Here is a 57,671-nt window from a genome sequence, read left to right as displayed (position 1 = left end):
AGTCCGGTTCCGAACTCCTTGGCGATCAACCGGAAAGCCGGATTGCAAACACCCGCCATCGGAGCGAGGACGACCTGATTTTTCATTTCAATATCGCCAATTTTCAACATGGGATCTCTTTGTCGCTCCTTTGACTTCATGTAATCATTTATATACCCGTAACTCTAAGGATTGGTAAGCTCCTCGAGCGATATGCCCAGTACCTCCGCAATTTTCGCAAGCGTGCGCTCGTCGGCATGGCGGTTGCCCCGCTCGATGGCGCCAAGCACCGTCAGCGAAATGCCGCATCCCGACGCCAGCTCCTGCTGCGTGTATCCTTTTAACTTCCGAAAGGCGCGGATGCGCTGTGCCAGCTGCATGTTTTCCAAAGCTGTAAACCGTCCTTTCCATCCAGTCTTTCCAACGCTGCGAACAGGATAGGCCGCAATCCGGAGGATTCGCCCTCCGGCACGACGTCTTTCAAAGGGACGAGCACAAACAAACGCTCTTCCATGCGAGGGTGGGGCAAAATCAGCTCCTCGGTGTTTTCCCGCCGCCCCTCCATCCAGATCAGGTCCAAATCGACGGTTCTCGGGCCCCAGCGTATATGCCGAACGCGTCCAAGGTCTTTTTCGATTTGCTGCATGACGTGCAGCAGTCCGTAAGCATCGAGCGTGGTGCGAACCCGTACGGCCATATTCAGAAAAAGGGGCTGGTCGACGTAACCGACCGGCTCGGTCTCATATAAATCGGAACATTCGAGCACCGCGACGTCCGGATGCCGATCGAGACGTTGCACCGCATCCATCAGCGTTTCCTCGCGGTCGCCCAAATTGGCCCCTAAAGCAATATAAGCCTCTGATGACTCAGAGGTGGATTGTGCATTCATGGCAGATTCTCGCTTTCTTGTTCTCGGGACTAGCAAAAAGGCTTCGTCAGCCGCTCATTCTTTGCTAACTCCTCGTTCTGTGAAGCTCCACGGTGACCCCCTGAAAATGGATGTCAAAGGGAGGGTGCGGTTTGGTCACTTTGACCGTCAATGCATCGATACTAGTATAAGTGTCCAGTAACAAGGATGCAACACGTTCGCCGAGCGCCTCGATGAGGCGGAAAGACTCGGTTTCAACGACTTTTTTCACGAGCTCGTGCACTTCGGCATAATTTACCGTTTTGCTCAAATCGTCATTTCGGCCGGCTTCCCGCAAATCGAGCTCCAGCTCCAAATCGATATAGAAACGTTGGCCCAGCTTGCGTTCCTCTTCAAACACGCCGTGGTACCCGTAATATTCCATCCGATGCAGCTTCATTTTATCCATGGATCCGTCATCCCTCCGTAATATGTTCGCGTACCCTTCTCGTATCCGGCGAGGCATACAGCATCGCGTCGCACATATCCACGGTCCGCTTGATTTGTTTCACGTCATGAACGCGCACGATTTGGCAGCCTTGGGCAATGCCGAACGCGACCGTGGCCGCCGTTCCTTCGACGACGTCCCCAACCGGAAGATCCAGCACGGTACGGATAAACTTTTTGCGGGAGGTCGCGAGCAGCACCGGATAACCGATCCCGACGAGCCGGTCAAGCTGCGTCATGATCTGCAGGTTTTCCGGCAAATTTTTCGCAAAACCGACGCCCGGATCCAAAATGATCCGTTCACCGGCAACGCCGGCCTTCAGCGCCAATTCGACGCTTTCCTGCAGGTCCCGCACGACGTCGGCCGTAAAATCGCCGTAGTTCATATCTTTCCTGTTGTGCATCAAAATAATCGGGCAGCCGAGTTCGGCGGCCGCTTTGAGCATATCCGGGTCCTTTTTGCCTCCCCAAATATCGTTCATGATATGGGCTCCCGCCCGGATCGCTTCCCGCGCTACCTCCGCTTTATACGTATCCACCGAGATCGGGATATGGGGGGCGGCCCGGTGCAGCGCTTCAATGACCGGAATGATCCGGCGCAGCTCCTCTTCCGCGGACACCGGCTCGTAACCCGGCCGCGTCGATTCGCCTCCGATGTCGATCAAGTCCGCCCCGTCCTCCACCATTTGCAAGGCATGCCGAACCGCTTGATCCGGGTCGACGTACCGGCCTCCATCCGAAAATGAGTCGGGGGTTACGTTCAAAATACCCATAATTTTGGTGGATGCACCAAGCTCAAGCACCGCTTCGCCCATCCGGTATGTCCGTTCATAGATTGTCGTTTTCATGATAGCCTCCCGTTTGCCGGCGGTACAACCGCAGCAGTATATCCGTTAACGGTCCGATTCGCCCTTCGCCGATGATCGAAACCGTGCCGTCCGGGTCGATCAACGAGGTGACGGGCACCAATTCCTGAATGGAAGTGGTCAGCCAGATTTCATCCGCTTCCCGCAAGTCTTCCCAAGTGTAAAACCCTTCCTCGCAGCGTATTCCCGCCTCCGAGGCCAGCTCCAAAACCAACCCGCGCGTAATGCCGGGCAGCAGGCCGCAAGCCGTGTCCGGCGTACAGACCTTTCCGTTTTTCGCGAAAAAGACGTTGCTCACGATTCCCTCCGACACATGCCCGTCCGCATTCAGCATCAAGCCCTCGGCATAAAGCCGTACCGCTTCGGGATCGGAGGAAAGCTCCCTCTTCGCCAAAATGTTGTTCATGTAATGGAGCGACTTCAAACGGACGGGGCCCTCTGGCGAATTTCGCCGGGTGCCCAGCAGTTTAAGAGGTTTGCCGTGGGTATACAGCGTCGGCGCCGGCTCGGGCAGCGGTTTCGCCATCAGCACCGAAGCGGGACGGCTATACATTCCCGCGGGCAATCCGAGCGCATCCTCCCCCGCGCTGACCGTGTAGCGGACATAAGCTTCCTCCAGCCCGTTAGCCTGCATCAGCTCGGCGATCCATTCCCGCACCTGCAGGTCATCCGGAAGCGCGGAAACGTCGATGCCCAGCGTTTTGCAGCCCGCCTTCAGTCGAGCCAAGTGCCGCTCCAGCAAAAACGGCTTGCCGCCATAGGTCCGGAGCGTTTCGAACAAACCCATGCCGTATAAAAAGCCGTGATCCATTACGGAGACCACGGCAGCAGAAGCATCCATAGATTGACCGTTTATCAGAATCCGATTCATGCGCCCGTCGTCGCCGTCCGCTTCAGGAAATTGCGCAGCATCTGGTGTCCATGGTCGGTAATGATCGACTCCGGATGGAATTGAACGCCTTCGATCGGGTACTCCTTGTGGCGCAGTCCCATAATTTCGCCCTCTTCCGTTTCGGCGGTAACTTCGAGGCAATCGGGCAGCGTGCTGCGTTCCACCAGCAGGGAATGGTACCGCGTCGCCGTAAACGGCGACGGCAATCCCTCGAATACCGACGTTCCTTGATGCAAAATCGGCGACGTTTTGCCGTGCATCAGCCGTTCGGCGCGAACGACCTTGCCGCCGAATGCCTGTCCGATGGCCTGGTGCCCAAGGCATACGCCAAAAATCGGAACCTTGCCTTTAAAATGCTCAATGGTCTCGAGGCTGATTCCCGCTTCATTCGGAGTGCACGGCCCCGGCGAAATCAGAATATGATCGGGAGCCAGCACTTCGATTCCTTGGATGTCGATTTCGTCATTGCGGAATACTTTGACCTCTTCCCCCAGTTCCCCGAGATATTGAACCAGGTTATACGTAAAAGAGTCGTAATTGTCGATCACCAGAATCATGCTCTCATCTCCTCTTCACGCCGCTGCGACCGGGCAGCCGCTTCCTTTTCGCTCAAAAGGACTGCCTTGACGACGGCTTTGGCTTTATTATGGCATTCGCGGTATTCGCGGTATGGCTCGGAGTCGATCACGACGCCCGCGCCGGTCTGAATCATGCCGATCCCGTCCAAAACGACCAGCGTTCTTATGATAATATTTAATTCCAAATTTCCGTTGTAGTCAATCCAGCCCATGGAGCCCGTATAAGGGCCGCGTCTGACCGGTTCCAGCTCTTCGATGATCTCCATCGTGCGCACCTTCGGCGCTCCCGTGATCGTGCCCCCAGGGAAGAGGGCGGCGATCACGTCAAACGCGTCTTTGCCTGGTGCGAGCCGTCCCTCTACCTGGGAGACCAGATGCATGACGTGGGAGTACTGCTCGACGGTCATCAGCTCCGGTACCCTGACCGTCCCGTAGGCGGCCACTTTGCCGATGTCGTTGCGCTCAAGATCCACCAGCATGACATGTTCCGCGCGTTCCTTTTCGCTGCCCAGCAGCTCGGCGGCCATTGCCTCGTCCTCCGCCTTCGTATGTCCGCGGCGCCGCGTGCCGGCGATGGGACGGGCGCCGATCAGGTCTCCCTGCCGCTTGACCAGCAGCTCGGGAGATGCGCTCACAAGGCTGAAGCCCGGAGAACGAAGCATTCCCATATACGGCGACGGATTCAATACTCTCAGCCATTCATAAATCCGTTCCGGTTCGGATTCCAGCCTCCGTTCCTGCCTGAGCGACAAATTGACCTGAAATACGTCGCCCTGCCGGATATAATCCTGGATCGCCGTGACCGCCCGTTCAAAAGCCTCGCGCGTAAAGGCGCTTTCCATGCCGGGCCATTCGCCGGAATCCAGCTCCGTTGGCCCGTCTTCTACGTGTTTTTGCCGATACAGCCGTTCCTCTTCGATCTCGCCCCGCGCTTGTACCGTAAACCGGGACCATCGGTCAAACATCGTTTGGGCCTTTTCCCGGGCGGCATCGTAAGCATCGCCCAGGTCCGTATCCGCCTTTATGTTCGCATGGACCGCACAAAAGAGTTTTTGCCTAGCATGGTCATAGATCCAAATCTCGTCGAATAACATCCAAAGGTAATCCGGGAGATCCGGATGGTCGGCAGCGGTAGCCGGAAGCTCTTCGAGGAACCGGACGACATCGTAACCCAGGAAGCCGACGCATCCCCCAAGAAACGGCGGCAGATCGGCCGCCAAATCGGCCCGGTCCTCCGGCGCAGGTCCCTTGTAAGGCGCCATCCATTGTTTTATAGCCTCAAGCGGAGATGCTGCCGAACATGCCGTGCTGCCTTCCCGAAGGCAGGTTACGCGCGCCTCTTCTCCCTTCCCCCGCAATACCGACGCGGGTTCCAGCCCCAAATAGGTGTAACGTCCATCCTTGCCGCTTTCGAGGACAAAGGAATGCGGAGACGCCTGTTTCCAGGCATGCGACCAAGACGCGGGCAGACCGCTGCTTTTCCCCCGGCAATCCGCCTCGAGTACAAAAGGCAGCATCGTATATCCTTTTTCGGCCCACCTTTTCCAATGCTTCAACGTAACGACGCTTTCCCCGCTCATTTCTTCATTCCTTTCGCTGCAAAAGCTTCTCTATTGGTTGTCAGTATACTTGCCCGCTCCCCATTTGAAAAGGCCCTTTCCAGGTTTTTTGCCGAAAACGCCCGTATTCCCCAAAAAAACCCTGCCGCCGTAAAAACGGAAGCAGGGCTAATAATGTTCGAATTAACCTTCGAAGTTATAGAGCGGCGTGCTGAGATAACGTTCGCCGTTGCTCGGGATGATCGCGACGACGCGTTTTCCTTTTCCGAGTTCCTTGGCCACCTTGAGCGCGGCATATACCGCTGCGCCTGAAGAAATGCCGGCAAGGACGCCTTCTTCTTTCGCTACGCGGCGCGCCGTTTCAAAAGCTTCTTCATTCTCGACATGAATGATTTCGTCATAGATTTCGCGGTTCAAAATGTCGGGAATGAAGTTCGCGCCAAGACCCTGGATCTTGTGAGGCCCCGGCTTGCCGCCGGCCAAAATCGGGGAAGCCGCTGGTTCGACCGCAACGATTTTGATATCAGGGAAACGGTTTTTCAGCACTTCGCCCGCGCCGGAGATCGTGCCGCCCGTACCGATGCCCGCTACGAACGCATCCAGCGTGCCGCCGATGGACTCGATCGCTTCAACGATTTCCGGACCCGTCGTCTCGCGGTGGATTTTTACGTTGGCCGGATTTTTGAACTGCTCAGCCATGAAATAACCCGGGTTCTCCCTTACGATTTCCTCGGCCTTTTTAACGGCTCCGTTCATGCCCTCCGCTCCCGGAGTCAGCACCAGCTCAGCACCATAGGCGCGAAGCAGGTTGCGGCGCTCCAAGCTCATCGTTTCCGGCATGACGATCACCGCTTTGTATCCTTTCGCCGCAGCGACCATCGCCAGGCCGATCCCGGTGTTGCCGCTTGTTGCTTCCACGATCGTGCCGCCGGGTTTCAGCGTGCCGTCTTTTTCGGCTTCCTCCACGATGCTGATGGCGATCCGGTCTTTAACGCTTGCTCCCGGGTTTTGGTATTCGAGTTTGAGGTAAATTTCCGCGCTGTCTTCCGGAACCAGACGGTTCAAACGAACAAGCGGGGTGCTGCCGATCAATTCAGTAACATTATTCACGACTTTAGCCATAGTAAAAATCCTCCCTTTTGAACGGTAAAATTCGTTTTAAGATGTATGCGGATTCAGTTCGTGCGTCTGGCTGTAAAAACCGATTTTATATCCGAGTAAATAAGTAGGTATTTAGTACCTTTATCTTAACAACCTTCCCTCCGAATGTCAATACGAACCCTGCTTGAGCAGCGCTTCATTTCCGCATCCGGCCTAAGGCCCCCCTGCCTGTCTCCAAAAAAACAACCCTCGCTTCATGGATCCGCAGATCCACTCGGCAAAGGTTTCTAAAAGGCATTATCTCGCCCCCTGCCCGGGCGGGGTTTTGGTTATGATTTTAGCGCCGTATTTATCCCGAAGCTGCGCCTCAAGCTCCGTTAACGGGACGGCTTCGTTCAAAGCAAGCTGTTTGCGGATGCCCTCCCGGATGTCCTCGCTGCTTGGTTTCTCCGTTTCTTGGATATCGATGACCTGCATCACCGCGTATCCGTCGTCCTGAAGCCGGATCGGACCCGCAATGTCCCCCGTTTGCAGCTCCTTGGCCGCGTCGAGCAGCTCCGCCGGAACGAACGGGTCGTCTTCTTCGATCCAACCGAGGCGGCCGCCTTGCAGGCGGGTATATTCGTCGAGGGACAGCTCTTCGGCCAGTTTGCCGAAATCTTCTCCCCGTTCAAGGCGGTCCAGCGCCTCATTGGCGGCTTTACGGCTTTTGAGCTTGATCCACGCCAGCTCGTATTGCTTTTTCGGCTCGAATTCCTCTTGATGCTCCTCCAAATACCTGTCCACGTCCGCATCGCTAATATCGATATGAAGGGTGGCGATTTTTTCGAGGGTCAATTGGTAAGCTGCTTCCGCCCGAATATCCGCGGGGGAGAGGCCCAATTGGGCGTACATCGATTGAAAATAAGCTTCCTCCGACTCGTATCCGGCGGCATCGGCTTTGACCTTCTCCGCGATTTCCTCCGGCGTTACCCGGATTTGCAGCGCTTTGGCTTCGGCATCCACCGCCTTCTGGTTGAGCATCTGCAAAAGCATGTCCTTCCCATGCGTCCGCTTCAACTCTTCGACCCACTCGTCCTCCGTGATGATCTGACCGTCGAAAGCAGCGACGGCTTTCCGGCCGCCCTGCTCTTCGTCCGGTTCATGCACGGTCCCGGCGGGCTTTAGCCCCCTTATGACGATGAGGCTCCCCATAAACAACACGCCCGCTGCCAAAATGATGACTGCGGCCCATAACGCCTTTTCTTGTCTGGTCATCATCCTGTCATCCCGTGCCTTTAACGAATTGCTCTGTCCAGAATCTGCTGCAATTCTTCTTTGTTAAAGCTGTAAGCTTCGTTGCAGAAGTGGCACACCACTTCGGCATGGCCGTCTTCCTTGATCAGCTGTTCCAGCTCATCCTTCCCGAGGCTGACCAGCGTCTGTTCCACCCGTTCCCGCGAGCATTTGCACTGGAAACGGATATCCATATGCTCAAGGACTTCCACGTCAGGCAAAAGCCACCGCAGCATTTCATCCAGTTCCAGCCCCTGATCCAACAGCGACGTCACCGGCGGCATGGCTCCGACGGCCCGCTCGATCACGGTGATTTCCTCATCGCTGAGTCCAGGCAGCAGCTGCACGATAAAACCGCCGGCCACGATGACGGAATTGTCGGGTGCTACCAGGACGCCCAGCCCTACTGCCGATGGCGTCTGTTCGGAGGCGGCAAAATAGTACGTGAAATCTTCGCCCAGCTCCCCGGAAATGATCGGAACGCTGCCGCGGTACGGCTCCTTCAGGCCCAAGTCCTTGGTCACGTGCAAAAAGCCCTGGCCGACCGCGCCTGCGACGTCCAGCTTGCCCTGGCTGTTGCTCGGCAAATGGGTATGCGGTTCGTCCACATAACCTCTAACTTCGCCTTTTGCGTTGGCATCGACGACGATTTGGCCGATCGGGCCGTCGCCTTTTACCTGAATCGTCAATTTCTCCTCGCCTTTGAGCATGGCCCCCATCATGGCGCCTGCCGTCAGCGTCCGCCCCATGGCGGCCGTAGCCGTAGGCCACGTATCATGTCTTCGCCGCAATTCCTCGACGAGCGCCGTCGTCCTTACGGCGAAAGCCCGGACGCGCCCGCCCATGGCGGTGCCCCGAATGAGGCCGTCTTGTTTATTTTCCATGTCCATCTTAGACTCCTTGCTTTGAATTTGAAGATATTGTAGTCCGCTTTCATTTAGGATATGTTCGCTGACACCCCTGATGAGGGCACAAAACGGCATTCCCTTCGTTTATCGTTCCCCAAAAACGAAGATCAGGTTCAAACCGGACGTTTGCTACTTGTTGCGCTCATATATAATCCGCAGCCCTTCGAGCGTCAGCATCGGGTTGACCTCATCGATTGCTTCCGATTCGCTGGCTATCAGCTCCGCCAGCCCGCCGGTGGCTACCACCTTCAGCGAAGGGGAACGCATTTCCTCCTTCATTCGCTCGACGATTCCGTCCACCTGACCGGCATACCCGTAAATGATCCCGGCCTGCATGGCATGCACCGTGTTGCGGCCGATCACCTTTTTCGGCTTTTCGAGCTCGATGCGCGGAAGCTTGGACGCCCGTTCAACCAAAGCCTCCGTCGAAATGCCGATGCCCGGCACGATGGCGCCTCCGAGATAATCCCCTTTTTCGTCGACGCAGTCAAACGTCGTTGCCGTCCCAAAGTCGACCACGACCAGCGGCCCTTTGTACAGCTCGACCGCGGCCACCGCATTCACGATCCGGTCCGCGCCGACCTCGCGCGGGTTTTCGTTGCGCAAATTCAAGCCTGTTTTAATGCCCGGTCCGACCATAAGCGGGTGTTTGCGAATATATTTACGGCATGTCTGGTCGATCACATGAACCATCGGCGGAACGACGGAGGACATGATGACGCCCTCAATGTCCGAAACGTTAATCCCTGACATATGGAACAAATTGTGAAACCATACGCCGTATTCATCCGATGTCGATTGACGGATGGTGCTCAGACGAAAGTGGTGAAGAAGCTCTCGCCCTCTATAGATGCCCAGTACAATGTTGGTATTCCCGATGTCGATGACAAGGATCATGGGGACGATCCCTCCTTTATTTTACAGCATTGAGATCCAGACTGATGTCAAGACTCTCAAAAGAATAGGTTAACCGCCCCACGGATATGACGTCAACCCCGCACTCGGCAATTTCTTTGACCGTTTGCAGCGAAACGTTGCCGGAAGCCTCGACGCGGACATGCGGCGCCTTCGTTTTGATCCGTCTTACCGCCTCTCTCATCATCGCTTTGTCCATGTTGTCCAGCATGATGATGTCCGCCCCGGCCTCCAAAGCCTCCTCCACCTGATCCAGCGACTCCGTTTCCACCTCAATGGTCATTGTGTGAGGAATATGGGCGCGTGCCCGTTCAACCGCCAGGCGAATTCCGCCCGCTCCTTTAATATGGTTGTCCTTAATCATGACGGCGTCATACAGCCCAAAACGGTGATTGGCGCCGCCCCCGACCCGCACGGCATATTTCTCCAGCATGCGGTGACCCGGCGTCGTTTTGCGCGTGTCGACGAGCCGGGCAGGCAAACCTTCAAGCTTATCCACGAACATGCGGGTCCGGGTTGCAATGCCGGAGAGGCGCTGCAAAAGATTCAGCGCAAGCCGTTCCCCCGTCAAAATATGGTGCGTGCTTCCTTCGACGACAGCCAGCACGGTCCCCTTCGTAACACGGTCTCCGTCCTTTACGCAAGGCGTAAACGACAGTCCGGGATCCACCACTTGAAACACCAGCTCCGCAACCGGAATCCCGGCCACGACGCCGTCCTCCTTGGCATGAATGATGCCCTTGGACTCGTGGCCCGGGGGAATGGTGGCCATCGTCGTCACATCGCCGGATCCGACGTCCTCCTTCAACCATAAACGGATGGATTCCACCAAACCTTCGTTATATCCGTTAAACATCATCGCTGAATTCCTCCATCATTTCATCTTCGCGCCGCTGCAGCAGATGTTTGCGCCACACGGCGTCGTCTCTTTGAGGGTAATCTTCCCTGTAATGGGCGCCCCGGCTTTCCGTTCGCTCGAGGGCGGCCCGGGTTACCAGCATGCTGCTGGTCAGCATGTTGGCGAATTCGAACTCCTCTTTCTTCGTGAGCTCCGACTGGAAAATCGGCAGCTGCCGCTGCAGCTCCTCCATCCCTTTGCGGAGCATCGTTCCGGTGCGCCGCAGTCCGGCATACCGCACCATCACCTTCTGCAGCTTGAGCCGCCGTTCGATGATGGCCTGCTTGGGAGCGCCGGTCCGGCCCTCCAGCTGATGGGACAAGTCGATTGAACCGACCACGGGGGCCAAAGCGCGAATCCGGTTTACGATCCGTCTGCCGAACACGATCGCTTCGGAGAGCGAGTTGCTTGCCAATCGATTGGCCCCATGCACGCCGGTCGAAGAGACTTCCCCGCAGGCGAACAACCTGGCTACGCTGCTTTCCCCGTTCAGGTCCGTTTTGACGCCGCCCATCATATAATGCGCAGCCGGAGCGACGGGAATCCAATCCGTTGCCATATCCAGGCCATAGTTCATGCAGGTTTCGTAAATGGTCGGAAAACGGCGCCTGATAAAGTCCTGCGGTTCGTGCGTAATATCCAAATACACGAAGGTCGCCTTCGTTTCCTCCATCTCGCTGAGGATGGCCCGGGCCACGATGTCCCGTGGCGCCAGCTCAAGCAGCTCGTGGTATTTTCCCATGAAACGTTCGCCCTTGATGTTGCGCAGCACGGCCCCTTCCCCCCGCACCGCCTCGGAAATAAGGAAACGCGGGGCACCGGGGTAACAAAGCGCGGTCGGATGAAACTGGAGGAATTCCATGTCGCGGATTTGCGCGCCCGCCCGGTAAGCGATGGCAATTCCGTCCGCGGTAGCCACCTCCGGATTCGTCGTATAGCGATAAAGCTGTCCGGCCCCACCCGTGCACAGAATGGTAGCCGTCGCCTTGACATACACTCTCTGGCCGTCGGGACGCTGTACGAGCGCCCCAACGCATTCGTTTCCGGTCGTTATGACGTCGATCACAAAATGATGCTCCCACACTTTAACGCGTTCATGGCCCCGTACCTGCGCCGCCAGCGCCCTAACGATCTCAAAACCCGTCGCGTCGCCGTTGGCATGCAAAATCCGGCGGCGGCTGTGGGCGCCCTCCTGCGTCAACGCAAGCTCCCCGTCGATTTCGTCGAAGGCCGTACCCAGCCGGATCAGCTCTTTGACGCCTTCAGGCCCCTCATTCACGAGAATATCGACCGCGGCCGACGAGCATAACCCCGCGCCTGCCATCAGCGTATCCTCACGATGGTATGCAGGAGAGTCGTCTTCCGAAGTCACGGCGGCGATGCCGCCTTGCGCATAGCGGGTATTGCTCTCCAGAAGGGCGTTTTTCGTAATCATAAGCACGTTCAGGTCTTTCCCCGCCTCAATGGCCGTATACAAGCCCGCAATGCCGGAGCCGACCACGATGACGTCGGTTTCCACGCTAGGCAAGGACTGCAGGTCAAAATCAACCAAATACTGAGGAATCATTGCATTATTCACCTGTCTTAAGAGAAAGAGTAGCGCATGCTACTGTACTTGTAACATGCGCTCTAAAGAAATCCGGGCCTTGTCTGCGACGGCCGGCGGTACGTAAATTTGCGGCTTCATCGTTTCCAGGCACTTCACCAATTTTTTAAGATTGTTTACCTTCATGTTCGGACATACCAAATATTTGGTCGCAAAATGGAAGGTCTTGTGCGGACTGTCCATGCGAAGCTGGTAGCCCGTGCCGTCTTCGGTTCCGACGATAAACTCCTGGCAATCCGACTTTTTGCAGTAATCGATGATCGCCGTCGTGCTGCCTACGAAATCTCCCATCGCAACCACTTCAGGACGGCATTCCGGATGCACGACGAACTGGGCGTTCGGATGTTTGGCTTTCATTTCCACAACGTCTTTTACGGTCAGCATGTCATGCGTATTGCAGTAACCTTCCCAAATGATCATTTTTTTGTCGGTATGCTGCTGTACGTAATGGCCGAGGTTTTTGTCCGGCACCCAGATGATCTCGTCGCAATCCAGCGATTGGATCACCTTCACCGCATTGGAGGACGTGCAGCAAATGTCCGTTTCCGCTTTCACGTCGGCGGAGGAGTTGATATATGTAACGACTTTGGCGTTCGGGTGTTGGGCTTTCAGCTTGCGGAGCCCATCCACGTTCACCATGTCGGCCATCGGGCAGCCTGCGCGTTCGTCCGGAATCAAAACCGTCTTGTTCGGAGCCAAAATTTTGGCGCTTTCCCCCATGAAATGCACGCCGCAAAAAACGATCGTCTCCGCATCCGTTTGCGCGGCTTTCTGGGCAAGCAAAAAGGAATCGCCGCGGAAATCGGCAACTTCCTGAATTTCGTCCCGTTGATAATAGTGAGCCAAAATAATTGCGTTTCTTTCTTTTTTGAGCTGCATCAGCTTCTCGGTCAATTCCCGTTTTTGCTCCTCTTTATGCTGCAGCGCCAGAGCTTCCACCAGAAACCCACTCCTTTAATAAGGTCATCACATGATCCGTGATATTGTGAAAATTCTCTCAAAGTTAGGTGTCTAAGCCTTGAGGTTTTTCAGTTACCAACTAATGTACACAAGGTTTCACGGGCTGTCAATTGGGCGGAAAGTTCGGCATAAACAGGTCCATCGTGCCAAAAAATCCTTATAGGGCGCATGTTTCGTGCATCCTTTCACAACAAAAAGGCTTGATGATAAAAATAAAAATCTTTCATGAGGCTTGGCTCAGACTCCTTCATGCTAAATTAAAACAACCTCATGCTCAGAACATGCGCTGTGATCGACGGTTTCGTATTCATTGGGGTAAAGCTGCCAAAAACAAAAAAACCCGGAAGACGATTGCCGTCGTCTTCCGGGTTTTGTATGTCCTGCTGGGTTTACGCTTTCGTACCTGGAGGCGTGCCTCCGTTATTCGGATCGTCTGCCGGCGGGTTCGTCGGATCGTTCGGAATGTCCGAAGAGCTCTTCGGGGCATCGTTCGGAATCTCATTCGTCGGCAAGTCGGCATTGTCCTCTTTGCCTTGAATGCGGACGCGAACGTCGCCGATCTCGTCGATTACGGGCGCGCCGCTTTCGGAGGAACCTCCGTTTTCGCCGTCGCGCGGTCCGTCTTCCGACAGGTATCCTTGTTCGATCAGCTCTTTGATTTGCTCCAGCTCCAGGGTTTCTTTCTCAAGCAGCGTATTCGCGATGAGATGAACCTCTTTGGCGTGTTTGGTCAACAAATCTTTACAACGCTGATAACATTCGTTGGTCATGCGCTGCATTTCCTGATCGATTTCATAAGCGATGGAATCACTGTAATTTTGCTCGTGTCCAAGATCGCGGCCAAGGAATACTTGGCCTTGGGACGAACCGAATTGCAGCGGTCCAAGCTTCTCGCTCATGCCGTATTCCATGATCATGCTGCGGACGATGTTTGTCGCCTGCTGGAAGTCGCTGTAAGCGCCCGTTCCGATTTCCCCGATAAAGAGTTCCTCGGATACGCGGCCGCCGAGAAGGCCTGTCACTTTATCCAGCAATTCCTGCTTCGTGACGAGCATGCGGTCTTCCTTCGGCATCATGATGACGTATCCGCCGGCACGGCCGCGAGGAATGATCGTTACTTTATGCACCATATCGGCGTTTTCCAGGAAGTAGCCGACAATGGTATGGCCCGCTTCGTGATAAGCGACGATCCGCTTCTCGCGTTCGCTGATCACGCGGCTGCGTTTTTCCGTACCGACAATGACGCGGTCGATCGCTTCGTCGACCTCGCGCATGGAAATATCCTTCCGGTTGCGGCGTGCCGCAAGCAGGGCAGCCTCGTTCATCAGGTTTTCCAGCTCGGCGCCGGTAAAGCCGGTCGTGCGTTTCGCTACCACGTCAAGCTTAACGTCTTTTGTGAGCGGCTTATTGCGTGCATGGACTTTCAGCACCGCTTCGCGGCCCTTCACGTCCGGACGGTCGACCGTGATTTGACGGTCAAAACGTCCCGGGCGCAAGAGCGCTGGGTCGAGAATATCCGCACGGTTGGTCGCCGCAACGATGATGATGCCTTCGTTGCCGCCGAAACCGTCCATCTCTACGAGCAATTGGTTCAGCGTTTGTTCGCGCTCGTCATGGCCGCCGCCAAGACCGGCGCCGCGCTGACGGCCAACCGCATCGATTTCGTCGATAAATATAATACATGGCGCATTTTTCTTGGCGTTCTCGAACAAATCGCGAACGCGGGATGCACCGACACCTACGAACATTTCCACGAAGTCGGAACCGGAAATGCTGAAGAACGGAACGCCGGCTTCCCCGGCTACCGCGCGGGCGAGGAGCGTTTTACCCGTACCCGGAGGGCCTACGAGCAGCACCCCTTTCGGAATGCGGGCGCCGACTGCGGCAAATTTCCGCGGATCCTTAAGGAATTCCACGACTTCGACAAGTTCCTGTTTCTCTTCATCGGCCCCTGCCACATCTTCGAATGTGACCCTCTTCTTCTCTTCATTATATAAGCGCGCACGGCTTTTGCCGAAGTTCATCACTTTGCCGCCGCCGCCCTGTGCCTGATTGAACAGGAAGAAGAAAAGAATGAACATGATAACCAAAGGAATCATGGAGGAGAGCAGCGTCAGCCAAATGCTTTCGCCTTCCATTTTCTTCTGGGTATAGCTCATGCCGGTCTTGTCGCTGGCGTCCACCAGCTCTTGGATCGCGGCATCCGTAGCCGGAATGTAGGTTGAGAAGCTGTCGGATTTAGCCCCTTCCGGTTTTTGATTATATTTACCGGTTACGAGATAGGCGTAACCGTCAAATTGAACCGTGATATCCTTCACATTGCCAGCCTTAATCTCTTGCCGAAATTCATCGTATCTAGGATTGTGAGCAGATTCACCACTGCTGCTTACGAACTGGACAATGCCCACCACAACTAAAAAAAGAATCAAATAAAAACCAGAATTCCGGATGAACCGATTCATCCCCTACCTCCTCTCAAAACACTTTAATTATTTTACCATAGCCTGTCTGACCATCTCAACAGAGGTGGTATTAGCATGAACCGTCAGCAAAACGTCCATGGGCTGGAGTATCACCATTAGTGGGAATAAACTTCCGGTTTCAAGATCCCGATGTAGGGCAGGTTCCGGTAACGTTCGGCGTAATCCAAACCGTATCCGACAACAAAGGCGTCTGGCAAGGAGAAGCCTGTATAATCTGCTTCCAGATCAACGGTACGGCGAGCCGGTTTGTCAAACAACGTGACGACGCACGTAGACTTGGCGTTGCGGCTCTTCAGAAGCTCGATCAGATGGCTGAGCGTGAGACCGCTGTCGATAATATCTTCGACGATCAGGACGTCGCGTCCTTCAACCGGCACATCCAAATCTTTGATGATTTTGACGACTCCCGACGATTTCGTGGACACGCCGTAACTGGACACGGCCATGAAATCGAGCTCGAGAGGTACTGTCATATTTTTAACCAAATCGGCCATGAAAATAAACGCGCCTTTGAGTACGCAAATGACCAAAGGATTGCGTCCTTCATAAACCTTGCTGAGCTGTGCTCCAAGTTCCTTGATTTTCTTCTGGATTTCCTCTTCGGTGATCAGAACTTCTTGAATATCGTTTTGCAACTGAGCGAACCTCCTACGTTTATACTATGAAAGTCTTACTATGACCATTACAGTTGCTCCACTGCCTCTGCATCCTCCAGACACATATGAAGAACGGATATCGTTCGTGCCCCGACCGCGGCATGCGCGGACCGCCGGACTCCCGGTATCCAGATGATGTTGCCTGAACCATCGACTAACACAGGAATGCGGGAGCGAGCGGATGGAGGTATCTTCGCGTCAATGAAAATATCTTTTACCTTTTTGCTTCCGTTTAATCCCATGACCTTCATGGTATCTCCAGGCAGTCTTGAGCGGAGTGTTAATGGAAACTTCAATTGGTCGGCATCGAACACTGCTTCGGCGCAAGCCTCGCCCTTGGCCTGAAAAAAAGGGTCATGCGGCGACTGCGCCTTCATCGTCATCCTCTTGCCAATTTCAGGAATAAAAAGTTCCGGAACAGCAGCTTGAAGCTCGTATGTATAGCTCTTGGACTGCTCTTGCGGCTTGTGCATAAACCATATCTTATCGTATTCGCGTATGCAGGCCAAGCCTCCTCCAATGTCAAGGCTCCAGGTCGTGCTTTTATTCTGAATCATGGTTTGGCGAATCCATTCGATTTTGTGGAAATCAGTGATTTCGGAGCCTGCCGACAGATAATTTAATATTAGTTTAATCAACCTTCGTTGTAAAGCGACATGTAAGGCCAAAAAGGAAGGCGCTTCAAAATAGAGCCTTCCATTCTTATGCTGCACCGTTTCGCGATATGCACGATCGGCAGCCCGCTCCATGAAATCGTCTTCCCCGCCCGCGATCTCGGCAAGCTGAACCAGCGATTGCCTGATCTGACCATTATATTGCCCCAAAAACGGCAGCACATCCAGCCGGATCGCATTTCGCCGGTACTTGGTGGAGAAGTTGGAGCTGTCGACCGCGTACTCGTAACCTTGCTGCTTACATACGCTGACGAGGTCCGTTTTGTATATACGCAAAAAAGGACGGATGAGTTCCACATTTTTTTCGCTTCTTTTTATTTTCATGCCTTTGAGCCCCGCAAGCCCGCTCCCCCGGAGCAAATGCAGCAGCACCGTCTCGGCCTGGTCGTCGGCGTGATGCGCCAGCGCAATGGATGCCGCGCCCCGGCGGACGGCGGTTTCATGCAAAAAGGCATACCTTTTTTCGCGCGCCGCCTCTTCGAATCCCTTCCCGCTTTCTTCCATATAAGAAGGAACATCGATTCTCGCCAGCTCGAACGGGACGCCCAAGCCTTCGGCCAATCGGCGGACAAGCTTCTCTTCGTCGTCGGATTCGGCCCGGAGCCCGTGATGGACATGCGCGCAAATCAGATTAAGCGGGACATGCAGCTTCGAAATTCGGTGCAGGACATGCAAAAGAGCCACAGAGTCCGGCCCGCCGGATACTGCGACTATGATCGTGTCATGGGGCTGCCATAATCCATGCTCGCCGGCCGTACGGAAAACATGTTCCGTCAACGTATTCAAATCGGTCCTGCTTTCCATTCCGAATCCCCTTTTCTACAGCAAGCCTTATGTAAAAAAAGCCTCAGGACAAAAATGCCCATAAACAGGCCAAACACGCCACCATTAAGGATAGAGCGAATGCATTGATCAGCCAGCGCGGGGTCTTACCCGGCAACTTGCCCGCAAAGGCGGGCGCATATATCGTCTCCTTCCACAGCTTCAGCGCTTCGCGCGAACCGGAGAATTCCCCCCGGATCGCCCGTCCCAGCCATTCGGCGTACACTTTCAGCTTCGGGCTCCGCTGCACGATCGACAACAGCTGAGCCGCGCTTCGGGTTTGCGGCAAATGCCGGGTGGCGGCGGCTTTGAGCTCCTCTTCGTTCAACATCTGAATCACCAACACCGCAAAGGCAAACAAGTCGTAACCCTCGTCGCTCGTCCGCGAGCCGGCATTCCAGTATCCCCGGTCGTACCACTCCGTGAACTGCTTGACGCTCCTTCCGATGGAGCTTACGCCACCGTAATCGATCAGTTCCACGCGGCCGACATCGGACACCATGACGTTCTCCGGCTTTAAATCCCCGAAAATGAAGCCGAAGCGGTGCAGCCCGTTGAGCTTTTCGAGCAGGCGGAGCCCGGTTAGGCCGATCCACTCGTGACCGCGTTTGCGGATGAAATGATGCAAAGAGGTCCCCCGGATATAACGCATGACGTAAAACGGAATATCCCCGTCCGGGCCCTTAAAATCGTCCACTTCGAGCAAATAGGGCATGCGCGGGCCGCCTTTCGGCGATTCCGATGTTTTGCGTTTCGACTGCAGGGACATCAGCACGTTGATCTCGGATTGCAGGTCCAGCGTGTCGAAGCCCATTTTGAGGGCATACGGATCGCGGGAGCCTTCCTTTTGCACCAGGTAAACGACCCCATTGGCCCCTTTTCCCAGCACGCGGCGGACGATAAAGCGGCTTTTGCGCCATTTCCCCGTTATGACCGTTCCGGCCGGATACGCCGGATTAGACGACGTAGTCACCGAGCATCCCTTCTCCTTCATCGGCATGTTCTCGCCATGTATCGTGTCCATTTAGTGTACCATAACGGAAGAAATCAATCACCTTCATGATCGCGGGCCCCGTCGGGGTCGCCCCCCTCATCTGAATGCGCTGGAAAAGGGATCTCAACGCCCCCGCATCTTTCGTCCAGCCGCTGTCCATCACCGCATCCTCGCCGCTCCGTCGTCCCGGGAAGTGGAATACCGCAAGTTCGCTCATTCCTTCGCGCGCCTGAAGGCTCAGCATCAGATCCCGGATGGCATCCTCGACCGCCCCGAGCTTGGGTTTCATGCTGGCGCTGGCATCAATCAATAATGCCACTTGGAGCGGCGTCGTTTCCGTCATCTCGTCGACCACCTGAACGACCTGCGAGCGCTGCGACGGCGGCAGATCCTCAAGCGTCGCATCCCCCAGAATGTGCTTGAGCTCCTTGTTCACCGCTTGCTGAATAGTCTGAACCACCGTTTTGCGAGTCATCATCTGCATCGTCTGGGCAAGCTGCCTCGTGCCTACGATCCGGCTGACACCTCCTCCCGCTTTGGCAATTTCGGCAATCTCCAAGCTTCCAAGCTCGCCAATCGTACCGTAATCCACCACCCCCGCAACGTTCACCGTAATTCCTTCCTGGAAAGCATGGGCTGCCGCCAGCACCGGGCTTGTTCCTACATTCGAGCATCCGTCCGTTATCAAAAGAATCTGTTTCACGATCGATCTTCCTCCCAAAAATGGATTCTATTTGCCTCTAGCATTTCCATTTTTGAGAGATTTCAAACGCTAAAAACTCCCCCTTTCCCATTTCCCGGGCAATGCGGACGCTTTAGCTCACCGTGCGCGGCCGCTCCATCCGCGCAAGCCCCGGCACGTGCAGCGTTGCCCACTCCGGCTGGTAATGCTCCACTTTGCCCACGACGACGGTCATGTCGTCATGAATGACGTTTTGCTGGTACCGGATCACTTTTTCGAGCAAAATGTCCGCGATTTGCTGCGGATCCTCGCTGTCGATCTCCTGGATCATCCGTTTCATCCACAGCTCCTTGTTCACCGCATGCCCCGGCGCATCGTAAATGCCGTCCGTCATCATGATGACGATGTCCCCCGCCTGCAATTTTAAAGTGACCAGGTCTACCTCGATATCCTGAATGATGCCGATCGGCAGGTTGCTGGCGGATACCGGTATGACCTCGAGCCCGCGCTTGATAAAGCTTGGCGTCGACGCAATTTTCATGAAGGTCGTCTCGGCGGAATATTGGTCGATGAGGGCCATGTCGACGGTCGCGTACACTTCATCCGGCGAACGAAGCATCAAAATCGAGTTGACGGATTTGATCGCCAGCTTCTCGTCCATTCCGCTTTGCAGAAGCTGCTGCAAAATCGACAGGGCGGTGCTGCTTTCCTGCTTGGCCCGTTCGCCGTTGCCCATCCCGTCGCTGAGCGCGACCGCAAACGTGCCGTTGCCGAGCTCCATCATGCTGAAGCTGTCTCCCGACAGCAAATCCCCGCCTTTGGCCGCCCCGGCCACTCCCGTCGTAATCTCGAACGTTTTGGCCGAACCGAACAGCACCGTGGCGAGCCCGTCTTTGGGCGACACCGACGATTCGTGCAGCACCGCGATGTGCTCGTCCAAAATGTCCGACAGCAGCGGCGCGATAATTTTGCGGCATTCATCGTAACCGCGCGTAAACGCATGCACGATTTCGATCTCCACATGCCCGGAGTCCAGGCTGATGATTTCGATGCCCTGAATGGAAAGCCCCAGCTGCTCGAGCGCCTCGCGAATTTGCTCCTCTTGCCGGTACATGGCTTGTCCTTCCCGCTGAATTTCGCGCGCGAGGTCCTCCATCACCTGGGACACGCCGGACAATTGCTCGGCAACGAGTTGACGGCTGTCGTATATTTGCCGTTTCCACTGCATATCATGCTGGTATAGGCCGTACTGCTGCTTCATCTCCTGAAGCACGTCGCCCGTTTTGCCGCACATGCGCATCCATTCCTTCGGAATATGCTGTTCGGTCATTTCCGGGTTCTCTTCCACGGCGGACATCACGTCCGTCATATATTTATAGGTTTGATAAAATTTCGCGTCCCAGCAGTGGCTTCGCTTGATGCAGGAGGAGCAGACCCCTTCCGCGACCGCGTTCATGAAATGGTCCACCTCGCCCGAACGCTTGCTGATCTCCTCCGTGCCGGCCACCTGCCCGAAGCTTTGGGAGAGCTGCCGGAATACGCGGGAAAATTGGGTGACCCTCTCGGCCGTCAGATCGCGGACCCTTTTCGCATATTCATGCTGGGACTTGCTGTGATCGTTCGTGCCGGGCACATATTTCGATATCATCGAAATCACCGACCTCGGCGTCAGCAAAAACAGCGCAATCGCCGCGCAGGATTCCCAGGTGGAGGTCATGACGTCGCCCGGACCGCTGAAATAAATCGATAAAATGGACGAGCCGAGCAGCATGCCGAGCATGACCGCGCCTTTTTTGCCTTCCCGCAGCATGCCGGCAAGCATGCCCGAAAAAGCGAGCAGGCTCATCTGATAAATGGCGGAGATGTCGGCCAGGCTCAGGATCAAGCCGGTGACGACGCCGACCGAAGCCCCCAGCGGCGCTCCGCCGACCAAAGCGAACACCAGGATCAAATAGCGGGACAGCACATGCTCGACCGACAAGGAATACATCGTCCACCCGACCGCCCCGGTCATGACGGAGGCCAGCAGGATGATGAGGCACAATATTTCCTCCGACCGCAGCTGATAATTCTTTTTTCGGTATGTGAATATCGGAATCGCCTGAATGAATACGAGGGTGAGCACGAAGCTGAGGACCGCATCCAGCGAGCTCATCATAAAGGCGTACCAAGTGAAAGACGAGCCCATGACGATCGCAAACAATTTGACGACGAACGAAGAAACGAACACCATGAGAGGCGCGTAAGACACTTCGGCATGGTCGAAGGCGTTCAGGCCCCGATGGATCAAATAAAAGATCAGCAGTTCAGCGGCAATCATTAGCGATGCCGGGAAAGGAGCAAAGAGGCTGCCTGCAACAAGCGCCACGCTAACCGGAAGCAAATAATCTCGGCGCAAGAACAAAATGACGGCGAAATAAGCGATTGCAAATGGCGATAGCTCGTCCAGAATCATGGCTTTGCCCAGCAAAAACGCCATCAGCGTCAGCAAGATCATCCACTTTTTGGCTGCCAGCAGCTGAAGCGGACGCTGCACCGCAGGCATATTCCGCATGCGGCCCATCAAGCCGTTGCCTTCCAGGGAAGCCTCTTTCCGCAGCGTTTTGAAACCGGGTATGTTCACGTTCAACTTTTCCATGTACTTAAGCACCACCATTTCCTAGATTTGATGGTACCCATTATAAAAGCCCTCGAACAGGAAAGTTTGTCATAACAGCGGACAAGCCGAAAAGAAATTTCCGACAAAAAGAAACGCCGCGCGAAACGTCGGGAATGGCCCGCGATTTCCCTCGCCCCAACCGTTTGCGGCCGTTCGGAACCCGCCCGGATGACGACGGCCCGCGGAGCCGTCGCCAATATTCCGCTATCGATTGCTATAGACAGAGCCGGAAATCAGTTGGATGCTGTCGTTAACTTTTTTTGGAAGCGACAAAAAAACCGCGGCAGGCTCGAACCTGCTGCGGTTTATTATTTTTCCCGGTATTTCGCAAAGGAAATGAAAGCCGCGTCATTCGCGGTTTCTCATGTATAAAATTTCGCCAAAACAGGCGTTCCGTTCGTTACATGCGTTTTGCGCCGCGTCCTCCGCGCTTGGATTCCGTATGTTTCTTGATCGAAGAAATGCGTTCTTCGCTATCCTTCAGGAAACGTGACATTTTATCCTCAAACGAAGTTTTGCTGGCCGCAGGCTTAAATGGGCGCCCGCCACGTTCACGATTAAAGCCTCCACCGCCGCCAAAACGATCTCCATTTCCGCCGCCGGTGCGCTCCGGTCTTGGTCCTCTTGGAGGACGAGCTTCCGAGGCCGGCTTATCAACAGCTTGTTTGATGGAAAGCCCGATTTTGCCGTCCTTGTCGACATTGATTACCTTAACGGTAACAACATCGTTGATTTTCAGGTGATCGTTGACATCCTTGACGTAATTATCGGCGATTTCCGAGATGTGAACGAGACCCGTGACACCTCCTGACAGATCCACAAATGCTCCAAAATGCGTTATGCCTGTCACCTTGCCTTCTAACTTGGTGCCCACTTCGATTGCCATAGAATAAAATGATCCTCCCTTAAAAATATACAACAAGATTTGAGTCAAACCTTCGCTGTGGTGATTTGATTATACATAAAGCGCAAACTGAGGTCAACTGAGTAATAACCCAGTTCAGCGCCTATATTACGGGCCTGTTTCCTCGGCATGGATGGGCGTTTCTCCGGGTTTGTACATTCCGAAGTTCTTGCGCGCGAGCTGCCCGATGTACTCCGGATCGTTCAGCCTTTTGACATCGGTCATCAGCTGCTCCTTGGTCTTCTCCACGCTTAATTGTTCCTGCTTTTTCTTCGCAAGATCGGCACTCTTGTCCGCAATTTGCGATTGCTGGGAAATCATGGTGAAGCATGCCCATCCCAAAAACACGACCATAAAAGAAGCCCAGATCAATATCCGCCTCCGCGCGCCGGCGTTCTGGACGGTCCCTGCTTCCTGTTTCGATTTGGCCGTTTGCGTGCGAGCCTGTTCCCTGGCAGCATATTTTCCCATGGGCTCCTCCTTTGCATGCGTATTAGCATATATTTCTATATACGTTCGTCATTACCACTATTCCTTCTTCGGAAACCATTTTTTCCATAAAAGAATGAGCCGGTTCAGGAGCTTGTCAAGCCAAACGGGCATCCGCAGGCGCGACGTGATCGGCCTGAGCATCCATTTCGCCAGCTTCCAGAACGGCAGCAGCAGCTTCAGCACGACGCGAAAAACGAACATCGCAAGCGCGCCCAGCATGACGGCCAGTCCCTTCAGCAGCTTCAGCAGCATCCGGATCGGCGCCCATACCAGCAGCCTGAAAAGCCGTTTCAGCACATCGATGATGTAACGCGCTGTCTTTATTAACATTACCACAAAACGCTGAGTTGTAACACTTAAGAATAAAAAATATAGCCATACCCCCAAAAAGAGTCCGACAAACACATAGAACCTGAGCTGCCCGTAGTTGCTTATATAAAGCATTCTGAACACGAATAAAGCGGCGCCGCACCAATAGAGGAGGTCCAGAACATGAAGGGTCCATCTCGGAAAATGCAGCTGGCCCGACAGCACCCGGTAGCTGTCATAGGCCAGTCCCATCGCTGCTCCCGAAAAAAGCATCCAGAGCAGGGTGATCCATTGAATATGCGGACTCATTTAAACAGCTTGCCGAGCATTCCCTTATTTTTGCCGTGGGAACCGGGATCCAGGTAAATGAGGGAATGGACCATGCCTTCAATGGAGAGCAGGCCTTCCTCGAGGCTCAAATTTTTGATATGTAAATTCTGCCCTTTAATGGTCAGGTGCCCAAGTTCGGTGTGCAGCAGAAATTCTTCGCTGTCGAAGCTCTCCACGTTATGGACTCCCGTCAAATTCAACTGCTTGCGGTTCAGCATATGCAGCTCATGCTGTTTGTTTTTGGCTGGCTCGATCATGGCATGTACCCCTCCTTCTTACCAATAGCTTATGGGAGGGGAATGCGGTTTAGAACCAAGGGTGCGTTCATACGGTTTCGTTTCGTTGGTTTGGCAAAAAGCAAGGCACCCCCCGGCTCGGAAACCGGAGGGTGCCTTTTTATATACGACTATGAAAGTGCTTCGGATTACCAATTCAAACCGTTGTCTTTTGCGATCGGTTCTTCCTTGACCAAGGAGTACAGGCTTGCGGCCTCATCCTTGCGGGTGCTCTCGGCGAGGCGTTCCACCTTCACGGTGACCAGCTTCTGTCCGAACTGCACGGTGATTTCGTCGCCGATCTTCACTGTGCTGCTGGGCTTGGCTTCCCTGCCGTTGATGAGCACCCGACCTTGATCCGAGACATCCTTGGCCACGGTACGCCGTTTGATCAGCCTGGACACCTTCAGGAATTTGTCGACGCGCATCTTATTTTACGGCTTCTTTAAGCTTGTTGCCCGCTTTGAATGCAGGAACGTTAGCTTCAGGAATTTCGATGGTTTTGCCGGTTTGAGGGTTGCGGCCGGTACGTCCGGAACGCTTGCGGGTTTCGAATGTGCCGAAACCGATCAGCTGCACTTTGTCGCCGCTTGCCAAAGCTTCGGTGATTTCGCCCAAGAAGCCGTTCAGAACGGACTCAACGTCTTTTTTGGTCAAGCCGCTTTTAGTCGAAATGTTGTTGATCAGGTCAGTCTTGTTCATAAATTATTATCCTCCCAATATACAAAAAAATAAGTATAGGTGCGTCCAGGGTGCATATGCATGCGACCCTGGGGACGCCGTCTTCATGTTAGGATTTTCGCGAAATCCTTCATGCGTATGATTATTCTTGGTGCCCTGCCAAAATTCCTGCCTGGTTCCGCCAAAAATTTAGATGAATGAGGAAATCCCTGTAAAAAAACGTCGATCGGCGTACCTTCCTCAGGTTCATGTCCGCTTTTTCGGAACCCTCGCAGACCTTTTAAGCTGATCGAATCCTTATCATACCTGATTTTTCGCCTGTTGCCAAATGGCGTCCATTTCTTCGAGGGAGCTTTCCTGAATCGTTTTCCCTTGGGCTCTCAGCTGCTCCTCGATAAAACGGAACCGGCGGACGAATTTGCGGTTCGTTCTCGACAACGCCTCTTCCGGGTCCGCGCCCAGGAAACGGGCGGCGTTGGCCGCGGCAAAAAGCAGGTCTCCCAGCTCGCCGATTTGCTCCTCGGGCGCGTATCCCTTTTCGACGGCTTCGCGCAGCTCGGCCAGCTCCTCCTCGATCTTGAGGAACACGTCGCCGATCCGTTCCCAATCGAAACCGACCTTGGACGCTTTCTTCTGAAGCTTGTACGCCTTCATAAGCGCGGGCAGGTCCTTCGGAATGCCGTCCAGGACGGATGACTCCTCCGGATTCTGTCCTTTGCGCCGCTTTTCTTCGGCTTTCATCTGCTCCCAATTTTGGAGCGCTTCCTCGGCATCCTCCGCCCGCGTTTTGCCGAACACATGCGGATGGCGGAAAATCAGCTTGTCGTTCAAGCCCTGGATGACGTCGAACACGCTGAAGGTACCGAGTTCCTCCTCCATTTGCGAATGCAGCATCACCTGCAGCAGCAAATCGCCCAGCTCTTCCTGCATATGCTCGGGATCATCCTCGTCGATCGTTTCCAAAACCTCGTATGTTTCCTCAATGAGGTTCTTCCGGATCGACTCATGCGTCTGTTCCCGGTCCCAAGGACAGCCTTCGGGGCTGCGAAGTATGCCGACGATTTCGTGCAGCCGCGCGAACGTGCGCTGGCGCAGCATGTCGTCATCGCTCCGCGGCACGTAAACCAGCGACAAATTGCCGTATCCCTCCACGCGGTCCAGCTCGTACAGAGGAACGCGCAAAACCTTCTCCTGTCCCTCCACGCCAAGCGCATGGCCGACGATGACCGTGTAGTCGTCCGGATACAGCTCCATCAGCGCCAGCTTCACGTCCGACGCCGTAAATGCGTCGTACACTTGCCCGATGACGGTATGCAGCTGCGGCTGCAGAAAGCTTGCATTCAGCCCGCTGGCATCAAGCAATTGAAAGCCTTCGATCGGGTCGAAGCCCAGACGGATGAACGCTTCGTCCAGAAAAGACTCCCCGCCGAGGATGGCCAGTTCGATGCCTTCGCTTCCGCAGCGGTCGCGGAGCATCTGCACGGTGGACTCCGCCACCATCGGATGTCCCGGCACGGCATAGACGATCACCGCGCCGTCCGCGCCTGCCGCCGCCTTTTCGATCAATGCGTCGGCGATCGAAGCATAAACCTCTGGAAACGAATCCTTCGCTTCATAGATGTAATCGAACGACCGGACCGTAACCTGCAAATCGTCCAAAACCGACATCATCGGATGTTCCTTCGTCCGGACGTAGACCTCGGACGCCTGCTGCAATTGTTTCACGATGCCGACCGTCAGGCGGTCCGGATTGCCCGAACCCAGCCCGACGATGGTTATGGATGCACCCATCCTTCATCCCCCCGCTCTATTTACCATTCTTCCGGTATTTGGTAGCAGCTATACTATATCATGGCTTTCTCATAGAAAAAAATCATCGGCCCCGCGGCATTCGGGTTACGCCAACAGCCGAAGCCTCCGCAGCAGGTCGGCGAGCGGAGCGCCGACCTTGGGCACCATGCGCAGCTCCTGCTCGCTGAGCAAGCGGGTTCGGACGGCGCCGAGCAGAAACACGGCGCCCCCGGCCGCGGCCCCGGCAAGGCTGGCCGCGGCAGCCGCCAGGCGGGCGTGCAGCCCGAGCGCGGACAGCAAAGCGTCCGCGGCGAGCATGGCGGCGCCCGCCGCAAGCGCCATGCCGGCGAGCACGGCTGCCGGCATGGCGAGGGCCCGGCCTGCGCCGATCCGCAGGCCGGCCGTGCGGGCAAGCAGCGCAATATTCAGCGCTGCGGCCAGAAAATGCGCGGCGACGCTGGCGATGGCCGCGCCGGTAATCCCCAGCTGTGGAACCAGCAGCAGGTTCAGCAGCGCCTTCGCCGCCGCCGCGGCCAGCAGATGCAGCGCCGGCGCTTTGACGATGCCGAGCCCCTGAAGCAGGGCGGCGGAGATGATGCTCAGCGCGCTGCCCGCCGCGGTAAAGGCGATCCAGCGGATGACGCCCGTGCCCGTCCCGTCCTCGTACAGCGCGATATTGATCGGCTCGGCCAGCACGGCGATCCCGATCGACGCCGCCATGCCGATCAGCCAGAACCAGCGCAGCGACAAGCGGCACCGCTCGGCGATCAGCTTCTTGTCCCCCGTCGCCTTCGCTTCGGCCAGCGCGGGGATAAACAACACCGACAGCGAGGTGGCCAGCATCGTGACGAGCTGCACCACCGGCATGCCGCGGTTGTAAATGCCGAACTGCACCATCGCCCCCGCTTCGCCCGCTCCGCCGCTTTTCAGCAGCCGCGGCATGGTAAAGGTGTCCGCCAGATTAACCAGCGAAATCGCCAGCGCGCCGAGGCAGATTGGAATGGCATATTTCAGCATATCCCGAAATAAACGGCCTCCGGATTGCCGGGGCTGCTCCTTGCCGGCTTCATCCCCGTCCCTGGTTCCTGCCGAAGGTTTCCCTCGCCGCGCATACCCTCTCCAGTATCCGCCCATGACAACAAGACCGGCAAGCCCGCCGGCCGCCGAACCCAGAAGCGCCCCGGCGGCGATCGTCTCCGCCGACGCCCCCGCCGATGTCAGGTATACGAGGAAAATGATCATGACGGCGACGCGTACAATCTGTTCCGCAATTTGCGACACCGCGGTCGGCATCATGTTCTGGTAGCCTTGAAAAAAACCGCGCAGCCCCGTCATCAGCGGAACGAACAGCAACGCGAAGGATGAGGCCCGAAGAGCCGGGACGACGCTTGCGTTGCCGATCATCCAGCCAATAAGCGGCGCCCCGAAATAAACGGCCGCCCCGAACAATAGGCCCGACACGATCAACGCTCCGGAAGCGATGCGGATCACCCGCAAGCTCCGGGACCGTCCGCCCAGCGCCGCATCCTCCGCGACGAATTTGGCGACCGCCGACGGAAACCCGGCCAATGCCACCGTGATGATCAACGTATATAACGGATAAACGGTATTGTATATGCCAAAAACCGCGTCCCCGCCCATGTTTTGCAGCGGGATTTTTTGCAGCGTTCCGATCAGCTTCGACAGCACCATGGCGATGCCGAGCACGAATGCTCCCTGCAATATTTTGGAGGATGTCCCCGGTTCCTTCATGCCTCTCGTCCCTACTTCTCCCAAGTTTTATACCCTTAAACGGATTACATCTCTCCATTATACCTGGGAAAACGGAAACATAAAAACTCCCGCCTTTCCAGGTAGCGCCGCCAGCGCGGCCCTGAAGCGGGAGTTTGCCTGTTTTACTGCTCCATTTGTTTGCCGAGAAACGCAGCCGCGGTTTCGGCCATTTTGATTTCCAGCTGTGACATTTTCACGGAGTCGTCCTTGCTGAGAAGAATGACCGATCCGATCGGGTCGCCGCCCGAAATGATCGGCGCCGCCACGAAAGAAGACAGCGTCTCCTGATGATCCTTGGTGATTTCGTAGCTGCCGCCGCCGGTTTCCAGCAGCGTTTTGCGATTATCCATGCAGTTTTCGATCGGAGTGCCGATCGGCTTCTCCAGATACTCCTTCTTGGAGCCGCCCGCTACCGCAATATAGGTATCCCGGTCAGAAATGATGGTTATATGTCCCGTGCCTTCGTAAAGGGATTCGGCATATTCCTTGGCAAAGTCGCCAAGTTCTCCGATCGGGGAATATTTCTTCAAAATCACTTCACCATCGCGGTCTACAAAAATTTCAAGCGGATCTCCTTCGCGGATTCGCAGTGTGCGTCTGATTTCTTTAGGGATGACCACTCTGCCCAGGTCATCAATACGGCGGACTATTCCAGTAGCTTTCATTAACATGTTGCCCCGCTTTCTCGAGAAGATTTTTCAACTACTGTTCGGATGGGAAGATGTGTGTCCCAGTAATATAAGTGTGATATCTGACCATAGTATTCATCCTTTCCCAAATCCTTATACATGATCTTGGAATGAATAGTTGCGGTCCGATACAGATTGTACCTTTTATGGATACCCGTTTTTGCCCACGCAAAAACGCGGATTTCTCCGCGTTTTGCCAAGTCAAGCTTGTATCATTTCGCGCCGGCGCCCGCAGGCTGTTCGGCATTTGGCTGCGCCGGGCTGCCGGTCTTGCCGTCCGACCCGGCCTTCCCGCTTTGCGCGCCGCCCTGCGGCTGCTGGTCTTCCGTTTTCGGCAGGTCGATTTTCTGAATGATGTCCTTGAGCTGGTTTTGGATGAAGTTGTCGATCTTCGCCGCGCCCAGGTTGTATTTGATGATTTCCTTCTGTTCCTTGGTCAGCTGATCGAACGTCGTCTCCTTCCGGGAGTCCACCTTAACGATATGATAACCAAGCGTCGTTTCGAACGGGTCGCTGATTTTGCCCAGCGGCAGCGTCAGCACCTGCTCCTTGAATCCGTTAATGTTATATTGGCCGACGGTAAAGTTCTCGTACAAACCGCCGCTTTCCTTGGTCGCCGAATCGTCGGAGTATTTTTTGGCGATGTCCGCGAAGTCTGCTCCCTGATCCAGCTGGGACTTGACGTCCTTGGCGATTTTGAGGGCCTCTTCCTTGGTGCGCTCCTTTTTGTCGCCGTATTGCAGCCCGATCAGGATATGATGCAGGGTCGCTACCGTGTACTCCTGCTTGTTCGCCTCGAATTTATTTTTGACCTCGTCTTCCGTCACTTTGCTGTTCATGTCGGTCATGGCCGTCATCGTTTTGACGAGATAATTCCGGAGGTCCTCCTCCTTCAACTGCCGGCTCTCCAGTTCCTTTTTGAACTGTTCTTCGCCCATCTTCTCTTTATTTTGCCCGATCAGCTGGTCGGCTTGCTTTTCCCCTTCTTTTTTCGAGGATTCCGCCGCCTTGCTGCTCAAATAATCGAAAGCGATCATCTGCTTGACCAAAAAATCCTGAAAATAGCTGAGACTGACCAGCTGCGCATCATCCGGGGACGTAAAAGAGATGATTTTTTTCTGGGTCTCAAGCTCTTTTTCCGTGATGCTTCCCCCTTTATAGGTTGCCACCACTTTGCTCGTGTCTTTCGGTTCGGCAGCATCCTGCTGCTCATCCGCCCCGCTTTTTTCGCAGGCAGCCAGTACGGAAAGCATCATGGCCGAGACCACCGTCAAGATGATTCCCTTCCATGCCTTCCTTCTATTGAACGACATCCTGAAGTTCCTCCTTCGATTTGAACAGCTCCCGAATGGCCGCCAAAAAATCCTCCAGCAAACCAAGCAGCTGCTTGTCACCCAGTCCCTTGCCCTTGATGCGGATCAATAAATGAGACTCCTGCTCAAATTGTACACGTCTTTCGAACTTATTGCCAATCTGAGCGAGTTTGGAGGTGCTGATTTTTTTCTCCTGGCCTTCGTAAAACTTCAGCAGCAAATCGTCGCCGCGGCGGTTGATCGAGTCGATGCCGTACATTTTGCCGTAAATCTTCAGGCGGGCCACCGCAAGCAGGTTGACCACCGCTTCAGGCAGCTCTCCGAACCGGTCGAGCAATTCGTCCTCCAGCTCTTTTTCGTCGTTGAACGTGCCGACGGCCGCAACCTTTTTGTAGATTTCGATTTTTTGGATGCTGTCATAGATGTAGTCGGCAGGCAAATAAGCATCGATGCCGATGTCGATGACGGTATTCCACGATTTGGACGGCTCTTCTTTTTCGCCGAGCATGGTGACTTTCCGCTTCTTGATCTCTTCGGCCAGCATTTGCGAATACAGGTCGAAGCCGACGGAAGCGATAAAGCCGTGCTGCTCCGCCCCGAGCAGGTTCCCTGCGCCGCGGATGGACAAATCGCGCATGGCGATTTTGAAGCCGGAACCAAGCTCCGTGAATTCCTTGATCGATTGCAGCCGTTTCTCCGCAACCTCCGTCAGCACCTTGTCCCGCTGATACGTAAAATAAGCATAGGCGATCCGGTTGGACCGGCCTACGCGGCCGCGCAGCTGGTACAGCTGGGACAAGCCCATTTTGTCCGCGTCGTGCACGATCAGCGTGTTGACGTTCGGAATGTCGACCCCGGTTTCGATGATGCTCGTGCTGACAAGCACGTCGTATTCGCCGTCCAGGAAGTCGAGGATCGTCTTTTCGAGCTCCGATTCGGACATTTGGCCGTGGCCGACGCCGACTCTGGCTTCAGGCACCAGCGCGCTGATCTGGCTCGCCATTTCCTGAATGCCCTGCACCCGGTTGTAGAGATAATAGACCTGGCCCCCGCGGCCAAGCTCCCGTTCGATTGCCTCCCGCACCAGCGTCTGGCTGTGCTCCACCACGTAGGTTTGCACCGGAAAACGGTTCTCCGGCGGCGTCTCGATGACCGACAGATCGCGCACGCCCAGCATCGACATATGCAGCGTGCGCGGAATCGGCGTTGCCGTTAACGTCAGCACGTCCACGTTCGTTTTCAGCTTTTTGAGCTTCTCCTTGTGGGTCACGCCAAAACGCTGCTCCTCGTCGACGATCAACAGTCCAAGGTCCTTGAATACAAGATCCTGGGACAACAGGCGATGCGTGCCGATGACAACGTCGACCGTCCCTTGGCGGACGCCCTTGATCGTCTCGTTCTGCTCCTTCCGGGAACGGAAGCGGCTGAGCACCTGGATGTTGATCGGATATCCCGAAAAACGTTCGCGGAACGTTTCGTAATGCTGCTGCGCCAAAATCGTCGTCGGAACGAGCACCGCTACCTGCTTGCCCTCCATCGCCGCCTTGAAGGCCGCGCGGATCGCCACCTCGGTTTTGCCGTAGCCGACGTCGCCGCAAAGCAGCCGGTCCATCGGGCGGTTTTTTTCCATGTCCTTTTTGATTTCCTCGATGGCCCGCAGCTGGTCGCGCGTTTCGTCGTACGGGAACATTTCCTCGAATTCGCGCTGCTCGGGCGTATCCTTTTCGAACGCGTAACCCGGCGTCGCTTGCCGTTCGGCGTAAAGCTTGATCAGATCATCCGCGATATCCTGCACGGACGAATGGACCTTGCTTTTGACCTTGTTCCACTCGTTGCCGCCCAGCTTGTAGATTTTAGGCTCCTTGTCCTCCGAGCCGACGTACTTTTGAATCAGGTCGATCTGCTCGATCGGCACGGACAGCTTGTCGCCGCCGGCATACAGGATATGCATGTAATCCTTATGGATGCCGTTAATTTCGAGCGTGCCGATGCCCATGTATTTGCCGATCCCGTGGTTTTGGTGGACGACGTAGTCGCCGACCTTCAGCTCGGTATAACTTTTGATGCGTTCGGCATTGTCCATGTTTTTGCCGAGCTTGCGGATTTTGCGCTGCTTTTGCGAGAACATTTCGCCTTCGGTAATGACCGCGAGGTGAATCGAAGGCATCTCGAATCCCGTCTGCAGGTTGCCCTGCATCATGACGGGCTCTTCGATGTTGTAGTCCTGCAGAACGCGGCGCATCCGCTCGAGCCGTTCTTCGCCGCTGGCCAGCATGATGACCTTGACGCCGGATTTATGCCAGCGCTCCATCTCCGATTTGAGCACGTTCATTTGACCATGGAAATCCTGCATGCCGCGGCTGATGAAGTTCAAAATGTTTTGCGGCTGCGTATGCGGCACCTGGCGCAGGAAAATGGACATGAAAATGGTCTGGAAAGGACGATGATAGAGCACGGCCTCGTTTTCGACCGACAGATGCAGCTGCGGCAACGTTTTACCGTTTTGAAGCAAATGCAGGTTCCATTCGGCCTCGTCGCGCTCCAGTTGTCTTGCCGTTTCCAGAAGGCGGGCCGGCTCGTCGAGTATCAATACCGTGTCTTTGGGCATGTAGTCGTACAGCGTCTTGCGCTCCGGATAAAGAAGCGAAATATATTTATAGATTTCGGGAAAATAGACATGCTCGCGCAAAAGCTCCATTTCCCGGTTCATCTCTTCGGTCAGGCGCAGCTTGGCCTGGCGGTCCGTCATTTTGCCGAGCTGCTCCTCCAGCAAATGTCCTGCGGCTTCGGCCGCTTGGACCAACCGCTGCTGATCCGCGATAATCTCTTTGCAAGGGGTAATGGTAACTTCCTTGACTTTGTCGATGGAACGCTGATCTGCCGGGTCGAAGGTGCGGATGGAATCGATATCTTCATCAAACAGCTCGACGCGGTAAGCAAGCTCGGAGGTCATGGGATAAAAATCGATAATGCCGCCGCGCAGGCTCATCTCGCCTTTGCTTTCCACGCGCTCCACGCGTTCGTACCCCATCTCGATCATGCGCAGCATGAATTCGTCGACGTTCAGCGTGCCGCCGTCTTCGATCCGGATTTGGGACTTCCCCATCACTTCGGGAGCAGGCAAAAACCGCCGTACCCCGGAAAAAGGCGCGACGACGACCCCCGTGAATCCCTGCGCGCATTTCATCAACACGTCGATCCGCTGGGCAAGCGTTTCCGGACTGGATACGGCCGATTCGGCGGCGACCAGCTCATTGGCCGGGTACAGCAGAACGTTTTCCGGAGAAAGCGCTTCCTGCAAATCCTCCGCGATTTTTTGCGCCGAAAACATGTTATGGGTCACGATCAACATCGGGCGCTTCACTTCTTCGTACAATGCCGCCAGCATGATTTGCCGCGCGGAGCCGGACAGACCCGATACCAGCTGTTCTTTCATGCCTGCTTTTACGCCGGCGGTGACGGATTGCAAATCCGGATCTTTGGAGAATGCTTCTATAAGTGCTTGTAACAAAAGGGGCACCTCTCTCATGCTAACTTTTCTGGATTTTGAAAAATCCTCTTGTTATTTAAAAAACTTCAATATTCCGAAAAAATCTACCAAATAGGTCACCCCGGGGAATACCGAAAAGAAGCCTCAGCAAAACTGCCGAGGCCCCGAAAACGTCGGGTATCCCCACCGGATCCTTATTGGAGCGGGCTTGTGATCAGGCTCAGCTCCGGATTGTTCTCCAGCGCTTCCCTGCAATAATCGCAAATCACCTTAACGGTGACGTCTCCGCTTAAATCATACGCTATTATATCTCTCCGTTCCGCGGGGGTCAAGGAATGAAACCCGAGCTGGGCATCGGTTACCTGGGTCGAATCGAGAGTCCCGAGCGGGGTTCGGCAGTGCCGGCAGATATAATTTATAGCCATCTATATGCCTCCTGAAGGTGGTTTATACCCTCATTATGCCCGCTCTGCGCTTGATTTAGCCCTGTTTACCGAAGCTTGCCGCGCCCTTTTACCCGTTAAACTTCGCCATCGTCTGCTCGTAGGTATGATCGAGACTGTATTCGGCGGCATCGCACGCACGTTCGATCATGTGTTCCAGCAGCTCTTTCTCCTTTTTCGGGAATGCCGATAGGACATAATCTACCACGGCAAAACCCGGCTCCGGACGGGAAATGCCCATGCGGATGCGGTTAAAGGTTTGCGTTCCGGTATGCTGGATGATCGATTTGATGCCGTTATGCCCGCCTGCGCTTCCCTGGTACCGCAGTCGTATTTTGCCGATCTCGGTATCCAAATCGTCGTATACGACGATCATGTCTTCGACGTTCGCTTTGTAATAGTCCATGTAAGCCCGAACGGCTTCGCCCGATAAATTCATGTACGTCATCGGCTTGATAAGCACCACTTTGTCGCTGCCGATCAAACCTTCGCCGATCAACGCCTTGCATTTGCTGGGGCCAAATTTGATGCCATGGCGCTTCGCCAAAGCGTCAAGCATCATAAATCCGACGTTATGGCGCGTTTTTTCGTAGTTAGAACCGGGGTTGCCCAGTCCGACGATCCATTTCATTTCGTTTTGATTCCTCCAAACGGCGGTATATGGCGAGAAGGGTTATATTCTCCTCCCGGAAAACATAACCCTCTTTCGTCGCCATCCATTTATTCGATTTCAAACAGCTTGCTGATCGACAGTTCCTCATGAACCCGGATAATTGCTTCGCCCATAAGCGGAGCTACCGAAAGCACTTTGATTTTGTTGCTTGGGTCAGGATGCGTAATCGGAATGGTATCCGTTACAATGACTTCACTCAGCGGAGAGTTTTCAAGACGTTCCATGGCAGGGCCGGAGAATACCGGATGCGTACAGCAAGCGTAAACTTCCTTGACCCCGCCTTCCATCAGCGCATTGGCGCCAAGGACGATGGTGCCGGCCGTATCGATGATGTCGTCGATCAAAATGGCCGTTTTGCCCTCGATGTGGCCGATGATGTTCATCACTTCGCTCACGTTCGGTTCCGGACGCCGCTTATCGATGATGGCCAGAGGGGCGTTCAGGAAGTCGGCCAGCTTTCTGGCGCGCACGACGCCGCCGTGGTCCGGGGAGACGACGACCGGATTTTCGATCTGCTTCGAACGGAAATATTGCGCCAAAATCGGCACGCCAAGCAGATGGTCCACCGGAATGTCGAAAAATCCCTGAATCTGCATCGCGTGCAAATCCATCGTGATGACGCGGTGCGCTCCCGCTTTTTCAATCAGGTTAGCGACCAGCTTCGCAGTGATCGGATCGCGGGAACGGGCTTTGCGGTCCTGACGTGCGTAGCCGTAATAAGGAATCACGACATTGATGCTCTTCGCGGAGGCGCGTTTCAGCGCGTCGACCATGATCAGCAGCTCCATCAGGTTGTCGTTGACCGGGCCGCAGGTGGACTGGACGACATACACGTGGCAGCCGCGGACGCTTTCGTTCAGCTTCACTTGGATTTCGCCGTCGCTGAAGCTGGTGGTATGGGAATCGCCCATCGGAATCCCGATATAATCGGCTATTTGCTGCGCGAGCTTCGGATTGGAGTTACAAGTAAAAATCTTTAATTTCGAATCACAATAAGTCATAAAATAAAAACCCTCCGTGCTGGTTCATTGAAATTCATGCCTGTCTCCATTGCCGTTTGAACAATGATGCTTCTAGGAAATTGTGATTAATCCTCTATTACTATTTAATCATCCTTTGGACGCAAATGCTACTGCTTGTCTTTTTTTGCCTTGGCGCGGGCACGGATTTTTTCCGCGTATCCCGGCTTGTTCTCCTGACGCTTTCTGGCAATGGCCAGATCGTTTTCAGGCACCGAATGCGTAATGGTCGATCCTGCAACCACGTACGCGCCTTTCCCAACCTTCACAGGGGCGATTAGATTCACGTTGCTGCCGATAAAGGCATCGTCTTCGATTTCCGTTATGGATTTATTATACCCATCGTAGTTGACCGTTATCGCACCGCAGCCGACATTGACGTTTTTCCCGACGACCGCGTCGCCGATGTAGCTTAAATGCGACACTTTGGAACCGTCCGCGATCTTGGCGTTTTTGACCTCCACGAAATCGCCGATTTTCACGTCTTCCCCCAATTGGGCTTTCGGGCGCAAATAGGCATAAGGGCCGACGGTCGTGCGGTTTCCGACTTCCGCCTGGTCAAGCACGGAATGTTTGATGACCGCCCCGTCGCCGATGACGGAATCCTTGATCTCGCTTTGCGGCCCGATTTGGCAGTCTTCGCCGATGACGGTGTTTCCCGTAAGGACCGTGCCCGGAAGAAGCACCGTGTCGGAGCCGATTTTGACGTCCGCGCCGATATAGGTCGAGGCCGGATCAATGATGGTTACGCCGCCGAGCATATGCCGTTTGTTGATGCGCTCGCGCATCAAACGCTCCGCTTCGGAAAGGGCCAGACGGTCGTTGACGCCGATCGATTCCGCGTAATCTTCGGTCATGTACCCAAGCACCGTTTCGCCTGCGCCGACAAGGATGCCGATGACGTCGGTCAAATAATATTCCTGCTGCGCATTGTTGTTCGTTACTTTATCGAGAGCCGCAAACAGCTTGGCATTATCAAAGCAATATGTTCCGGTATTGAATTCGCGCACGGCATCTTCTTCCGGCGAGCAGTCCTTCTGTTCCACGATCCGCAGAACGCTGCCGTCTTCGCTCCGGATGACGCGCCCGTATCCTTTAGGATTTTCCGTATAAGCCGTCAGCACGGTTGCCGCCGCGTTATTGCTCTCATGAAGCTCCGTCAGAGCCTTCAACGTTTCCGCAGTAACAAGAGGCGTATCCCCGCAAATGACGATGGTAGAGCCTTGTTCCGATCCGAGGAGATCCTTTGCCATTTTCACGGCATGGCCCGTTCCGAGCTGCTGCTCCTGCAGCACGTATTCCGCGGCCTCACCCAGATAAGATTGGACGGCTTCCGCACCATGGCCCACGATAACGACGCTGCGCTCGCAGTCGACTTCTTTGACGGTATCCAGCACATGCCCTACCATAGGTTTTCCACAGACGGGGTGCAGCACTTTGTATAGTTTCGATTTCATTCGTTTACCCTGCCCTGCGGCAAGAACAATCGCCATTCTTTTCAAGGATCTTGACCTCCCACTCTTAAACTCATTAAAGAATATATCGTATTCTCCGTAAAAAGAAAAGAGAGCCATAAGTCTGGCTCTCTTTTCCTTGAACCCCAATTGTAAACCTTAAGCGCCTTCCTCAATCACTTCTTCTTCATTGGCAGCGCGTTCATATTCCGCCAGGACAGCCGTTTGGATCTTCTCCCGCGTACCGGAAGAGATCGGATGGGCGATGTCGCGGAATTCCCCGTCTGGAGTGCGCTTGCTCGGCATAGCAACGAACATTCCATTGTTGCCATCGATGACCCGAATATCATGAACCACAAATTCGTTATCAATGGTAATGGATGCGATTGCTTTCATTCTCCCCTCAGAGTTGACTCGGCGGAGTCTGACATCCGTAATTTGCATGTGTGTTCACCACCTTTTTCCATCAGAGACTTGGTGTATAATTCCACACAGCAGTTCAAAATCCTCTTTTTTGGAGCAACAAAATGTCCTAATTTCAGGAATTTTTTTATAGAAATGAGATTGTCGACAGACTTCGGAACTATTCGTCCCGAAAAGTTTCCAGTCGACATATTTCGTCAAGACGTAGCCGGGTCATTTTTTAGTAAAATAATTGCCCGGTTTCACGCCGATTTCCTTCGTTTTGGCGTCGACGCCGGTCAAGGTCGCCAGCGACACGTAGTCATGCAGGAGACGCTCTTCCGTATCCACCTCGCCGGATTCCACCAATACGCCCACGCCTGCGACTTCGGCATCAAATTCGGCCAGCAAATCGACCATCCCTTGAATGGTTCCGCCGGCTTTCATGAAGTCGTCCACGATCAGGACTTTGGACTTCTCTTTGAGGGCGCGCCGCGACAGCGACATGGTGTGGATGCTTTTATGCGAGCCTGAGACGTAGTTGATGCTCACCGCCGAACCTTCCGTCACCTGGTGGTCCCTCCGGACCAGGACTACGGGCAAATTCAGCTGGGCACCGGTCGCATAAGCCAGCGGGATCCCTTTGGTCTCCACCGTCATCACCACGTCGATCTCCTGATCGGCAAAGGCGGTGGCAAATATTTTCCCCGCTTCGTTCATCAAGGACGGCTCTCCGAGCAAATCGGACATGTACAGGTATCCGCCGGGGAGGATGCGGTCTTTTTGCTGCAGCTGGCTGCAAAGCTCCTCCGCAAAGGCCAACGCCTGACTCTTCGGCATCTTCGGAATGAACTTCACGCCTCCGGCCGCTCCGGCCAGCGTCAGCAGTTCTCCCATGCCCTCGTCCTCGAATACCTCCTTGATGATCACCAGGTCTTCGCTGATCGAGGATTTGGCGGCCCCGTACCGTTCGGCGAACGTGGTGAGCGGGATCAAAGTATGAGGTCTGGACAGCAAATATTGGGTCATCTCGACCAGACGCGCGCTTCGCTTTAATTTTTTCACGAAAACTCCTCGCTATCACTTTATTCATCAACGATGGCCGGCCAAACTAGCTGCTTTCGGTCAAGCCATCTTCAAATTCGATTTCCCTATGTGTAAAATCCGAATAATACAGTATAAATATAGCATTTTTGTACGTGTTTGTACAAGAAGATCCTGCCCCGCAAACATTTCCGGCCCGGCTTGCTTTTTATGCGCCCGGCAGGATCATCAGGTCAATAGCCGCACCGCGTACACTTCCCGGCAAAACCCGCGAAGTCCGTTATAAATCCGCGCGACCTTCGATTCTTTATAAACAAGCCCGAATACGGTCGGGCCGCTTCCCGACATGAGCGCTCCGTCGGCCCCGAGTCTCAGCATGGCTTCCTTCAGCTGGGCCACCTGCGGGTGAAGCTTCAGCGTCACATCCTCAAGCACGTTGCCGAGACGTTCGCATACGGCTCCGAAATCGCCGGCTTCGATCGCTTTGACCATCTGCTCGGCGGACGGATGACGCTTTACCTCTGCCGCCCTGAATTTGCCGTAGACCTCCGCCGTCGACACATTGATGGGAGGCTTGGCCAAAATAACCCAGCAGCTTAGCGGATTGTCCACCTTGGCGAGCTTCTCCCCACGCCCGGTCGCAAGCGCCGTGCCCCCCGTCACGCAAAAGGGAACATCCGACCCCAGCTCGGCTCCCAGCTCCTGTAGCTCTTGCATGGGTATGTTCAAATTCCACAGCCGGTTCAATCCCCTCAGCGCCGCGGCCGCGTCGCTGCTGCCCCCCGCCAAACCCGCGGCTACCGGGATTTTTTTGTCCAAGTGGATATGGACGCCGCTGCGGACGTCGTACCGGTCTTTGATCAGTCTTGCGGCCTGGAAGGCCAAGTTTTTCTCGTCAAGCGGGATATACCCCGCCTGGCTCGTAATAATGATGGTGTCGCGCGGCAGCTCCGACATTTCCAGCCTGTCCGCCAAATCGACCATCGTCATGACCATTTCGACCTCGTGGAAGCCGTCCGGCCTTTTATGTAATACATCCAGCATCAAATTGATTTTGGCCGGTGCTTTTTCGTAAATTTTCAAGGCGTTCACCCACCCTTAAGTTTCCCTCGCTATCAGCTTCAAATCATTATAACAAACTGTACCAAGCAAGTCATTTCGAACCTTCCGCGGCCTATAGAAAAACGGAGATTCCCATGCGATGCCATGGAGATCTCCGTCTGACATGTTTTGAACCTTACGATTTGCGGGCTGCAGCCTCTTCGGCGAGCTGGATGGCGCGTTTCACCATGTTGCCGGCGTCCTTGGCTTTAATGCCGCCCCAACCCTCCTGCTGAACCGTTTCGTAAAACCCCAAATCCTTGGCAAGCTCCGTCTTCAGTTCCTCCGACATTACGCTGCGGCGTCTGCGGCTCATTTGCAGTCCTCCTTGTCAATCCCGGAACCGGCCCCGCTTAAGCCATCTTCGGGACGGTCCTTCGTTATGCGGTAAAAGGAATTCCTTTTGTATTATTTCTCGCCCGACCCGGCCCCATTCGAAAAATCCGCTGACAACAAAAAACAGCCTTCCGCACGGGAAAGCTGCTTCCAAATAAAAAAGTTACGCCTGATCCTGCTTAGTCCGCGTCCTTCGCCTGCTCTTCGCAAATGGTGACTTCCACGGATTCAGTAAGAATATCTGCATAGCTGTATGAAACACGTTTAAAGGTTTGCTGTTCTTGATCCAGCTTGACGATAAAAACAGAAGGGTACGTTTCCTCGAGCACGCCCGTACGTTCGATCGTCTTACGACGTCCACCGTTAGCCCGGAGCGATATTTTCTGACCTACATGAGCCTCGAGATTTCGTTTGATTTCCAACAGCGCATTTTTAGCCATTGTCGACGACCACCTCTTTCCTTGTCCATTATAACGCAGGAAGAAGTTTTTGTCAAATAAAATTTAAATTATATCAGCATCAAATTTAATTTGTCAATCGGTTTTTTTGCGGGATTTTGCAGGATTTCCGCATACACGCCGTTAACGACAAAAAAACCTTAATCCATGTATCGCGATTAAGGTTTTTCGGCTGCTCATCCCATGATGCTCTTGTTTAGAAAAACGGGTTTACATCACCGAAGGCGTGACCTTCAGCTGGGAAAGGTCATTCAGGCGCGGCAGTCCGATGCGGTAGCTTCCGCGCGTTTCGATGCCCCCCACGCCCTGCGCCCCGCTGATCGTATTATGAAGCACATCCATCATGTTGATGGTTTCCCTCACCGACGTAAAGGAGGCCTTGGCGGCCACGTAAACGGGATCCAGCGCATGGATGAGTATGCGCCCCGGCGAGCTGGCGAAATTCGCTCCCGCTTGCAGCAGCGCCTCAAAATGCGACTGGCAGGCACCGGCAATGATCGTCAGCGTATCGTAATGCCGTTCGTATTGACGGGCAACCTGAATGGCCGAAACGAAATTTTGGGAATTTTTGTAGCTGTTCAGGTTATAGAGATCATTGTTCGGCCGGTGCTTCAACACTCCGTCATGCCCCGTAATGACCACGATATCCGGCCGCACCCGCGGCAGCAGGCGATAGAGCGCATCCGCCATGCCCGCCTCGTTAACGTAATGTCCCTCGACGGGCACGCGAAGCTGCTGGTAAAGATTCAGGCTCTTTTTTAAGTAATTGATATCTCCATCGAGATGGAGGACTTTACCCGGAACTTCAAAATAAGAAGGCTGTTCCGCCATCGGCCATTCCCCGCCGAGATTCGCTTGCGTGCGTTCGGTCAGCTCCTCCCGGTGGCGCTGCAGCCTGCTTAGCGACTCGTTGGCACGGATATGGGCCTTCTGCGTTTTTTCATTGAACGGCGCATATGGCACCCGAACGAGGTCATCGAGGGGCGAATCAGCCAACAGCCGAAACTCGGTCCCCTTGATCACAGCCAAATTGCTCCGCAGATCTTCCACGCGGAAAGCGACATCACCGCCATAAGATTTGCGGACGACCAGGTCTCCTACATTCATCACAACATCACCCCTACCCCATGGTATGGGCGAATCTCCCCAATGGTTCTTCCCTTTTGCCAAAATAAGCATGGGACAAGGCGCCCTGCGCGCGCCAACCTTGATGCGGTCAACGAAACGTCTTCATCCCCGTACGCCGGCCCGGAGCAAGACGTTGCAAAGCGTCGCATACTCCTGCAAGCTGAGGGTTTCGCCGCGGCGGGAAGGTTCGATCCCTGCAGCGTGAAGCAGCTCCTCGAGCCGCTCCCGGCCCTCTTTGGGAAAAAATCTCGTCTTGAGATTGTTGGCGATCGTTTTTCGGCGTTGGGCAAACGAAGCGTGTACCACCTGAAAAAAGAAATTTTCGTCGTCCACCTCGACCGGAGGCTGCTCGCGCACCTTGAGGCGAATGACGGCCGACTCGACGTTCGGCTGCGGAATGAATACCGTTTTCGGTACGATGCAGACCAGTTCAGGCTCGCTGTAATACTGCACGGCGATGCTCAGACTGCCGTAGTCCTTCGTGCCGGGCGAAGCAGCCATGCGTTCGGCCACCTCTTTTTGGATCATGACCACGATGTTCTCCAGCGGCAGCCGCTCTTCAAGCAGTTTCATCAAAATCGGGGTCGTCACGTAATAAGGCAAATTGGCAACGACGCTGACTTTGGAGACATTCGCGAAATCCTCCCTAAAGAGGGCGCCAAGATCCGTCTTCAGCACGTCGCCATGATGAATGCGCACATGCGGATACGGTTCCAATACCTCCTGGAGAATCGGAATAAGCCGCTGGTCGATTTCGACGGCCGTGACGGCGCCCGCTTCCCGGGCCAGCTTTTCGGTAAGGGCTCCGATCCCCGGCCCGATCTCCAAAGCTCCCTTGGAGGCATCCAGTCCCGCCGCCTCCACGATTTTGCCTAAAATATTTTGATCGATCAGAAAATTTTGCCCCAGGCTTTTTTTAAACGAAAAACCGTGACGCTGGATGATTTCCTTCGTCCGTCTTGGCGAGGCGATATCGTCCATTCGCTGCATATCTCAACCTTCCCCTTCCTGTTCCAATTGGGCTAACGCCTCCGCGAACTCCTCGCGCGTAATCTGAAAAACGGCCAGACGCTTATGGAACTGCTTGCCGTTGCAATACCCTATGCCCAGCAGGTTTCCCATCACCATGCGTCTGCGGGCCGCGTCCGGGTGCACCAGAAGCCCTGCGGCCATCAGATCCTCCATATCGATCAGGCTTTCCGCGCCTTCGTAGGTCGTATGCACGCGGGAGAGGGCCTTGCGGATCGCTTCCGGCGAAGCGTTCTCCACGCCGATGTCCCCTTTCCGCGTCGCTTCCGACTCCGGAATAAAGGCATGCTTGCAGCCGGGAACCTTGCTCGCGATAATTTTTCGAATCCGCTCCCCGGCATGGTCCGGGTCCGTCAACACAATGACTCCCCGGCGTTCCTGGGCCAAGGCAATCCGCTTCAGTACGCGGCCGTTGATCGCCGAACCGCCGGTTTCGATCGTGTCGGCTTCCACCGCCCGCTTCACGGCCACGGTATCGTCCCGTCCTTCCACGACTATGACTTCCTTGATCATGACCTGCTTCTCCCTTTCCTAAAGCTCGTCCGTTCATGCGTCGTAAGTTTTCGGACATCCAAACAACAAAAAGAAGAGGAATGCTCCTCTTCTTTAGCATGACATTTTCATGATCATAATACTATAACATTAGAATGACATTGTAAAACGAAATTAATTCAATTGCGGCTTCACGGGGCCGATGACGTATACTTTCATCCCGGATTTGCGGCCGAAGTTGTTGGCGCGCTTCACGGAGTCATAGTAGAGGTCGATCTTGTTGCCCTTAATGGCGCCGCCCGTATCTTCGGCACGGCGGAAGCCGATGCCTTCGATGTACACCCACCAGCCGAGCGGAATCACGTTCGGATCCACGGCGATGGTGCGGCCTTCCGTGACCCGCGTTCCCGTAGCGGTACGGGTACCGATTCCGGGTTCGCCGGCAGAATAAGCCGTCATCGAGACATGAATCATTTTTTTATATGAGAAATCAACACCGGCTTTGCTTACGCGGTTATTGCTGCTTACGGTTTTTTTCGTTTTGGCGGCTGATGAAGTTTTGGCGGTGGAAGAAGATTTAACGGCCGCTGTTTGAACGACGACAGGCGGAGCCGGTTTTTTCTTCGTGCCCACGGCGATGATTTTATCCAGCGTTTTCGCCTGCACTTCCTTGCCCACCATGCGCATGGATACCATTTGGCCGTCATGATATACCTTTTCGATGTGCTGCACCATCACGCCGGGCTTTCCCTGCTGAATGACGCGGTTATCGCCGACCGTCAGGCTGGGATCTGCCGTCTTGATGACGCGGAAAGGCAAACTTTCATGGCGGTCCACGACTTGCTTGTTGACGCGCACGATACGGATATCCGTTTGGCCCGTCACCCGCTCGGTCAGAGCCGGAGTGACTTTATCGTGTTCTTTGAGCGATACGCCGAACTCCTTCAATACGTCGCCAACCGTGTCTTTGGTGGTATACAACTTTTTCGTTGCCCCGTCCACCGTCAATTGAACGGGAGCGGCGCGGTCGATCACCACTTTGTCACCATTCTGGAGCGATCCGCTCAGCGGCATGGAGACTTGATCTTCCGGTTTGAGGCTGATTGCCTGCTCATCCAGCATTTCTTGTAAAACGGATTTGTGAGTCTGAATCTTTTTGACCTGACCGTCTACCACCAGGTACACCTGTTTGCGCGTGGATGAGTTGACCAGCAGCAAAATCATGATGGTGACCGCGATCGTAACGATAGCTGCAGTAGAGATTTGGCGCAAATTCTCATGCTTCCATCGCAATGCGTAAGACATGCTGGAGATTTTTGAATCATGGGTCTCTTCTTGATGGAAAATGCCCACCTTCTCGATCCTCCTTCATAGCCTCGCCATTAGAGTTACGCATGAATGATTTGACGCGGGCTATACTCGATTTTTTACAAGAACACATAAGGAGCATGCGTTCTTGCACCATGAACCTATCTTTTTTTCATGATTTGTCGCCTCCCGTTTTACAACAGTATGACGACGCCTTCTCCATTATTCAAAAACAAAAGAAGCCAGCTAAGAGCTTATGAGGTCTCCTTCGTGGCTTCCCTGGATGTCAGAATGACGGAAAAGTAAATGCACGAAACCCTCTCTTTATGTCGCTTACGGGGTTAGCTGTCGGGTTTGGGCGAAAGAGAGCCGCCCGATCAACGCCAGCCCGCTCATGGCGGACCGCGCCGAATTCACCCCTGAGACCCTGAAAAGAAATCAAATACATCCCGAGCCCGGGTCGGTATAAAAGGGACCGCCGCGCTCTATGTATTGGTTCCCCCGCTCTTTCGAGACCGAAAGACTCAGCGAGATTGGTTCACGGAGGCTGCCGCGATGCCGAAAAAGGAAGCGGCTTACAGCAGCCCAAGTTCACTGAAAAGATGATATCCTGTTTTGATGCATGTTGTAAAGCGGGAATCAACAACGTTTATTTGAATATATGGTTAAAAATTTGTAATATTCATGGTTTTTTTGGTTAAAATTCTTTAATGCTTCGTTCATGCTCGTTTTTTCAGCTGTTTTTCTCCCGTTTTCACTTAATTCCAAATCGTTCCAGTGCATTTTGGGTGGTGATTCGGGCAATTTCCTCCACCTCGACCCCCTTAATCTGGGCAGCTGCCTCGGCTACCAAACGAACGTTGGCAGACTCATTTCGCTTCCCCCGGAATGGGTGCGGCGTCAGGTACGGAGAGTCGGTTTCGATCAGCAGCCGGTCCATCGGAACCTGCGCAAGCACTTCCTTGGGCTGTCTGGCGTTTTTGAACGTGATCGGTCCTCCGAAGGATAGATGGAACCCCATGTTCAGGCATAACTTGGCCGTTTCCCAGCTGCCGGAGTAGGAGTGCATGACGCCTCCGACCTCGCTGGCCTTTTCCTCCCGCAGGATTTTCACGATATCCTCGTGCGCATCCCGGTTATGGATCACGATCGGCATGCCGAGCTCCCGGGCCAACCCGATTTGCTGGCGCAAAACCCGGTGCTGCACGTCTTTCGGGGAGGTATCCCAATAATAATCGAGCCCGATTTCGCCGATGGCCACGACTTTTTCATGGCTGCATAAAGATGCAATCCATTCGAGATCCCCTTCCTTCATCGTGATCGCATCCTGAGGATGCCAGCCGACGGCGGCGTATATAAAATCATGCGTTTCCGCAAGCTTCATCGTGGACGGAATCGTTTCGCGGTTAAAACCGACGTTGATCATCCGGCTGACGCCGTTTTCCACGGCGCGGCGAATGGTCTCTTCGCGGTCCTCGTCGAACTGCGGCGCGTCCAAATGCGTATGCGTGTCGAATAAATTCATGTCTGGAACTCCCTTCGTGTCATAAAGCATAGATTAATATGGGGCAAATCCGTGAATCATGCTGTCGTTATCGCTTGAAAATGCGGGAAACCGGGTCGGATAGGGAAGAAATAACGTCTTTCATTTTCGCCCCCGGATAATATAAGTGATATTTCCCGCGGTGTATGCCGCTGATGGAGCGGACAATATCCGACACCTCCGATATTTCCCGCAGGCGTTCGTCCCGGTCAAGCAGCAGAATCTGCTTTTGGCTGGATCCGTCTCCCGGCCGAAATACATCGTACGGAAGATCCGTCGGAAAATCAATCTCGAGATCGTATTCGGGATTCAGGCCGACCCGCTCAAAATCGCGGCGGATCTCTTCGATCATTTCCAGATCCACCGATTCCACTTCCACATATTTATACAGCCTGCGATGCATAAAACGGCTGCAAAGCTCGCTCAGCACGGCGTCTTTTTCGTTCGTCCATTGCGAAAACACGGTTTGGATCAGCGCTTCATCGAGTTTCAAATAATCCTGCACGGTCAGCCGGTCTTCGAAAAGCCCCGGAAGCGGCTCAATCATGAAGCCAAAAACGTAGTTATCCCGGTATAGCTCCTTCGCGCGCCGGAAGATCTGCCGCAAAATGATTTCCGAACTGCGCGTCACCGGATGGAAATAAACCTGCCAATACATCTGGTACCGGGACATCAGGTAATCTTCCACCGCATGCATCCCCGATTCCTTCACGACGATTCTTCCCTGGTACGGACGAAGCATGCGCAGGATCCGGTCGATGTCGATCGTTCCGTAATTGACGCCCGTGTAATAAGCATCCCGCAGCAAATAGTCCATCCGGTCGGCGTCCAGCGGACTCGACACCAGATTGACCACGATCGGATGCTCGTAATCCTTGGCGATTACCGATGCGACCTTGGCGGGAAAGTCTTCGGCCACCTCGGTCAAAATCGCGTTTACTTCGGTATCCCCGAGAATAATGCGGCGGGTCCAATCCTCATGGTCCATCCGGAACGCCTCTTCGATCGAGTGGGAAAAGGGGCCGTGTCCCAGGTCATGCAGCAAGGCGGCGCAGAGGGTTAACAGTTTCTCGCTGTTCGGCCAATCCGCGTAGCCGCTTCGCTCGAATTGGGATATGATGCGGCGTGTAATTTCATACACGCCAAGCGAGTGGGAGAACCGGCTGTGCTCCGCCCCGTGGAACGTCAAATACGAGGTGCCTAGTTGGCGGATCCGCCGCAGCCTCTGGAACTCCGCCGTGTTAATCAGCCGCCAGATGGTGGAGTGTTGGACATGAATGTAATTATGTACGGGGTCCTTGAACACTTTTTCTTCATTTAAGGTATGCATGCGACTCATCTCCTTTTTAAAAGCTTAAAATTAAACTATTTTTGAACTTTTTTCGACAATGTGTGTCGAATAGTGTCGTTTTAGGGAGAAAAATTGATTTCCAAATCGACATTATCCTACCAAGGATATATAATGGGAAAAGAATCCTGGTATGAGTGATATCCCAGGTGCCATGCAATCTGTTTTCATTTTGGCGACGAATTTGCAGGTTGACTGTTTTGGGAATCGTTGGTATTATTGATATCATAAAAGAGAGAACGTTGTCGAATTATGGCACTATAAAACTATGGCGAGAGGAGCAATGATCAGTTATGATGAAATCAACTGGTATTGTAAGAAAAGTAGATGAACTGGGCCGGGTCGTTATTCCGATTGAATTGCGCCGCACACTGGGCATCGGGGAAAAAGACGCATTGGAAATTTACGTGGACGGAGAACGCATTATGCTCAAGAAATATGAGCCTGCTTGCATCTTTTGCGGCAATGCCGAGAACGTGACTTACTTCAAAGGAAAAATTGTTTGCCACGATTGCATCTCGGAAATCCCAACACCTGTGACAAATTAAGTTTTTTAGTATATAATAGTATTATTCTATTTGTTAATTCTAACCTTTTTCATATCTCCTTGGTGTCTCCTAGGCTAAGAACCCGGCCTTTGGAGACATTTTTTTGTCCCGCCGGCTGCGTTGCCCGCCGCAGGTTATGGGCCTTAAGGCACGCTTCCCGCAAGCGGGCTTGGTTTCGGCAGCCAAGGCATTGGGCATCTGCAGCAGGCTCAAATCAATGCGTTATAAATATCGCGCTTGGAGACGCCGCGGTCGACCGCGGTTTTTTTCATGGCCTCTTTGCGCGGAATTCCTTGTGCCTCGTAGTGCGCCACATGCTCCTCGATCGTCAGGTTCTGCCACCATGCGGCCAGCCGCTCCTGCTCCTCTTCCGGGCTCGTGCCTTCCACGACCACGCAATATTCGCCCTGCGGCGGATGCTCCTGAAGATAGTCGAGACATTCCTGGACGTCCCCGCGCACAAATTCCTCGTAACGTTTCGTCAGTTCCCGCGCCAATACGACTTTTCGGTTTCCAAGCACGCTTTGGATCGCGGTCAACGTTTTGATGACCCGGTGCGGCGATTCGTAAAACAGCAGCGTCCCCTGGGCCGACTGAAAAGATTGAAGCGTCTCCTCCACATCTTTGCGTTCCCGGGGAAGGAACCCGATAAAGGTAAAACGGTCGGTCGGAAGGCCGGATGCGATCAAAGACGACAGCGCCGCATTGGCTCCCGGAATCGGTATGACGCTGATCCCTTCCTCGACCGCCAGCTTGACGAGATCAGCCCCGGGGTCGGAAATCGCCGGCAGACCGGCGTCGCTGACAAGCGCCAAATTTTTTCCTTCTATTATATAGCGTATTAATTCCGGTCCGCTTGCCCCCTTGTTATGCTCATGGTAGCTGAACAGCATTTGCGGGCTAATCTCGAAATGCGTCAGCAGTTTTCGCGTCTGGCGCGTATCCTCTGCCGCGATGATGTCGCATTCCTTTAACGTCCGTATGGCCCGAAACGTCATATCCTCCAAATTCCCGATCGGCGTAGCGACAAGATACAGAGCCCCTTTGCCGTCTCCGGACCGGTTTTGAAAACTGCTTTGTCGTGTCAGACTCATGCTTCTCCCTCTTTGGAACCGTAGTAAATTTCCATGATTTCCGGACAATATCGGTTTTGCTCGTCATAAACGATCAGCGGCGGAAGCAGCCTTACCTCCGGTTTCCCCTCCCGTATGCATTCGATCAACACCATGTTGGCCTCCAGATGGGCACGGGGATGAACGAAACGCATCCGTTTCGGCTCCAGCCTATGTTTTCGCATCAAAGCGATGATATCGCCGAGACGCGACGGTTTATGAACCATGCTTACCTTTCCTCCCGGCTTGACCAATCTGAAGCAGGCTTGGATGACCTCCTCCAGCGTGCAGCTGATTTCATGGCGGGCAATCGCCTGATGCGGGTTGAGTTTGATGTCGCTTCCGTTCAGCGGCATGTAAGGCGGATTGACGGTAATGGCATCATAAGCCTGATGTCCCGTCTCCTTATAAAGCTCCCTTAAATCTCCCTCCCGAATGACGATCCGGTCTTCCATCCCGTTCATCGCCACGCTGCGTTTGGCCATACCGGCAAGCCTAGGCTGAATCTCGATCCCTTCGATGTGCGCTTTGGTGCGCGTGCTCAGCAGCAGCGGTATGACCCCGTTCCCCGTGCAGAGGTCCAAAATTTTTCCTCTTGGCGGTATGCCGGCAAACCGGGCCAGCAAAACGGCATCCATCGAAAAGCTGAATACCTCGTCGCTTTGAATGATGTGCAGATCATGCGTCAACAGATCGTCGATGCGTTCCGACGGCTCCAAAAGACTTTTGTCCATATTCATCGGTTCCATTTTCCTTTATCTATTGTTCTCTATCCGTCAAAGTTTACACTTACGGACCCGTTTCATTATAAATGCTTTATTTCTTGAAAAAAAACCGTAGGAATCGCTCCTACGGCTTCATTTATTCAAAAAAGACAGACAGAAAAGGCAGTCGCCTTCCGTGCGCAAATGTCCATAATACACGTTGCAAATGTGAAAGCCTTCATGATAAAGCCGTGCCAAATTGTCATACCCTTCGCCCACGACATCGCTGGGATGCTCGGGTTTGATCGGGACATGAGGCTGCGGCAAAGGAGCTCCCTCTTCAGCGGGCACAGCTTCCTTCAATATTTTGCGGAGGTGTTCGTTTTCCAACGTCAGTCGGTGGTTCTCCTCCAGCAGTTCTTTCATAATCAGCTTCATTTCACCCAGATCACTGTGGATCTGTCCCATTTGTGTTTCCATTTCTTGAATGTGTGCAAAAATACTTTTCTTTTCCAAGTCTCCACCCCGAAAGTAACCCTATGGTCTACTTAATGACAACGTCATCCATTTGCAGTTCCTTCACCTTGCCGATGTCAAACAGCTGGACATGAACGGAACGGTTTTCGGCGTTGATGCCGACCACTTTGCCTTCGCCCAAAGACGTGATGACGATTTTGCCTACCGATGGCAGTTCTTCCTTCACACTTTCATAATTATCATGCTCATATTTCAAACAGCACATAAGTCTTCCGCATAAACCGGAAATTTTGGTCGGATTCAGCGATAAGCTTTGGTCCTTGGCCATTTTGATGGATACCGGCTCAAAGTCGCCGAGCCACGAGGAGCAGCAAAGGATGCGACCGCATGGGCCGATTCCGCCCAGCATCTTCGCTTCGTCCCGGACCCCGATTTGCCTGAGCTCGATCCGCGTCCGGAAAATCCCGGCCAAATCTTTGACCAGCTCCCGGAAATCCACTCTTCCCTCAGCCGTAAAATAAAAAATGATTTTGTTACGGTCAAACGTAAATTCCACGTCCACCAGCTTCATTTTGAGCCCATGATCGCGGATTTTATTTAAACAGGTCGTAAAAGCTTCTTTCGCGGCCTGCTTGTTCTCTTCCACAACGCGTGCGTCGGCTTCGCCGGCGATGCGTATCACCTTTTTGAGCGGCAGGACCACGTCGGCTTCCTGCACCTCTTTTTTGCCGACCACAACTTTACCATACTCGATGCCGCGCGCCGTCTCAACGATAACGCTATGATCCTTTTCAATCGGAAAATCAAGCGGATCGAAGTAATAAATTTTGCCCGCTTTCTTAAAACGGACGCCCACTACACTGTACAAAAACTAACCCCCTTGTATGCCAGAGAAAAAATTGGCTGGCCATGAAGCTATCCTTCCAAACCGATCAAAAATTGTTCAATACAAAGTTGGCCATTCACATTGTAGCGCAATTTTTTCCGGCACTCTGCGGCCAAATCCATATAGGAGACCCATTGTGCTGTGCTGCGGGATGATGCATGCGTGGACAAGAACTCCAGCTGATCTATAAAAACGATACTTTCGTGCCTTCCGTACTGGACGTGAAGCATATCTTTGAACCACAAATGAAACAAGCTTAACAGTAAATCCAGATGATCGGAGAGCCCGGCCTTAAACACCTTCTGCCCTGCGGTCACCAGAGCGGAGCTGCCTCGTCCGAGGGCTTCCTTCCCTAATTGTAACACTACGTTTCTAATTTCTGCAAACCAATTCTGCTCGATCATTTCGCGGCATCCGTCCAGTCCGGAGGATAAATGCACCGCACAGCGCGCAAGCGCCGCCGGGTATCCTTCGTCGACCAACTGCTGCAGCATCATTCCGGGATTCAGCGGAAAAAAGGGAATCGTCTGGGCCCGCGATTGAATCGTCGGCAGCAGGGCTTGTCCATTTTCGGTAATCAGGACGGCCACGGCCGGAACCGGGGGCTCCTCCAAAAATTTAAGCAGGCTGTTGGCGGCCTGCACCGTCATCGCATCCGCATGGTCTATGATATACACCTTCGGATTCTCCGATTCCGAACGATAGGAAAAGACCCGCTGCAATTCGCGGATCTGATCTATTTTGATGGACGAACCTTCGGGAGCGAGAAGATGCAGATCGGGATGGTTGCCGTGCTGGACCTTGCGGCATTCCAAGCATTGCCCGCAGGCATCATCCACGCGCTCGGTACAGAACAGCGCCTGCGCAAACGCGGTTGCCGTCTTCATCTGCCCGCAGCCGGCCGGCCCGCTGAAAATGTAAGCATGGCTGACGGAATCGCTGCGAAGCGCATTTTGCAGCAGCTTCTTCGCCACATCCTGTCCCATAATATCCTGAAAAGACATAGTTCCTCTCTTCCTTAAAGATTTTGCAAAACCGCAGAAACATTTCGGCAAGCCGTCGGCAGCGCCTATCGTTTCAGGCTTCTCCATAACCGGCAGCAGCTCTGAAATCCGTCCGGGATTTTGCAGAATCTCCCCTTTAAATCTGTCTTCATGATGATCGGTACTATCTCTAGTTTATCATGACAGGGCGAAGTTGTTCATTCCTATTTCTTCAAAAAACGAGATTGATCAGCATCCCGCGGATTTCGCCGATCCGCTGCAGCAGCTCGATTTTTCCTTGCTCGCTTTCCAGCATTTCATCGGCCATTTCGAGTAATGCCGCATCAATCTCATCGATTAATTTATAACGTTTTCCCCGTCCGCGACGGTCCCAGCCCCGCGCTTCCTTCATGGTAACGCCGCGTCTTACCGTGTCCTCCAAAAATCGTTTCACCAGCAGACGGTATGCTTTAAGCTCGCGGATGGTCATGGAACGGGCAAGGCGTTCTCCTTGCATCTGGATCTCCTTGAACCGGCGGCCGAGTTCCTCCTGCGAGGCCGTTTCCTTCTGCTGCTGCATGACGTCCAGGAAGGATTTTTGCTGAACGGGTTTGGTTAAGCCGTCCGTTACCGGAAGTTCGCTTTTAATGGGCCTAAACCCCGGGTTGATTTTCACGTATATCTCCTGCCTTTGGCTGCCAAAAATAATAACCAGGCTAAACGATATGCCTTATACTGAAGCGATTTGCGTTCGCATCCATGAGATGGTTCGGCATGCTGCAACATGGATGGCCGCTGAAGGGACTGACTGGATGAATCTATAGGCGCTATACTAAGCGCGAATCATCAGCAGCCCCATATCGTGGCTCGATTTGCAGCATCGCCTTTGAGGTTTCACAGGCTTTGCAAATGGCAATGCCTTTGCCCCGGGTACAATATAGAAAGCAACATGCCTCTCGTCCAACTATTGTCGTTTACGAGGCGGCTCTTTCGATTTTCGGGAACTTCCTCATTTTAGAAATGTTCAAACCGGTCTACCGGGAGCACGAATACGGTGGCTCCGCCCACTTGAACTTCAACGGGGAGAGGCAAATAAGAATCTGTCGTGCCGCTCATCGGCGTAACCGGGGTTACAAGCTGTTCCCTGACTTTACAACTGCTGCGGATGACGTTCATGACGGCCTCGACCTGACTGTCGTCCACCCCGATCATAAATGTGGTGTTTCCCGCCCGAAGAAATCCGCCGGTGCTTGCCAGTTTTGTCGCCCTAAAATTCGCCTTCACCAACCCCGCTGACAAACGGTTGCTGTCTTTATCCTGTACAATCGCAACGATCAGTTTCATCCTGCATTCCCTCCTCTTTGAATTTTGGCCTGCAATGAGCCATACTTACTTATTTGACAAAGCTCCTCAAAAATCCTTTAAAATCCGCTCTTCCAAGCTACGGATTATCTCTTGTTCGACATTTTCCACGGTTTGCGAAGCATCGATCACGACGATTCTGTCCTGAAAACGTTCGGCAAGCTGCAAGTATCCTTCCCGTACTTTATGATGGAACGATAAGTCCTCCAAATCGAGGCGATTCACTTCCCGGTCCCGGCTGGCGGCAATCCGCGCCAATCCGGCTTCCGGTTCGATGTCCAAGTAGAACGTAAGCTGCGGCATCCGGTCATGGATGGCAAATTGATTGATAGCCCATACTTCATCCATCCCGATTCCGCGGGCATATCCCTGATAGACAAGGCTGCTGTCCACGAAGCGGTCGCAAAGCACCAGCTTGCCTTCCGCCAAGGCCGGCTCGACCTTTTCCGCCAAATGCTGGCTGCGCGATGCCGCATACAGCAAAGCCTCCGTGCGGGAGTCCATTGCCGTATGGCTCGGGTTCAAAATGATTTCGCGTATTTTCTCGGCAATTTCGATGCCGCCCGGCTCGCGCGTCACGATATAAGGTACGGAGCGTTTTTCCAGATAATCCTTCAGCTTGGCGATCACCGTCGTTTTTCCGGAACCCTCTCCTCCTTCCAGCGTAACGAATATTCCCTTGCTTTTGCTCATTCAACATTCTCCTGCTCTTTTGCTATTTTTAGGTTGCGTCAATTGCCACGGTTCGATGCGCCAACACCGCGTTGATTCCTGCTCTTGGTGTTGGTGCATCCTTTTATCCGTCAGGGCGGTACATGCGCCGCATCCGGAAACATCGCCTGGAACGGACAGTCCCCATATGCCGGCAACTGCCCACGTTTGGCCTTTGGTTCCTTTGCAAGGATACGGCATTCATTTTCCGCTTTCCGCATGACTTCCACGCTTGCGGACAAGGATCGTTCCCAACTTCGGATCCCGCACGCCCTGGCATTTAGCGCCGGAATGGGCAAGCCTTTTCAATTTCAGTGCCACCGATTCGGTGATCCGTTCGCCCGGATACAGAATCGGAATCCCCGGCGGGTACGGGATCACCATCTCCGCCGCCACTCTGTCTGCGCACGCATCGAGCGAAATGGCTTCCGTCTCATCAAGTTCCACCGGGATGAGGCTGAAAGCGATCGGCTCGGAAAAAGCCGCTTGGTCAAAAATGTTCCACGTGGAAAATTCGACATGAACGTTCTCTTCCCGGCTGTCGACCGGCAGCGAAGCATGCTGTACCGGGGCGCCTGACGAAAAATGCAGCGGCTGGGCGTCCGCCTTCTCTACAGATATATGCGAAAGGGCCTTCAAAAGGTGACGGGTGTCCTCCTCCGTCGACCCCAAACTATAGAGCAGGACCACGTACCGGTCATCGCTCATCTCGGGAATGCAGCCCCAGGCTTCAAGCCGGTGCTGCAGCTCGTAGCCGCTCAGGACCCCGGTGCGGTCATATATGACCACCTTGAACGGGTCCTGCGTGGCATAGGCCGCCGATGCTGCGCCGGCGGCATCTTGTTGCTGCTGCGCCCGCGGCTGCAGCAGCCCGAAGCGCGGCAGCTCTTGGAGGCCGCGCTTCAGGCTTTCCACGGCGGCAAGCCCCGCCGTGAAAGCCGCGGCGCCCTGCACGTGCAGCTGGCGCCGCGCCAGGTCGAGAGAGCCCATCACCGGGTAGGATGGGCTCGAGCTTTGCACCATGGCGAGCCGCTGGCGGAGCAGTCCGCGGTTCACCCGCGGACCTTGGACGTGCAGCATGGCTCCCATGGTGAGCGCGGCCAGCATCTTGTGCGTCGATTGGACGACGACGTCCGCGCCGCTGGCCAGTGCGCTTCGGGGCAGCCGGGGATGCTGCCCGTAATGGGCGCCGTGCGCCTCGTCCACGAGCAGCGGCACGTCGTGCCGGTGGCAGGCCTCGGCGAGCGGCGCCAAATCTGTTCCCATGCCGTAATAGTTGGGCATGGTGACAAGCACGCCTTTGGCCTCCGGATAGGCGGCTAACGCGGCGGCGACCGTCTCGGCTGACGGCGCCGTAGCCAGCCCGCTGGACTCGTCCACCTGCGGCTCGAGAAACACCGCTTTGGCTCCGGCCAGCATCAGGCCGTTTAATACCGACTTATGTACATTGCGTTGAACCAGCAACAGATCCCCCGGATGCGAGCAAACGGTCAGAATCATGGCCAAGTTGCCGGACGTGCTGCCGCCGACAAGGAAATAACTTTCCTCCGCCCCGAAACAATCCGCCGCAAGCAGCTGCGCATCCCGGATAACGCCTTCCGGATGATGAAGGTCATCCGTCCCTGTAATTTCCGTGACATCGGCCTCCATGACCTGATCCAGGAAGCCCGCCCCTCCAAAGGAGGCATAGGCTCGGCCTTTTTTGTGGCCGGGTACGTGGAAGGAGGCTTGCCTTCCGTTTTTATATTGTTGCAACGCCTCGAATAAAGGCGCTTTTCCCTTTTCCAGCTTTTCTGTGCCCATTTCGATTCGGTCCTTCCGGTTTCAATCTATACCCTATTTTACCGCATATTGAACCATCCAGCGAATTGAAACATAAGACGCCGCTAGCGTGTGCAGAAGCTGTTTGAAGGCCCTCACAGTAAAAACACCTGCCATCCTGAGCGGCTGTTGCTGCTAGGAGCTGCCCTACGCCCTTCCTTTTCCGGTGTCATTCCCCGGTTATTTTCAGAATCTTAAAAAAAGGGCAGGCTTCACGCCTACCCTTCCTTCGTCCGCAATTTTGCGGTGCACGATATATCCAACGGTATCGAGGCTATTTTTGAATATGTTGCCAAGGTTGCCTTACGCTTGTGTCTGCATGCTGATCTGTCTCATCTGATGAATGAAAAAATGATATTTTGCATCGCCAGCATCGGTGTGCACCATTTCGCTTTCGCAATCCTCGCAAATGAACTGGGACACAATGGTGATCCCTTCCTCTTTTGCTTGGCCGCAAATAATACAGACGTGTTCGGTATGATTGTCTTCCATCATCCATCCCACCTTGTTCCTTTGATTACTATGAAGTATGGCTCATTTTCTATTATTTTAAACCCTTTCATAGTCGTTTCATATCCCCAATGACCTACACCATTCTTATGCAACTGCGACTAAACGCGTGTTTGTACAAGAAAACTTAACGAATTGCTTTCCATCAGCCGATATATGAAATAAAGACATGAGGGAGGAACGCTATTTTCCTATGATTGAGGAAAACCATAGTAACGCTACCTTTTATCATTATAAGTTAATCAAAAGGATTCCGGTAAAGCGGATGTTCGTCCGCTGTTATCTCCTTCTTCCTTATATCGCGCTCATTGCCGAGACCGTCATGATTTCCTGGAAAAGCCCGTTTTATTTTGCCTTGGCAGCTCCGCTCGTTTTCTGGATCCATTATGTCATCTCGCGCTCGGTACTGCTCCTTGCCGGACCTGCTTACCACAAACGGTGGAGGTTCTCCATGCGGCTGCCTTGGATCGGATACGTTACGGACCAGCATATCAGTTTGCGTTTGTTTCGCAAGGTCTATACGTATATTACAGGCATAGGGCTCGTTCTCTTTCTTATATTTCTGTTCCTGTCGCCTCTTTCATTTGTCGTCTCTTTGTTGTTCTGGCACTTCTGGCTGTTGCTGCCGCGTTTCTATGCCTATGCCCGCCTGTCCCGCCTCAGCAAAGACGGCATGATCAAATTTAACGCCCAGGATATCTCTTACTACAAACAGTGATTCATTTATGCAGATGATTCCCGCTGAATCATAACCACCCGTCCAACGGGTGGTTTGCACTTGGGGTATAACCCCCTGTTGCCAAACTGCGCCTAAAGACGCTAGCCTGACAATAAATTGTTCAGGCTCAGTGTAATTTGCCTCTTTCACTTA

At 54.1% G+C, this 57,671-nt stretch carries 59 protein-coding genes and 1 riboswitch (1 of these 60 running past the window's edge); of the genes, 2 read left to right on the top strand and 57 right to left on the bottom strand.

Features of this window, described 5'->3' with window-relative positions; translation table 11 throughout:
• The 47 genes from dusB to KI367_RS21755 all read right to left on the bottom strand — a co-directional run.
• A protein-coding gene (gene dusB, locus KI367_RS21985) for a tRNA dihydrouridine synthase DusB (RefSeq protein ID WP_036712790.1) crosses the window boundary here: on the bottom strand, positions 1 to 110 show its beginning. It extends 913 nt beyond the left edge of the window; the window shows 110 of its 1,023 coding nt (coding positions 1–110); the start codon lies at positions 108 to 110; the stop codon falls past the left edge of the window.
• A gap of 54 nt (positions 111 to 164) precedes the next feature.
• Positions 165 to 368 carry a helix-turn-helix domain-containing protein gene (locus tag KI367_RS21980; RefSeq protein WP_036712787.1) on the bottom strand — a complete coding sequence of 68 codons (204 nt, stop codon included), beginning with the start codon at positions 366 to 368 and terminating at the stop codon, positions 165 to 167.
• Positions 320 to 868: a 2-amino-4-hydroxy-6-hydroxymethyldihydropteridine diphosphokinase gene (folK, locus tag KI367_RS21975; RefSeq protein ID WP_036712785.1), complete on the bottom strand. Its 549-nt coding sequence runs from the start codon at positions 866 to 868 to the stop codon at positions 320 to 322. The genes KI367_RS21980 and folK overlap by 49 nt, the downstream gene beginning before the upstream one ends.
• Positions 869 to 932: 64 nt before the next feature.
• Entirely contained in the window at positions 933 to 1,295 is a 363-nt protein-coding gene (gene folB, locus KI367_RS21970) for a dihydroneopterin aldolase (RefSeq protein ID WP_212952169.1), read from the bottom strand.
• A gap of 7 nt (positions 1,296 to 1,302) precedes the next feature.
• A complete protein-coding gene (gene folP, locus KI367_RS21965; protein WP_212952168.1) occupies positions 1,303 to 2,181 on the bottom strand; it encodes a dihydropteroate synthase in 879 nt (292 codons plus the stop codon).
• Positions 2,162 to 3,070: an aminotransferase class IV gene (locus KI367_RS21960; protein WP_212952167.1), complete on the bottom strand. Its 909-nt coding sequence runs from the start codon at positions 3,068 to 3,070 to the stop codon at positions 2,162 to 2,164. Before KI367_RS21960 ends, folP begins: the two co-directional genes overlap by 20 nt.
• Positions 3,067 to 3,648 carry an aminodeoxychorismate/anthranilate synthase component II gene (gene pabA / locus KI367_RS21955; protein ID WP_212952166.1) on the bottom strand — a complete coding sequence of 194 codons (582 nt, stop codon included), beginning with the start codon at positions 3,646 to 3,648 and terminating at the stop codon, positions 3,067 to 3,069. Before pabA ends, KI367_RS21960 begins: the two co-directional genes overlap by 4 nt.
• A complete protein-coding gene (locus KI367_RS21950; protein WP_212952165.1) occupies positions 3,645 to 5,249 on the bottom strand; it encodes an anthranilate synthase component I family protein in 1,605 nt (534 codons plus the stop codon). The genes pabA and KI367_RS21950 overlap by 4 nt, the downstream gene beginning before the upstream one ends.
• 162 nt (positions 5,250 to 5,411) lie before the next feature.
• A complete protein-coding gene (gene cysK / locus KI367_RS21945; RefSeq protein WP_036712783.1) occupies positions 5,412 to 6,350 on the bottom strand; it encodes a cysteine synthase A in 939 nt (312 codons plus the stop codon).
• Positions 6,351 to 6,626: 276 nt separating this feature from the next.
• Positions 6,627 to 7,586, bottom strand: coding sequence for a peptidyl-prolyl cis-trans isomerase (locus KI367_RS21940; protein WP_212952164.1), 960 nt, complete (start codon positions 7,584 to 7,586; stop codon positions 6,627 to 6,629).
• 20 nt (positions 7,587 to 7,606) lie between these two features.
• On the bottom strand, positions 7,607 to 8,488 hold the full coding sequence (hslO, locus tag KI367_RS21935) for an Hsp33 family molecular chaperone HslO (RefSeq protein WP_036712801.1): 882 nt from the start codon (positions 8,486 to 8,488) through the stop codon (positions 7,607 to 7,609).
• 153 nt (positions 8,489 to 8,641) lie between these two features.
• The gene (locus tag KI367_RS21930) at positions 8,642 to 9,409 is read right to left on the bottom strand and encodes a type III pantothenate kinase (RefSeq protein WP_212952163.1); all 768 of its coding nucleotides are present in this window, start codon (positions 9,407 to 9,409) and stop codon (positions 8,642 to 8,644) included.
• A 16-nt stretch (positions 9,410 to 9,425) separates the two neighbouring features.
• Entirely contained in the window at positions 9,426 to 10,286 is an 861-nt protein-coding gene (gene nadC, locus KI367_RS21925) for a carboxylating nicotinate-nucleotide diphosphorylase (protein ID WP_212952162.1), read from the bottom strand.
• Positions 10,276 to 11,892, bottom strand: coding sequence for an L-aspartate oxidase (gene nadB, locus KI367_RS21920; protein WP_212952161.1), 1,617 nt, complete (start codon positions 11,890 to 11,892; stop codon positions 10,276 to 10,278). The genes nadC and nadB overlap by 11 nt, the downstream gene beginning before the upstream one ends.
• 39 nt (positions 11,893 to 11,931) lie before the next feature.
• A complete protein-coding gene (gene nadA, locus KI367_RS21915) occupies positions 11,932 to 12,870 on the bottom strand; it encodes a quinolinate synthase NadA (protein ID WP_212952160.1) in 939 nt (312 codons plus the stop codon).
• Positions 12,871 to 13,280: 410 nt separating this feature from the next.
• The gene (gene ftsH, locus KI367_RS21910; protein ID WP_212952159.1) at positions 13,281 to 15,353 is read right to left on the bottom strand and encodes an ATP-dependent zinc metalloprotease FtsH; all 2,073 of its coding nucleotides are present in this window, start codon (positions 15,351 to 15,353) and stop codon (positions 13,281 to 13,283) included.
• 116 nt (positions 15,354 to 15,469) lie between these two features.
• The gene (gene hpt, locus KI367_RS21905) at positions 15,470 to 16,009 is read right to left on the bottom strand and encodes a hypoxanthine phosphoribosyltransferase (protein WP_212952158.1); all 540 of its coding nucleotides are present in this window, start codon (positions 16,007 to 16,009) and stop codon (positions 15,470 to 15,472) included.
• Positions 16,010 to 16,056: 47 nt separating this feature from the next.
• A complete protein-coding gene (gene tilS / locus KI367_RS21900) occupies positions 16,057 to 17,508 on the bottom strand; it encodes a tRNA lysidine(34) synthetase TilS (RefSeq protein WP_212952157.1) in 1,452 nt (483 codons plus the stop codon).
• 43 nt (positions 17,509 to 17,551) lie between these two features.
• Complete coding sequence (locus KI367_RS21895) at positions 17,552 to 18,499, bottom strand: serine/threonine protein kinase (protein WP_036712770.1); 948 nt, start codon at positions 18,497 to 18,499, stop codon at positions 17,552 to 17,554.
• Entirely contained in the window at positions 18,483 to 19,223 is a 741-nt protein-coding gene (locus KI367_RS21890) for a vWA domain-containing protein (protein WP_212952156.1), read from the bottom strand. The genes KI367_RS21895 and KI367_RS21890 overlap by 17 nt, the downstream gene beginning before the upstream one ends.
• 112 nt (positions 19,224 to 19,335) lie before the next feature.
• A complete protein-coding gene (gene spoIIE, locus KI367_RS21885; protein WP_373316251.1) occupies positions 19,336 to 21,765 on the bottom strand; it encodes a stage II sporulation protein E in 2,430 nt (809 codons plus the stop codon).
• 496 nt (positions 21,766 to 22,261) lie between these two features.
• The gene (locus KI367_RS21880; protein WP_036712758.1) at positions 22,262 to 22,747 is read right to left on the bottom strand and encodes a S1 domain-containing RNA-binding protein; all 486 of its coding nucleotides are present in this window, start codon (positions 22,745 to 22,747) and stop codon (positions 22,262 to 22,264) included.
• 126 nt (positions 22,748 to 22,873) lie between these two features.
• A complete protein-coding gene (locus tag KI367_RS21875) occupies positions 22,874 to 23,236 on the bottom strand; it encodes an FtsB family cell division protein (RefSeq protein WP_036712756.1) in 363 nt (120 codons plus the stop codon).
• Between the two features lie 57 nt (positions 23,237 to 23,293).
• Positions 23,294 to 23,875, bottom strand: a complete 582-nt coding sequence (gene yabQ / locus KI367_RS21870) for a spore cortex biosynthesis protein YabQ (RefSeq protein WP_212952154.1) — start codon at positions 23,873 to 23,875, stop codon at positions 23,294 to 23,296.
• Complete coding sequence (yabP, locus tag KI367_RS21865; RefSeq protein ID WP_036712753.1) at positions 23,872 to 24,153, bottom strand: sporulation protein YabP; 282 nt, start codon at positions 24,151 to 24,153, stop codon at positions 23,872 to 23,874. Before yabP ends, yabQ begins: the two co-directional genes overlap by 4 nt.
• 167 nt (positions 24,154 to 24,320) lie before the next feature.
• The gene (locus KI367_RS21860) at positions 24,321 to 24,599 is read right to left on the bottom strand and encodes an RNA-binding S4 domain-containing protein (protein ID WP_036712748.1); all 279 of its coding nucleotides are present in this window, start codon (positions 24,597 to 24,599) and stop codon (positions 24,321 to 24,323) included.
• Position 24,600: 1 nt separating this feature from the next.
• Positions 24,601 to 24,873 carry an HU family DNA-binding protein gene (locus KI367_RS21855; RefSeq protein ID WP_036712746.1) on the bottom strand — a complete coding sequence of 91 codons (273 nt, stop codon included), beginning with the start codon at positions 24,871 to 24,873 and terminating at the stop codon, positions 24,601 to 24,603.
• Between the two features lie 279 nt (positions 24,874 to 25,152).
• Complete coding sequence (gene yabN / locus KI367_RS21850; RefSeq protein ID WP_212952153.1) at positions 25,153 to 26,643, bottom strand: bifunctional methyltransferase/pyrophosphohydrolase YabN; 1,491 nt, start codon at positions 26,641 to 26,643, stop codon at positions 25,153 to 25,155.
• Positions 26,644 to 26,748: 105 nt separating this feature from the next.
• A complete protein-coding gene (locus KI367_RS21845) occupies positions 26,749 to 28,395 on the bottom strand; it encodes a putative polysaccharide biosynthesis protein (RefSeq protein WP_212952174.1) in 1,647 nt (548 codons plus the stop codon).
• 143 nt (positions 28,396 to 28,538) lie between these two features.
• Positions 28,539 to 29,081 carry a stage V sporulation protein T gene (gene spoVT / locus KI367_RS21840; protein WP_036712796.1) on the bottom strand — a complete coding sequence of 181 codons (543 nt, stop codon included), beginning with the start codon at positions 29,079 to 29,081 and terminating at the stop codon, positions 28,539 to 28,541.
• A 236-nt stretch (positions 29,082 to 29,317) separates the two neighbouring features.
• A complete protein-coding gene (locus KI367_RS21835; RefSeq protein WP_212952152.1) occupies positions 29,318 to 30,418 on the bottom strand; it encodes a peptidylprolyl isomerase in 1,101 nt (366 codons plus the stop codon).
• Positions 30,405 to 33,929, bottom strand: a complete 3,525-nt coding sequence (gene mfd / locus KI367_RS21830; RefSeq protein ID WP_212952151.1) for a transcription-repair coupling factor — start codon at positions 33,927 to 33,929, stop codon at positions 30,405 to 30,407. The genes KI367_RS21835 and mfd overlap by 14 nt, the downstream gene beginning before the upstream one ends.
• Before the next feature lie 173 nt (positions 33,930 to 34,102).
• On the bottom strand, positions 34,103 to 34,333 hold the full coding sequence (gene fin / locus KI367_RS21825) for an anti-sigma-F factor Fin (RefSeq protein WP_036712738.1): 231 nt from the start codon (positions 34,331 to 34,333) through the stop codon (positions 34,103 to 34,105).
• Between the two features lie 88 nt (positions 34,334 to 34,421).
• Positions 34,422 to 34,982 carry an aminoacyl-tRNA hydrolase gene (gene pth, locus KI367_RS21820; protein WP_212952150.1) on the bottom strand — a complete coding sequence of 187 codons (561 nt, stop codon included), beginning with the start codon at positions 34,980 to 34,982 and terminating at the stop codon, positions 34,422 to 34,424.
• Between the two features lie 89 nt (positions 34,983 to 35,071).
• Entirely contained in the window at positions 35,072 to 36,025 is a 954-nt protein-coding gene (locus tag KI367_RS21815) for a ribose-phosphate diphosphokinase (protein ID WP_036712732.1), read from the bottom strand.
• Positions 36,026 to 36,153: 128 nt separating this feature from the next.
• Positions 36,154 to 37,536: a bifunctional UDP-N-acetylglucosamine diphosphorylase/glucosamine-1-phosphate N-acetyltransferase GlmU gene (gene glmU, locus KI367_RS21810; protein ID WP_212952173.1), complete on the bottom strand. Its 1,383-nt coding sequence runs from the start codon at positions 37,534 to 37,536 to the stop codon at positions 36,154 to 36,156.
• 120 nt (positions 37,537 to 37,656) lie between these two features.
• Positions 37,657 to 37,941 (bottom strand): septation regulator SpoVG, encoded by a 285-nt coding sequence (gene spoVG, locus KI367_RS21805; RefSeq protein WP_036712730.1) that lies wholly within the window; start codon positions 37,939 to 37,941, stop codon positions 37,657 to 37,659.
• A 192-nt stretch (positions 37,942 to 38,133) separates the two neighbouring features.
• Positions 38,134 to 38,964, bottom strand: a complete 831-nt coding sequence (gene purR / locus KI367_RS21800) for a pur operon repressor (protein WP_212952149.1) — start codon at positions 38,962 to 38,964, stop codon at positions 38,134 to 38,136.
• Between the two features lie 207 nt (positions 38,965 to 39,171).
• Positions 39,172 to 40,026: a 4-(cytidine 5'-diphospho)-2-C-methyl-D-erythritol kinase gene (ispE, locus tag KI367_RS21795; protein ID WP_212952148.1), complete on the bottom strand. Its 855-nt coding sequence runs from the start codon at positions 40,024 to 40,026 to the stop codon at positions 39,172 to 39,174.
• Positions 40,027 to 40,180: 154 nt separating this feature from the next.
• Positions 40,181 to 40,360, bottom strand: a complete 180-nt coding sequence (locus KI367_RS21790) for a small, acid-soluble spore protein, alpha/beta type (protein WP_036712728.1) — start codon at positions 40,358 to 40,360, stop codon at positions 40,181 to 40,183.
• 199 nt (positions 40,361 to 40,559) lie between these two features.
• On the bottom strand, positions 40,560 to 40,820 hold the full coding sequence (veg, locus tag KI367_RS21785) for a biofilm formation stimulator Veg (protein ID WP_036712726.1): 261 nt from the start codon (positions 40,818 to 40,820) through the stop codon (positions 40,560 to 40,562).
• Between the two features lie 228 nt (positions 40,821 to 41,048).
• Positions 41,049 to 41,945, bottom strand: coding sequence for a sporulation peptidase YabG (gene yabG, locus KI367_RS21780; RefSeq protein ID WP_036712723.1), 897 nt, complete (start codon positions 41,943 to 41,945; stop codon positions 41,049 to 41,051).
• A gap of 123 nt (positions 41,946 to 42,068) precedes the next feature.
• The gene (rsmA, locus tag KI367_RS21775) at positions 42,069 to 42,956 is read right to left on the bottom strand and encodes a 16S rRNA (adenine(1518)-N(6)/adenine(1519)-N(6))-dimethyltransferase RsmA (protein ID WP_281422523.1); all 888 of its coding nucleotides are present in this window, start codon (positions 42,954 to 42,956) and stop codon (positions 42,069 to 42,071) included.
• 3 nt (positions 42,957 to 42,959) lie between these two features.
• Positions 42,960 to 43,508 carry a ribonuclease M5 gene (gene rnmV, locus KI367_RS21770; protein ID WP_212952147.1) on the bottom strand — a complete coding sequence of 183 codons (549 nt, stop codon included), beginning with the start codon at positions 43,506 to 43,508 and terminating at the stop codon, positions 42,960 to 42,962.
• 153 nt (positions 43,509 to 43,661) lie between these two features.
• Positions 43,662 to 44,840: a resuscitation-promoting factor gene (locus KI367_RS21765; protein WP_212952146.1), complete on the bottom strand. Its 1,179-nt coding sequence runs from the start codon at positions 44,838 to 44,840 to the stop codon at positions 43,662 to 43,664.
• Between the two features lie 270 nt (positions 44,841 to 45,110).
• A riboswitch (cyclic di-AMP (ydaO/yuaA leader) is annotated at positions 45,111 to 45,335 on the bottom strand.
• Positions 45,336 to 45,549: 214 nt separating this feature from the next.
• Entirely contained in the window at positions 45,550 to 46,320 is a 771-nt protein-coding gene (locus KI367_RS21760) for a TatD family hydrolase (protein WP_036712719.1), read from the bottom strand.
• A gap of 67 nt (positions 46,321 to 46,387) precedes the next feature.
• Positions 46,388 to 47,668: an HD domain-containing protein gene (locus tag KI367_RS21755; protein WP_212952145.1), complete on the bottom strand. Its 1,281-nt coding sequence runs from the start codon at positions 47,666 to 47,668 to the stop codon at positions 46,388 to 46,390.
• A 311-nt stretch (positions 47,669 to 47,979) separates the two neighbouring features.
• Between KI367_RS21755 and KI367_RS21750 the strand changes: the two genes are divergently transcribed.
• Positions 47,980 to 48,234, top strand: a complete 255-nt coding sequence (locus KI367_RS21750) for an AbrB/MazE/SpoVT family DNA-binding domain-containing protein (RefSeq protein ID WP_036712714.1) — start codon at positions 47,980 to 47,982, stop codon at positions 48,232 to 48,234.
• Between the two features lie 209 nt (positions 48,235 to 48,443).
• Here the strand turns inward: KI367_RS21750 and rsmI are convergent, their stop codons facing one another.
• From rsmI to KI367_RS21700, 10 genes are all read right to left on the bottom strand, one after another.
• The gene (rsmI, locus tag KI367_RS21745) at positions 48,444 to 49,328 is read right to left on the bottom strand and encodes a 16S rRNA (cytidine(1402)-2'-O)-methyltransferase (protein WP_212952144.1); all 885 of its coding nucleotides are present in this window, start codon (positions 49,326 to 49,328) and stop codon (positions 48,444 to 48,446) included.
• Positions 49,325 to 50,086: a tRNA1(Val) (adenine(37)-N6)-methyltransferase gene (locus tag KI367_RS21740; protein ID WP_036712700.1), complete on the bottom strand. Its 762-nt coding sequence runs from the start codon at positions 50,084 to 50,086 to the stop codon at positions 49,325 to 49,327. The genes rsmI and KI367_RS21740 overlap by 4 nt, the downstream gene beginning before the upstream one ends.
• A gap of 117 nt (positions 50,087 to 50,203) precedes the next feature.
• Positions 50,204 to 50,566: a DNA replication initiation control protein YabA gene (gene yabA / locus KI367_RS21735; protein WP_036712698.1), complete on the bottom strand. Its 363-nt coding sequence runs from the start codon at positions 50,564 to 50,566 to the stop codon at positions 50,204 to 50,206.
• 28 nt (positions 50,567 to 50,594) lie between these two features.
• A complete protein-coding gene (locus KI367_RS21730) occupies positions 50,595 to 51,395 on the bottom strand; it encodes a PSP1 domain-containing protein (RefSeq protein WP_036712696.1) in 801 nt (266 codons plus the stop codon).
• 47 nt (positions 51,396 to 51,442) lie between these two features.
• Positions 51,443 to 52,417 carry a DNA polymerase III subunit delta' gene (gene holB / locus KI367_RS21725; RefSeq protein WP_212952143.1) on the bottom strand — a complete coding sequence of 325 codons (975 nt, stop codon included), beginning with the start codon at positions 52,415 to 52,417 and terminating at the stop codon, positions 51,443 to 51,445.
• A 211-nt stretch (positions 52,418 to 52,628) separates the two neighbouring features.
• Positions 52,629 to 53,072 carry a YaaR family protein gene (locus tag KI367_RS21720; protein WP_036712693.1) on the bottom strand — a complete coding sequence of 148 codons (444 nt, stop codon included), beginning with the start codon at positions 53,070 to 53,072 and terminating at the stop codon, positions 52,629 to 52,631.
• A gap of 338 nt (positions 53,073 to 53,410) precedes the next feature.
• Positions 53,411 to 53,740, bottom strand: a complete 330-nt coding sequence (gene darA / locus KI367_RS21715) for a cyclic di-AMP receptor DarA (protein WP_036712689.1) — start codon at positions 53,738 to 53,740, stop codon at positions 53,411 to 53,413.
• A 66-nt stretch (positions 53,741 to 53,806) separates the two neighbouring features.
• Positions 53,807 to 54,451 carry a dTMP kinase gene (tmk, locus tag KI367_RS21710; protein ID WP_036712685.1) on the bottom strand — a complete coding sequence of 215 codons (645 nt, stop codon included), beginning with the start codon at positions 54,449 to 54,451 and terminating at the stop codon, positions 53,807 to 53,809.
• Between the two features lie 219 nt (positions 54,452 to 54,670).
• The gene (locus KI367_RS21705) at positions 54,671 to 56,272 is read right to left on the bottom strand and encodes an aminotransferase class I/II-fold pyridoxal phosphate-dependent enzyme (protein WP_212952142.1); all 1,602 of its coding nucleotides are present in this window, start codon (positions 56,270 to 56,272) and stop codon (positions 54,671 to 54,673) included.
• 321 nt (positions 56,273 to 56,593) lie between these two features.
• A complete protein-coding gene (locus KI367_RS21700) occupies positions 56,594 to 56,782 on the bottom strand; it encodes a sigma factor G inhibitor Gin (protein ID WP_036712682.1) in 189 nt (62 codons plus the stop codon).
• Between the two features lie 211 nt (positions 56,783 to 56,993).
• On the opposite strand from KI367_RS21700, the gene KI367_RS21695 reads away from it, so the two are divergent.
• The gene (locus tag KI367_RS21695; RefSeq protein WP_036712679.1) at positions 56,994 to 57,518 is read left to right on the top strand and encodes a hypothetical protein; all 525 of its coding nucleotides are present in this window, start codon (positions 56,994 to 56,996) and stop codon (positions 57,516 to 57,518) included.
• Positions 57,519 to 57,671 lie beyond the last annotated feature (153 nt).

The sequence above is a fragment of the Paenibacillus cookii genome (genome assembly GCF_018333375.1).
Classification (GTDB): Bacteria; Bacillota; Bacilli; order Paenibacillales; family Paenibacillaceae; genus Paenibacillus_AQ; species Paenibacillus_AQ cookii.
Note: the sequence above shows the minus strand (reverse complement) of the source record. Positions and strands in the feature narration are given on the sequence as shown.

Coding starts and splice junctions, on each gene's coding strand:
- folK (WP_036712785.1), bottom strand. CDS start 868: ATGAATGCACAATCCACCTCTGAGTCATCAGAGGCTTATATTGCTTTA.
- folB (WP_212952169.1), bottom strand. CDS start 1,295: ATGGATAAAATGAAGCTGCATCGGATGGAATATTACGGGTACCACGGC.
- folP (WP_212952168.1), bottom strand. CDS start 2,181: ATGAAAACGACAATCTATGAACGGACATACCGGATGGGCGAAGCGGTG.
- KI367_RS21960 (WP_212952167.1), bottom strand. CDS start 3,070: ATGAATCGGATTCTGATAAACGGTCAATCTATGGATGCTTCTGCTGCC.
- pabA (WP_212952166.1), bottom strand. CDS start 3,648: ATGATTCTGGTGATCGACAATTACGACTCTTTTACGTATAACCTGGTT.
- KI367_RS21950 (WP_212952165.1), bottom strand. CDS start 5,249: ATGAGCGGGGAAAGCGTCGTTACGTTGAAGCATTGGAAAAGGTGGGCC.
- cysK (WP_036712783.1), bottom strand. CDS start 6,350: ATGGCTAAAGTCGTGAATAATGTTACTGAATTGATCGGCAGCACCCCG.
- KI367_RS21940 (WP_212952164.1), bottom strand. CDS start 7,586: ATGACCAGACAAGAAAAGGCGTTATGGGCCGCAGTCATCATTTTGGCA.
- hslO (WP_036712801.1), bottom strand. CDS start 8,488: ATGGAAAATAAACAAGACGGCCTCATTCGGGGCACCGCCATGGGCGGG.
- KI367_RS21930 (WP_212952163.1), bottom strand. CDS start 9,409: ATGATCCTTGTCATCGACATCGGGAATACCAACATTGTACTGGGCATC.
- nadC (WP_212952162.1), bottom strand. CDS start 10,286: ATGATGTTTAACGGATATAACGAAGGTTTGGTGGAATCCATCCGTTTA.
- nadB (WP_212952161.1), bottom strand. CDS start 11,892: ATGATTCCTCAGTATTTGGTTGATTTTGACCTGCAGTCCTTGCCTAGC.
- ftsH (WP_212952159.1), bottom strand. CDS start 15,353: ATGAATCGGTTCATCCGGAATTCTGGTTTTTATTTGATTCTTTTTTTA.
- tilS (WP_212952157.1), bottom strand. CDS start 17,508: ATGGAAAGCAGGACCGATTTGAATACGTTGACGGAACATGTTTTCCGT.
- spoIIE (WP_373316251.1), bottom strand. CDS start 21,765: ATGGGCCGCATGCGGAATATGCCTGCGGTGCAGCGTCCGCTTCAGCTG.
- KI367_RS21880 (WP_036712758.1), bottom strand. CDS start 22,747: ATGGCAATCGAAGTGGGCACCAAGTTAGAAGGCAAGGTGACAGGCATA.
- KI367_RS21875 (WP_036712756.1), bottom strand. CDS start 23,236: ATGGGAAAATATGCTGCCAGGGAACAGGCTCGCACGCAAACGGCCAAA.
- yabQ (WP_212952154.1), bottom strand. CDS start 23,875: ATGAGTCCGCATATTCAATGGATCACCCTGCTCTGGATGCTTTTTTCG.
- yabP (WP_036712753.1), bottom strand. CDS start 24,153: ATGATCGAGCCAGCCAAAAACAAACAGCATGAGCTGCATATGCTGAAC.
- KI367_RS21860 (WP_036712748.1), bottom strand. CDS start 24,599: ATGCGCGTCGACAAATTCCTGAAGGTGTCCAGGCTGATCAAACGGCGT.
- KI367_RS21855 (WP_036712746.1), bottom strand. CDS start 24,873: ATGAACAAGACTGACCTGATCAACAACATTTCGACTAAAAGCGGCTTG.
- yabN (WP_212952153.1), bottom strand. CDS start 26,643: ATGGGTGCATCCATAACCATCGTCGGGCTGGGTTCGGGCAATCCGGAC.
- KI367_RS21845 (WP_212952174.1), bottom strand. CDS start 28,395: ATGAAGGAACCGGGGACATCCTCCAAAATATTGCAGGGAGCATTCGTG.
- spoVT (WP_036712796.1), bottom strand. CDS start 29,081: ATGAAAGCTACTGGAATAGTCCGCCGTATTGATGACCTGGGCAGAGTG.
- KI367_RS21835 (WP_212952152.1), bottom strand. CDS start 30,418: ATGTCGTTCAATAGAAGGAAGGCATGGAAGGGAATCATCTTGACGGTG.
- fin (WP_036712738.1), bottom strand. CDS start 34,333: ATGGCTATAAATTATATCTGCCGGCACTGCCGAACCCCGCTCGGGACT.
- pth (WP_212952150.1), bottom strand. CDS start 34,982: ATGAAATGGATCGTCGGACTGGGCAACCCCGGTTCTAACTACGAAAAA.
- KI367_RS21815 (WP_036712732.1), bottom strand. CDS start 36,025: ATGACTTATTGTGATTCGAAATTAAAGATTTTTACTTGTAACTCCAAT.
- glmU (WP_212952173.1), bottom strand. CDS start 37,536: ATGGCGATTGTTCTTGCCGCAGGGCAGGGTAAACGAATGAAATCGAAA.
- spoVG (WP_036712730.1), bottom strand. CDS start 37,941: ATGCAAATTACGGATGTCAGACTCCGCCGAGTCAACTCTGAGGGGAGA.
- KI367_RS21790 (WP_036712728.1), bottom strand. CDS start 40,360: ATGAGCCGCAGACGCCGCAGCGTAATGTCGGAGGAACTGAAGACGGAG.
- veg (WP_036712726.1), bottom strand. CDS start 40,820: ATGGCTAAAAATGCGCTGTTGGAAATCAAACGAAATCTCGAGGCTCAT.
- yabG (WP_036712723.1), bottom strand. CDS start 41,945: ATGAATGTAGGAGACCTGGTCGTCCGCAAATCTTATGGCGGTGATGTC.
- rsmA (WP_281422523.1), bottom strand. CDS start 42,956: ATGCAGCGAATGGACGATATCGCCTCGCCAAGACGGACGAAGGAAATC.
- rnmV (WP_212952147.1), bottom strand. CDS start 43,508: ATGATCAAGGAAGTCATAGTCGTGGAAGGACGGGACGATACCGTGGCC.
- KI367_RS21760 (WP_036712719.1), bottom strand. CDS start 46,320: ATGAATTTATTCGACACGCATACGCATTTGGACGCGCCGCAGTTCGAC.
- KI367_RS21755 (WP_212952145.1), bottom strand. CDS start 47,668: ATGCATACCTTAAATGAAGAAAAAGTGTTCAAGGACCCCGTACATAAT.
- KI367_RS21750 (WP_036712714.1), top strand. CDS start 47,980: ATGATGAAATCAACTGGTATTGTAAGAAAAGTAGATGAACTGGGCCGG.
- rsmI (WP_212952144.1), bottom strand. CDS start 49,328: ATGAGTCTGACACGACAAAGCAGTTTTCAAAACCGGTCCGGAGACGGC.
- KI367_RS21740 (WP_036712700.1), bottom strand. CDS start 50,086: ATGAATATGGACAAAAGTCTTTTGGAGCCGTCGGAACGCATCGACGAT.
- holB (WP_212952143.1), bottom strand. CDS start 52,417: ATGTCTTTTCAGGATATTATGGGACAGGATGTGGCGAAGAAGCTGCTG.
- darA (WP_036712689.1), bottom strand. CDS start 53,740: ATGAAACTGATCGTTGCGATTGTACAGGATAAAGACAGCAACCGTTTG.
- tmk (WP_036712685.1), bottom strand. CDS start 54,451: ATGAGCAAAAGCAAGGGAATATTCGTTACGCTGGAAGGAGGAGAGGGT.
- KI367_RS21705 (WP_212952142.1), bottom strand. CDS start 56,272: ATGGGCACAGAAAAGCTGGAAAAGGGAAAAGCGCCTTTATTCGAGGCG.
- KI367_RS21700 (WP_036712682.1), bottom strand. CDS start 56,782: ATGGAAGACAATCATACCGAACACGTCTGTATTATTTGCGGCCAAGCA.
- KI367_RS21695 (WP_036712679.1), top strand. CDS start 56,994: ATGATTGAGGAAAACCATAGTAACGCTACCTTTTATCATTATAAGTTA.